At 37.9% G+C, this 57671-nt stretch carries 54 protein-coding genes (1 of these 54 running past the window's edge); 22 read left to right on the forward strand and 32 right to left on the reverse strand.

Annotation, left to right across the window (positions count from 1 at the left end):
• Nucleotides 1-383: alanine:cation symporter family protein (locus tag V7127_RS00235; protein ID WP_335482806.1), on the forward strand; the 383-nt coding region annotated here is incomplete at its 5' end.
• A 1335-nt stretch (nt 384-1718) separates the two neighbouring features.
• Here V7127_RS00235 and rraA read toward each other — a convergent pair.
• Complete coding sequence (gene rraA, locus V7127_RS00240) at nt 1719-2198, reverse strand: ribonuclease E activity regulator RraA (protein ID WP_335482808.1); 480 nt, start codon at nt 2196-2198, stop codon at nt 1719-1721.
• Nucleotides 2199-2386: 188 nt separating this feature from the next.
• On the opposite strand from rraA, the gene V7127_RS00245 reads away from it, so the two are divergent.
• Nucleotides 2387-2545, forward strand: a complete 159-nt coding sequence (locus tag V7127_RS00245) for a hypothetical protein (protein ID WP_335346663.1) — start codon at nt 2387-2389, stop codon at nt 2543-2545.
• Between the two features lie 165 nt (nt 2546-2710).
• Nucleotides 2711-4237 carry an FAD-dependent oxidoreductase gene (locus V7127_RS00250; protein WP_335482810.1) on the forward strand — a complete coding sequence of 509 codons (1527 nt, stop codon included), beginning with the start codon at nt 2711-2713 and terminating at the stop codon, nt 4235-4237.
• Nucleotides 4238-4448: 211 nt separating this feature from the next.
• On the opposite strand, the gene V7127_RS00255 is transcribed toward V7127_RS00250, so the two are convergent.
• Together V7127_RS00255 and V7127_RS00260 are read right to left on the reverse strand one after the other, a co-directional pair.
• Complete coding sequence (locus V7127_RS00255) at nt 4449-4583, reverse strand: hypothetical protein (protein ID WP_335346665.1); 135 nt, start codon at nt 4581-4583, stop codon at nt 4449-4451.
• A 69-nt stretch (nt 4584-4652) separates the two neighbouring features.
• Nucleotides 4653-5795, reverse strand: coding sequence for a DEAD/DEAH box helicase (locus V7127_RS00260; RefSeq protein WP_335482812.1), 1143 nt, complete (start codon nt 5793-5795; stop codon nt 4653-4655).
• A 153-nt stretch (nt 5796-5948) separates the two neighbouring features.
• Between V7127_RS00260 and V7127_RS00265 the strand changes: the two genes are divergently transcribed.
• Together V7127_RS00265 and V7127_RS00270 are read left to right on the forward strand one after the other, a co-directional pair.
• Entirely contained in the window at nt 5949-6401 is a 453-nt protein-coding gene (locus V7127_RS00265) for a hypothetical protein (RefSeq protein WP_335482813.1), read from the forward strand.
• A gap of 145 nt (nt 6402-6546) precedes the next feature.
• Entirely contained in the window at nt 6547-7776 is a 1230-nt protein-coding gene (locus tag V7127_RS00270) for an MFS transporter (RefSeq protein ID WP_335482815.1), read from the forward strand.
• A gap of 22 nt (nt 7777-7798) precedes the next feature.
• Here the strand turns inward: V7127_RS00270 and V7127_RS00275 are convergent, their stop codons facing one another.
• From V7127_RS00275 to V7127_RS00290, 4 genes are all read right to left on the reverse strand, one after another.
• Nucleotides 7799-8830: a hypothetical protein gene (locus V7127_RS00275; RefSeq protein WP_335482817.1), complete on the reverse strand. Its 1032-nt coding sequence runs from the start codon at nt 8828-8830 to the stop codon at nt 7799-7801.
• Nucleotides 8811-9362, reverse strand: coding sequence for a sigma-70 family RNA polymerase sigma factor (locus V7127_RS00280; protein ID WP_335346670.1), 552 nt, complete (start codon nt 9360-9362; stop codon nt 8811-8813). Before V7127_RS00280 ends, V7127_RS00275 begins: the two co-directional genes overlap by 20 nt.
• Nucleotides 9363-9971: 609 nt before the next feature.
• Entirely contained in the window at nt 9972-10715 is a 744-nt protein-coding gene (gene map, locus V7127_RS00285) for a type I methionyl aminopeptidase (protein WP_335482819.1), read from the reverse strand.
• A 103-nt stretch (nt 10716-10818) separates the two neighbouring features.
• Nucleotides 10819-11811, reverse strand: coding sequence for a zinc-binding dehydrogenase (locus V7127_RS00290; RefSeq protein ID WP_335482821.1), 993 nt, complete (start codon nt 11809-11811; stop codon nt 10819-10821).
• 373 nt (nt 11812-12184) lie between these two features.
• Between V7127_RS00290 and V7127_RS00295 the strand changes: the two genes are divergently transcribed.
• From V7127_RS00295 to V7127_RS00305, 3 genes are all read left to right on the forward strand, one after another.
• Nucleotides 12185-12805 carry a hypothetical protein gene (locus V7127_RS00295; RefSeq protein WP_335482823.1) on the forward strand — a complete coding sequence of 207 codons (621 nt, stop codon included), beginning with the start codon at nt 12185-12187 and terminating at the stop codon, nt 12803-12805.
• A 156-nt stretch (nt 12806-12961) separates the two neighbouring features.
• Nucleotides 12962-13729, forward strand: a complete 768-nt coding sequence (gene yunB, locus V7127_RS00300; protein WP_335482825.1) for a sporulation protein YunB — start codon at nt 12962-12964, stop codon at nt 13727-13729.
• Nucleotides 13730-13827: 98 nt separating this feature from the next.
• A complete protein-coding gene (locus tag V7127_RS00305) occupies nt 13828-14742 on the forward strand; it encodes a ketopantoate reductase family protein (RefSeq protein ID WP_335482827.1) in 915 nt (304 codons plus the stop codon).
• Nucleotides 14743-15079: 337 nt separating this feature from the next.
• Here V7127_RS00305 and V7127_RS00310 read toward each other — a convergent pair whose 3' ends face one another.
• Nucleotides 15080-16915 (reverse strand): M6 family metalloprotease domain-containing protein, encoded by a 1836-nt coding sequence (locus V7127_RS00310; protein WP_335482829.1) that lies wholly within the window; start codon nt 16913-16915, stop codon nt 15080-15082.
• Nucleotides 16916-17124: 209 nt separating this feature from the next.
• Here V7127_RS00310 and V7127_RS00315 point away from each other — a divergent pair, with 209 nt between their 5' ends.
• The gene (locus tag V7127_RS00315) at nt 17125-17856 is read left to right on the forward strand and encodes a DUF3784 domain-containing protein (protein ID WP_335482831.1); all 732 of its coding nucleotides are present in this window, start codon (nt 17125-17127) and stop codon (nt 17854-17856) included.
• 112 nt (nt 17857-17968) lie between these two features.
• Here the strand turns inward: V7127_RS00315 and V7127_RS00320 are convergent, their stop codons facing one another.
• Nucleotides 17969-20398, reverse strand: a complete 2430-nt coding sequence (locus V7127_RS00320) for a S8 family peptidase (protein ID WP_335482833.1) — start codon at nt 20396-20398, stop codon at nt 17969-17971.
• A 309-nt stretch (nt 20399-20707) separates the two neighbouring features.
• Between V7127_RS00320 and V7127_RS00325 the strand changes: the two genes are divergently transcribed.
• Nucleotides 20708-21157: a CoxG family protein gene (locus V7127_RS00325; protein ID WP_335482835.1), complete on the forward strand. Its 450-nt coding sequence runs from the start codon at nt 20708-20710 to the stop codon at nt 21155-21157.
• A 78-nt stretch (nt 21158-21235) separates the two neighbouring features.
• Here the strand turns inward: V7127_RS00325 and V7127_RS00330 are convergent, their stop codons facing one another.
• The 4 genes from V7127_RS00330 to V7127_RS00345 form a co-directional block, all read right to left on the reverse strand.
• On the reverse strand, nt 21236-22552 hold the full coding sequence (locus V7127_RS00330; protein WP_335482837.1) for an alpha/beta hydrolase family protein: 1317 nt from the start codon (nt 22550-22552) through the stop codon (nt 21236-21238).
• A gap of 20 nt (nt 22553-22572) precedes the next feature.
• Nucleotides 22573-23670 (reverse strand): DUF1648 domain-containing protein, encoded by a 1098-nt coding sequence (locus tag V7127_RS00335; RefSeq protein ID WP_335482839.1) that lies wholly within the window; start codon nt 23668-23670, stop codon nt 22573-22575.
• A 29-nt stretch (nt 23671-23699) separates the two neighbouring features.
• Entirely contained in the window at nt 23700-24077 is a 378-nt protein-coding gene (locus tag V7127_RS00340) for a GntR family transcriptional regulator (RefSeq protein ID WP_335482841.1), read from the reverse strand.
• A gap of 118 nt (nt 24078-24195) precedes the next feature.
• Nucleotides 24196-24666, reverse strand: a complete 471-nt coding sequence (locus V7127_RS00345; RefSeq protein ID WP_335482918.1) for a ribonuclease H-like YkuK family protein — start codon at nt 24664-24666, stop codon at nt 24196-24198.
• Nucleotides 24667-24995: 329 nt separating this feature from the next.
• On the opposite strand from V7127_RS00345, the gene V7127_RS00350 reads away from it, so the two are divergent.
• On the forward strand, nt 24996-25727 hold the full coding sequence (locus V7127_RS00350; RefSeq protein ID WP_335482843.1) for a DsbA family oxidoreductase: 732 nt from the start codon (nt 24996-24998) through the stop codon (nt 25725-25727).
• A 288-nt stretch (nt 25728-26015) separates the two neighbouring features.
• Here V7127_RS00350 and V7127_RS00355 read toward each other — a convergent pair whose 3' ends face one another.
• Nucleotides 26016-27290, reverse strand: a complete 1275-nt coding sequence (locus V7127_RS00355) for an MFS transporter (RefSeq protein WP_335482845.1) — start codon at nt 27288-27290, stop codon at nt 26016-26018.
• Nucleotides 27291-27767: an ArsR/SmtB family transcription factor gene (locus tag V7127_RS00360; RefSeq protein WP_335482847.1), complete on the reverse strand. Its 477-nt coding sequence runs from the start codon at nt 27765-27767 to the stop codon at nt 27291-27293.
• Between the two features lie 416 nt (nt 27768-28183).
• On the opposite strand from V7127_RS00360, the gene V7127_RS00365 reads away from it, so the two are divergent.
• Complete coding sequence (locus V7127_RS00365) at nt 28184-28786, forward strand: AAA family ATPase (protein ID WP_335482849.1); 603 nt, start codon at nt 28184-28186, stop codon at nt 28784-28786.
• 61 nt (nt 28787-28847) lie between these two features.
• On the opposite strand, the gene V7127_RS00370 is transcribed toward V7127_RS00365, so the two are convergent.
• The 5 genes from V7127_RS00370 to V7127_RS00390 all read right to left on the reverse strand — a co-directional run bounded on the left by V7127_RS00370 (nt 28848) and on the right by V7127_RS00390 (nt 32135).
• Nucleotides 28848-29768 carry a hypothetical protein gene (locus V7127_RS00370; protein WP_335482851.1) on the reverse strand — a complete coding sequence of 307 codons (921 nt, stop codon included), beginning with the start codon at nt 29766-29768 and terminating at the stop codon, nt 28848-28850.
• The gene (locus V7127_RS00375; protein ID WP_335346282.1) at nt 29749-30276 is read right to left on the reverse strand and encodes an RNA polymerase sigma factor; all 528 of its coding nucleotides are present in this window, start codon (nt 30274-30276) and stop codon (nt 29749-29751) included. Before V7127_RS00375 ends, V7127_RS00370 begins: the two co-directional genes overlap by 20 nt.
• 166 nt (nt 30277-30442) lie before the next feature.
• A complete protein-coding gene (locus tag V7127_RS00380) occupies nt 30443-30814 on the reverse strand; it encodes a hypothetical protein (protein ID WP_335482853.1) in 372 nt (123 codons plus the stop codon).
• Nucleotides 30815-30970: 156 nt separating this feature from the next.
• Entirely contained in the window at nt 30971-31618 is a 648-nt protein-coding gene (locus tag V7127_RS00385) for a hypothetical protein (protein WP_335482855.1), read from the reverse strand.
• Entirely contained in the window at nt 31602-32135 is a 534-nt protein-coding gene (locus V7127_RS00390; RefSeq protein ID WP_335482856.1) for an RNA polymerase sigma factor, read from the reverse strand. The genes V7127_RS00385 and V7127_RS00390 overlap by 17 nt, the downstream gene beginning before the upstream one ends.
• A gap of 260 nt (nt 32136-32395) precedes the next feature.
• Here V7127_RS00390 and V7127_RS00395 point away from each other — a divergent pair, with 260 nt between their 5' ends.
• Nucleotides 32396-34069 (forward strand): hypothetical protein, encoded by a 1674-nt coding sequence (locus V7127_RS00395; protein ID WP_335482858.1) that lies wholly within the window; start codon nt 32396-32398, stop codon nt 34067-34069.
• 64 nt (nt 34070-34133) lie between these two features.
• On the opposite strand, the gene V7127_RS00400 is transcribed toward V7127_RS00395, so the two are convergent.
• Nucleotides 34134-34670, reverse strand: a complete 537-nt coding sequence (locus V7127_RS00400) for a DinB family protein (RefSeq protein WP_335346286.1) — start codon at nt 34668-34670, stop codon at nt 34134-34136.
• A 21-nt stretch (nt 34671-34691) separates the two neighbouring features.
• On the reverse strand, nt 34692-35594 hold the full coding sequence (locus V7127_RS00405; RefSeq protein WP_335353916.1) for a LysR family transcriptional regulator: 903 nt from the start codon (nt 35592-35594) through the stop codon (nt 34692-34694).
• A gap of 188 nt (nt 35595-35782) precedes the next feature.
• Here V7127_RS00405 and gdhA point away from each other — a divergent pair, with 188 nt between their 5' ends.
• From gdhA to gltP, 4 genes are all read left to right on the forward strand, one after another.
• On the forward strand, nt 35783-37165 hold the full coding sequence (gdhA, locus tag V7127_RS00410; RefSeq protein WP_335346287.1) for an NADP-specific glutamate dehydrogenase: 1383 nt from the start codon (nt 35783-35785) through the stop codon (nt 37163-37165).
• Nucleotides 37166-37302: 137 nt separating this feature from the next.
• Nucleotides 37303-38586, forward strand: a complete 1284-nt coding sequence (locus tag V7127_RS00415; protein WP_335346288.1) for a sensor histidine kinase — start codon at nt 37303-37305, stop codon at nt 38584-38586.
• Nucleotides 38583-39476 (forward strand): response regulator, encoded by an 894-nt coding sequence (locus V7127_RS00420; RefSeq protein ID WP_335346290.1) that lies wholly within the window; start codon nt 38583-38585, stop codon nt 39474-39476. The genes V7127_RS00415 and V7127_RS00420 overlap by 4 nt, the downstream gene beginning before the upstream one ends.
• A gap of 210 nt (nt 39477-39686) precedes the next feature.
• Nucleotides 39687-40964, forward strand: a complete 1278-nt coding sequence (gene gltP, locus V7127_RS00425; RefSeq protein ID WP_335346289.1) for a glutamate/aspartate:proton symporter GltP — start codon at nt 39687-39689, stop codon at nt 40962-40964.
• A 47-nt stretch (nt 40965-41011) separates the two neighbouring features.
• Here gltP and V7127_RS00430 read toward each other — a convergent pair whose 3' ends face one another.
• Nucleotides 41012-42208, reverse strand: a complete 1197-nt coding sequence (locus V7127_RS00430; protein WP_335353918.1) for a class I SAM-dependent rRNA methyltransferase — start codon at nt 42206-42208, stop codon at nt 41012-41014.
• A gap of 192 nt (nt 42209-42400) precedes the next feature.
• Between V7127_RS00430 and putP the strand changes: the two genes are divergently transcribed.
• The 4 genes from putP to argH all read left to right on the forward strand — a co-directional run bounded on the left by putP (nt 42401) and on the right by argH (nt 48677).
• Nucleotides 42401-43879 (forward strand): sodium/proline symporter PutP, encoded by a 1479-nt coding sequence (putP, locus tag V7127_RS00435; protein ID WP_335346379.1) that lies wholly within the window; start codon nt 42401-42403, stop codon nt 43877-43879.
• 179 nt (nt 43880-44058) lie between these two features.
• Nucleotides 44059-45372 carry a hypothetical protein gene (locus tag V7127_RS00440; protein WP_335353919.1) on the forward strand — a complete coding sequence of 438 codons (1314 nt, stop codon included), beginning with the start codon at nt 44059-44061 and terminating at the stop codon, nt 45370-45372.
• Nucleotides 45373-45697: 325 nt separating this feature from the next.
• A complete protein-coding gene (locus tag V7127_RS00445) occupies nt 45698-47269 on the forward strand; it encodes an APC family permease (protein WP_335344668.1) in 1572 nt (523 codons plus the stop codon).
• A 79-nt stretch (nt 47270-47348) separates the two neighbouring features.
• Nucleotides 47349-48677, forward strand: coding sequence for an argininosuccinate lyase (argH, locus tag V7127_RS00450; protein ID WP_335353337.1), 1329 nt, complete (start codon nt 47349-47351; stop codon nt 48675-48677).
• An 80-nt stretch (nt 48678-48757) separates the two neighbouring features.
• On the opposite strand, the gene psiE is transcribed toward argH, so the two are convergent.
• Nucleotides 48758-49177, reverse strand: a complete 420-nt coding sequence (psiE, locus tag V7127_RS00455) for a phosphate-starvation-inducible protein PsiE (protein ID WP_335482861.1) — start codon at nt 49175-49177, stop codon at nt 48758-48760.
• 168 nt (nt 49178-49345) lie between these two features.
• Here psiE and V7127_RS00460 point away from each other — a divergent pair, with 168 nt between their 5' ends.
• The gene (locus tag V7127_RS00460) at nt 49346-50578 is read left to right on the forward strand and encodes an MFS transporter (RefSeq protein ID WP_335344369.1); all 1233 of its coding nucleotides are present in this window, start codon (nt 49346-49348) and stop codon (nt 50576-50578) included.
• 5 nt (nt 50579-50583) lie between these two features.
• Here V7127_RS00460 and V7127_RS00465 read toward each other — a convergent pair whose 3' ends face one another.
• The 8 genes from V7127_RS00465 to sdhA all read right to left on the reverse strand — a co-directional run.
• The gene (locus V7127_RS00465) at nt 50584-51498 is read right to left on the reverse strand and encodes an AraC family transcriptional regulator (protein ID WP_335344368.1); all 915 of its coding nucleotides are present in this window, start codon (nt 51496-51498) and stop codon (nt 50584-50586) included.
• 139 nt (nt 51499-51637) lie between these two features.
• On the reverse strand, nt 51638-52165 hold the full coding sequence (speG, locus tag V7127_RS00470) for a spermidine N1-acetyltransferase (protein ID WP_335344367.1): 528 nt from the start codon (nt 52163-52165) through the stop codon (nt 51638-51640).
• Between the two features lie 183 nt (nt 52166-52348).
• Entirely contained in the window at nt 52349-52639 is a 291-nt protein-coding gene (locus tag V7127_RS00475; RefSeq protein ID WP_335344366.1) for a YciI family protein, read from the reverse strand.
• A 284-nt stretch (nt 52640-52923) separates the two neighbouring features.
• Nucleotides 52924-53490 (reverse strand): Fe-S-containing hydro-lyase, encoded by a 567-nt coding sequence (locus V7127_RS00480; protein WP_335344365.1) that lies wholly within the window; start codon nt 53488-53490, stop codon nt 52924-52926.
• Nucleotides 53491-53501: 11 nt separating this feature from the next.
• Entirely contained in the window at nt 53502-54347 is an 846-nt protein-coding gene (locus tag V7127_RS00485; protein WP_335344364.1) for a fumarate hydratase, read from the reverse strand.
• Between the two features lie 36 nt (nt 54348-54383).
• Nucleotides 54384-55916 (reverse strand): FAD-dependent oxidoreductase, encoded by a 1533-nt coding sequence (locus V7127_RS00490; RefSeq protein WP_335344363.1) that lies wholly within the window; start codon nt 55914-55916, stop codon nt 54384-54386.
• Nucleotides 55913-56671: a succinate dehydrogenase iron-sulfur subunit gene (gene sdhB / locus V7127_RS00495; RefSeq protein ID WP_438823951.1), complete on the reverse strand. Its 759-nt coding sequence runs from the start codon at nt 56669-56671 to the stop codon at nt 55913-55915. The genes V7127_RS00490 and sdhB overlap by 4 nt, the downstream gene beginning before the upstream one ends.
• Before the next feature lie 12 nt (nt 56672-56683).
• Nucleotides 56684-57671, reverse strand: partial view of a succinate dehydrogenase flavoprotein subunit gene (gene sdhA, locus V7127_RS00500; protein WP_335344361.1) — the 3' portion only. The gene runs 800 nt beyond the window's last position; the window shows 988 of its 1788 coding nt (coding positions 801-1788); its start codon lies beyond the right edge, outside the window — the gene reads right to left on this strand; its stop codon occupies nt 56684-56686.

Below are 57671 nucleotides of genomic sequence, written 5' to 3' on the forward strand. Positions count from 1 at the left end.
TCTTTGCCTTTACGACTATCTATGCTTATTACTATATTGCAGAGACAAACTTGGCCTATCTCGTACGGGGTAAATACAGGGGAATTGCTTTTATTGCACTAAAAATCATCCTTTTAGGAGCCATTTTCTTCGGATCCGTAAAAACTGCATCAACAGCATGGGCAATGGGAGATATCGGACTCGGAATTATGGTATGGCTAAACTTAATTGCGATTCTATTGTTATTTAAACCAGCGCTTATTGCTTTACAGGACTACGAAGAGCAACTTAAACAAGGAAAAGATCCAGAATTCAATTCATCTAAATATGGAATTAAGAATGCTGATTTCTGGGCAAATGGATACGAAAGTCCAGAACAGAGAAAGAAAAAGAACGTTTCTTAATGTGAAACTTTCATCCGCTAAAAACTCACGTTAAATAAAAAATTGAAGTCTATAACATTTTAATAGAGGTGGGTTGTTTCATAAGGAGCTCAATAACCTTATGAGACAGCCCCTTTTTATATTTATTTTATACGAATTACGTATTTCAAGTGAAAGAACTAACATTTTTCGCTGGGACAATCGGTAATTCAAAGCAGTAATGAATCTCTTGATACCCTGAACACAATCTATAACTTGCTTGCGAATATTATCGCGGTATCTCGATCCTTCAGAGCACTCATGAAATCATCGGCAATGCTCTCCATCTCGGCTCCTTCATTAACAAATACTAGAATTATCCTTTCTCTATCAATCCAAACTGATAGGCACATCAAGGAAGATTTTCTCCCCCACTCACTCACAATATCGGACATTTCCTGTTGTTTTCTGTTTCCCATAGGAATCCGGAATATTTGGAATTATAACGCTCTTTGTTTCCCTTTTTTCTTAGGAATCTAAAAAAATTGGAAACATAGTGCTATTTGTTTCCTTTTTTTCACAGGAGTCTAAAAAATTGGGAAACATTACGCTATATGTTTCCTTTTTTTCTTAGGAATCTAAAAAATTTGGAACATTACGCTATTCGTTTTCTTTTTCCCACAGAAATCTGGAATATTTGGAAACATCACGCTATTTGTTTGGGAATAGAAACAGCATCATGAAAGCTTCAAGATCTATTAGCTTCGGCTTTGATTCATTTATGTATTCTCCAGCTGAATTAAAATTGGTTTCTTTCTATTAGGTCAATTAAACTCAAAACCAATATATCACATATTGATTTATTAGTCTATATTATTTCCAGTTTATTTTATTTACTCAGATATTTATTTTACAAACAGAAAAAATCGCAAACGCGACTTTAACGCGACCTAAATGATGATTTTACGTATCATAGTAAATTAAGCATTTAACCAAAATATTTATTTGAGTAGGAGGAGGTGATTAACCTCCGACCTCTCACAACACTGTACGTACGGTTCCCCATACGACGGTTCTATTAAGATATCTAACGCAAGGCTTCATAACGAGATTGTAGACTTTTAAGCCCTCGATTAATTCAAAAGAGTTATCGAGGGTTTTGTGTAATACTGGACTGTTTGAAATACGCCAATAGCCTTATCGACTATTTCCCATTCATAGGCTTTTCAATCTGGAACGCCTAATCTAATAAGGTTCCGTATCTTTTTCTTTGGTTTCTTCCAGTTTTCCATAAGCCAGTTCGGGACTTTCACCCTAGAGATTACACCCATGCCTGGCGCACTAAAAAAAAGCGAAGAGGATTCCCTCTTCGCTTTTTTAAATCAGTTCTTTAGAGCTTAAAACTATACCATCTTCATCCGCATAAATGTAATCGCCGGGATTCCAATCAATCCCTCCAAATGTAACAATAATATCTATTTCTCCCTTCCCATCCTTTTTGCTCCTCAATGGGTTACTTCCGAGCGCGAGAATTCCTATATCCAATTTGGCCAGCTCTGCAGCATCTCTAACACATCCATTAATAATGATACCTGCAAGCTTCCGGTTGACAGCAATTTCACCTAACATATCACCAACCAACGCACATCTTTTCGAACCGCCTCCGTCCACTACAAGGACATTTCCTTCTGGTATTGTTTCTAATGATTGTCTCACTAACACATTATCTTCAAATACTCTCACTGTTGAGATTGGACCATAGAACTGCTTCTTTTTTCCGAACGAGCGGAATTCTTGCTGGCATACTTCCAATTCCTTACCGTATTTATCACAAAGATCGGCTGTTTTCTTCATCATCCTTCAACCTCCTAAGCTATTTTTGTTTCTCATCTTCTATTTATTTCATTATAAATAATGATAATCCCTTTATTATCGGAAAAATATGTGTTTACCGAGCATATATCTTAAATGAGTCACCTTTTTTCAATAGTAATACCAGAATAAATGATTCTAGCCTTACAAGGATCGCAAAAAAAGGAGGCATTATGATGATATTAATGATTGTGACAACACTCGGTTTTGTCATTTCCTTAGGTATTGTTGGAATCATTCTGCATTATTTTACGAATAAAGCACTGAATCTGGAAGACGCAAAGACGATAGATCCTATTCCAAACGATGAAGCGACTGAAAGCGGAGAATAAAAAAGTGATGACCTTTGATATTATTTCGAATGAATGAGCTGGCTATTTTAACATAGCCGGCTTTTATTCGCTTAATAATATCTTATCGTTATTCCTCCTACAAATTGTATACAAATGACACCTAATGGAAAAATTATGGATGAAGAAACCTATAGGAGGAAAGGTATGTCATCTAATAATAAAATGCCCCAATTTCCTGAGTCTTATTGGAGAGAAGCTCCCCTTCCGTCATTCGGAAAGCTCACTGAACATACTTCTGTTGATATCGCCATTGTTGGAGGCGGGATTACCGGAATTACAGCTGGTTCCCTTCTTGTGAAAGAAGGGTTAAAAGTAGCTATCTTGGAGGCTGGAAACATTCTAACGGGAACAACTGGTCATACTACAGCAAAACTTACCGCCCAGCATGGATTGATTTACGATGAATTTATTAATCACTTTGGTCTGGAAAAGGCAAAGCTTTATTACGAAGCGGAAATGGGTGCGATTGATTTTGTTCGCAGCCAAGTACAAGATAAACAGATTGATTGCGACTTTAGTGATCAGCGTGCCATTATGTATGCAACTTCAGATCAGTATGAGAAGAAACTTCAAACGGAAATGGAAGCATACGAAAAGCTTGGGATTAATGGCAAGCTAGAGGATAGTATTCCTTTTAATATTAATACAAAAGCGGCCCTTGTGATGAATAACCAGGCACAATTCCACCCATTAAAGTATTTAAATACTTTGCTTCAGGATTTTCTCGAAGCTGGCGGCATTGTTTATGAAAATACAACTGCTGTGGACATTGGGGAAAATGACCATCCTGTCGTGATTACAAGAGATGGACACCGAGTAAAATGTAAACAAGTAATTGTTGCCTCTCACTACCCATTTGTAGACATAATGGGATTTTATTTTGCAAGAATGTATGCCGACCGCTCCTATATACTAGGAATCAAAACAAACACAGATTTCCTAGAAGGTATGTATATAAGCGCTGATGAACCAACCCGTTCGCTCAGATATACGCCATATAATGGGGATAAATTAATCCTTGTTGGAGGCGAGAGCCATAAAACAGGGCAGGGTATTAATACAATGAAGCATTATGAAGCACTTGAAAGCTTCGCAGAAGAGGTTTTTGGGATTACCGAATTCCCTTACCGCTGGTCAGCGCAGGATTTGGTTACATTGGACAAACTCCCTTATATAGGTAGAATTACGGCCACTAAACCAAATATTCTCGTTGCTACTGGTTTCCGAAAATGGGGAATGACGAATGGAACAGCGGCAGCTATGCTTCTAAAGGATATTATTATTGGAAAGGAAAATCCTTATGAAGAGCTTTTCTCTCCTTCTCGATTCCAGGCGGATCCAAGTCTTAAAAAGGTTATCTCTATTAATACAGATGTTGCTGGTCATCTCATTAAAGGAAAGCTCGCCGTTTCGCCAAAAGAGCTCGATGATATCGAGAAGGATGAAGGCGCTGTTGTGATGATTAATGGAGAAAGAGCCGGAGCGTATCGGGACAAAGAAGGAAACATTCATCTCGTTAATACAACCTGCACACATATGGGCTGTGAAACAGAGTGGAATGAGGGAGATAGGACATGGGATTGTCCTTGCCATGGATCAAGATATGCGTATGATGGAGAAGTACTAAACGGACCAACCAAATTACCTCTTAAGAAAATCGATTTACAATAGAAATAGAAAAAATCCTCTTCATGAAAAATATGAGAGGATTTTTTCTATTTTCTTTAAGACTTTGCAAGTGTATTTTATTGGCAGTCAAACCAGCCTTATGCATACCTGCTCACTCTTGTTTTCGTCCCGAATAAAACCTTTTCGCACGTAGGCTGGTAATCAACAATAATCGCTAACATAGCCTACTTTTTAAAAATATAACTGCCCCTTATTACTCTTGTCGGCGGCTTTTTTGCGGATTATCATGGCCTGTTGTAAACTCGACTAACTCTGAGCTCGTCCTATTGCCTTTTTTCGCATTCTTATTGCGTTCCGCATTTGCATTACCCTGTTTTTTTCTGCCCATAGCTTCCTCGACTCCTTTTTACTATTTCAAAAAGTAGTATGGGCGAATATTGAAACTTTATTCTAATGATTATTTTCGTTCATCGAAATCGATTATTTTACCAGCACGCATTACTTTCTTTGAAGCTTGTATGCCAAGCTCCTTCGTAAATTTCCTAAGTTCTCTTTCATCTCTCTCTGTAACTAAGGAAATAACTGTTCCGCTCGCGCCAAATCTCCCAGTTCTTCCTGAACGGTGAACATATTGCTTCAAATCTTTTGGGAAATCGAAATGAACGACATGGGTGACATCTTTAATATCTAACCCTCTAGCCGCTACATCTGTCGCAAGCAGCAAATTCGTCTTTCCTGTCCGAAAATCCTTTAAGGCATTTTGCCGATCGATTTTATTTAAATCACTATGCAGAGTGCTTGTTAAAATTTTTTTATAAGATAACTTCTCTGACATGACTGTTAAATTCCCTATATCCTTGACAAAGACAAGTGCTTTAATGGATTCCAGTCTTGAGATTTTTTCAAGCATCATGATTTTGTCTCTTTGTTCCGTAATAAAGTAAATATGATCAACATTGGCAGCGTTGATCGTTTCATCTTTTTCAACTCTGATGATTTCAGGATCTGCTGTTAATTCGCGTGCCAGCTTTTCTGTTCCCTGCGGCAAAGTGGCAGAAAATAATATCGTTTGACGATCACTTAAAGCGGACTTCACGATATTTCGGATCGTTTCTAAATGCTCAGGAACAAGCATTTGATCTCCCTCATCAAGCACGATCGTCTTAACTTCATGCATTTTTAGTTTTTTCTGTTTAATTAACTCCAGCATTCTCCCTGGTGTTCCTAAAGCTATATGAGGATGCTTTTTCAATTTCTCCAGCTGCCTCTTAACATTGGCGCCCCCAATAAAAGAGGCTGCCCGAATTCCGCTGCCCTCAGACCACTTTTGAATTTCTTCAAAAATTTGCATGACAAGTTCTTGGGAAGGAGCAAGAATCACGGCCTGAATGCTCTTTTGATCGCTTTCAATTTTCTCTAAAATCGGCAATAAATAAGCCAGCGTCTTACCAGTCCCTGTCGGTGATTCAGCAATAAGATCCTTTCCGTCAAGTGCAGCAGGTATTGCCTTTGACTGTATCGTTGTAGGCTGTGAGAAATTCGACTTTTTCCAAACCTCTTGGATAAATGGTTTTAGTTCGCTAATTAAAGTTTGTGTCATAAAGGACTCCTTATATGTAAACATTCATTTTTTGAAAAGTATTTTCGCTACTGATACTAGCGTATCACGCAAAAGATGTCTAGTCTTTGTCAGCTTTTATGAGGAATAGTGAGACACCTGTCCGGTCATATTATTAATGAGGAGGTGAATCCTTTGTACCGTATGGTTTTCAGCATGTTATTTATAGGATTACTTGTTTATACCTCACCTATTCATGCCAGGGAACAAGGGGAGAAGATTGAAGTATATCATATAGATGAAGCAAAGGTTATAAAAGAAACCCCTTCTACTGCTACCATTCATTTAGAAGCAAAAAAGTATCTATCTAATATTTCCGGTGTTTATAAAAAAATAAATCCAATTCCGAATAAGGGCTTTATTGTCAGGATTCCTCTTCGCCCTCCTCTTGAAGTTCAAAATCAATGGATTCACACTCTTGTAGACGAAATGAGTATTTTTTATCCAATTGGAGAAGACCCTTACATCATGATTTTTGATGATGAAAATAATGTTTACTTTTTTACAATAGATGGGAATATTTTAGACTTTAGTAAAATGACTAAAGAGTTAGGAATAACCCCTAAAAAAGGTGAGACCTATCAATAATAGGTTTCACCTTCATTGCTCCTATGGTTTCACATGTACATCTTGCCCATCCCTCCTAATTTGCATATTCCTTCATATTTTTGGAATCTAATGTATACTATATTTAGGGAAACGAAATAAAAAAGGAAAGAAGTGTTAGAAAGGAATGAATCCTGATTCAAAGCGGAATTTATTCATAATGTGGTTCGCCAATTTCTTCGTGGCTGGCAGCATGACAATGGTTTTGCCATTTCTCTCTCTGTACATTGAGACGTTTGGGAATTTTTCTTCAACTTATGTACAGCATTGGTCTGGATGGACGTTTGCCATTACCTTTGTTGCAGCTTTTCTCTTCTCGCCGATCTGGGGAAGAATTGGTGATTTATACGGGAGAAAGAAAATTCTCATTGTTTCAGGCTTAGGAATGGGCTTATCCATTTTCCTCATGGGATACGTCACTTCTGTCTGGCAGCTTTTTATGCTCCGGCTTTTTATGGGGATCTTTACAGGCTTTATTCCGATGTCGCAAGCATTTATTTCAACGCAAACCCCAAAGAATATTGCAGGCAAGGTAATGGGGACTTTACAGACTGGCAGTATTACAGGTTCGTTGATGGGCCCAATGTTAGGTGGAGCTCTAGCGGATATATTTGGCTATGCTGATACATTTAAGTGGACTTCGATTTTCATTTTTATTTCTGCACTACTCGTCATATTAACTAAAGAAATAATTCTCCAAAATAAAGAAGATAAGAAAACAAGTTATTCTAGTAAAGAAGTCATTCTTCATATTATTCGCCACCCTGTTTTGTTAACCGTTCTGCTCATTTCAGCTCTTATTCAAATGGCTCACTTTAGCATCCAGCCCATTCTCTCTTTATATGTCAGTGAGCTTCATGGTACGGAAAATCTTGCATTTTTTGCCGGAATTGCTTTTTCTGCAGGTGGGCTGGGGAATTTGATGATGGCTAGAAAATGGGGGGAAATTGCCGACCGCTACGGCTATATCAAAATTCTAGTTATTTTGCTTTTTCTGGCTGGGCTTTTCTATCTGCCTGGAGGATTTGTCACGAATTATTGGCAGCTGGTGCTCATTCGATTTACTCTTGGCGTGACAATCGGAGGAATTATTCCCGTCCGGATTGCTTATATCCGGCAGGAGGCGCCCATCGCCATGCAAGGGGAAGTTCTTGGCTACAACACAAGCCTTCGATTTTTCGGAAATATTATTGGTCCCGTAATGGGCGGACTTATTTCAGGTTATTTTGGCTTTTCAGCTGTATTTATTACAACAAGCCTGCTCCTGATCGTGAGTGGATTTATTTTATTAGTCGCTATGAACCGAAATTCGGAAATGACTGGGGTAAGCTTGAGTAAAAAAAGAATGCCCTCTTAATCAGCGGGGCATTCTTTGCTTGTTATTTAACTTCTAAAACAATGCTTGCATAATACTTGTTGCCGATATGGGCATCAAGCCTCCATACTCCAGAAGATGGAAAGGTCATCTTTACATGCTGTGAAGCTTGAGCTTGAAGTACATCCTTTAAATCTTCATTTTGCGGAAGTGTAATTTCCCAATTATTAGCCCGAACCATCTCAATCCTCTTACCTGTATCCTTTTGAGTTGCAGTTATTGTAAGCCATTCTCCTGGATTCTCCTTTAAATCCTCTCCCCAAAAAAACCATCTTATTTTGTAAGCTTTACCAGCCTTTATGTCTTCTGAATCCATATAAACTGCCTTTCCTTTTAAGCCTCTTAAAATAGATTGATGTCCTCCATCAGATGGTGCTGGAAAGTTTGGAGTTATATTCCAGTTCCTTGTGTTATCTGGGTGCAGGAGGAAGGTTTCCTTTTTCCCATCCCATTTCACTATCACTTCAACCGTTTCATTTTCCTGCATCATTGCACCGCTATTTGGCCCTGAATGATTGGAGAATGATTTCTTATCCATTTCGTCTAATGATCTGCCGCTTCCACCTGCGGTTGTTTGAAAGCTATAGGATAAAGGTTTTCCCTTTATTTCAGCAAATTCGCCTTTATACTCGATATAAAAAAATTCTTCCGATTCACTTTCATAACCAATACGTCCACTCTCTTTTTTGGAAAATACACCTTTTCCAAAAAATTCATGTGTCGCTATCCAATGCTCGCTTTCCCCAGAATATAGGTAATCATGAATAACGATATTCTCGTCTTTGTCTTTTTTCTCTGCAGCATTTTCAGTGGACAGGAGTGTTTTATCACTTGTTAAAAAATAAATGGCTCCGACAGTAAGGACTATACAAACTGCCCCACTTAATAAATACTTTATTGGAAGAGTAAAGGATTTTTTCTTTTTCGGCAAATTCGAAAGGGTATGATGGACTCGATCCTTTACTGCAAGAGGTGTTTCAAACTCCTCTTCTTTTATTATCTTTTTGATGCTCGTGTCAAATTTTGAGTGGTCCATCTTCATCTCTCCCTTCATCATTCACCTGATTAAGATAGTTTGCGAGCATCGCCCGTGCGCGGTTTAATCTTGATTTTACTGTGCCTTCCCTAATATTAAGAACTTGTGCTATATCCTTTATGGAACAATCTTCAAAATAAAATAACACGACAACTGTTCGGTAATTTTCATTTAACTTTGATATAGCTGCTCTTAATTCATCAAATTCATTTTCAGCTTTTTGAGGCTCAGCCAAGTTTTCCATATTATTATACGAGAGGCTTTTCTGCTTTTTCTTTAACATATCGTTGCATTCATTTATTAAAATCCGAATTAGCCATGTTTTGAAATAGGCTGGATTTTTCAGCTTAGAAATAGAATGATAACTTTTCAAAATCGTTTCCTGTATTGCATCTGCACAATCCAATTCTTCTTTCAGAATCCCCTTCGCTACCCGATAAAGGGAAGATTCACAATTTCGTATTAATCGTATAAAAGCCTCCTGATTCCCGCTCTGGGCAAGAAGAACATCATTTTCCGAAAGCACCATCATCCCCCCTTGTGCTCATTAGACCTTAATTGGTGCAGAAAGGTTCCAAAAAATTAATAAATCGGTGGATATTTGTATGTTATTTGAATTTCAATTATAAAGGGAGTTTTTGATAGAAGAGTAGTTGCACTTTACTAACTTTAGTCTGTGCTCCAGGCAGAACATTAGCTTTCATATCCTTACAAAGGAGGTTAAAGGACACAAATGCTCCATATCTCAATTCCATGTCCTTTAAAAGGGGTTTAAAGGACATAAAAACTGGCAAATTCCAACCCCATGTCCTATAAAAGGAGGTTAAAGGACACAATAGCTGACCAATCCCAATTCCATGTCCTTTACAATAAGTTAAAATGAATCAAAAGTTGGCAAATCTAACTTCTATGGGATCCGGGTAAAACAGTATCCATGAGAGGTCATGACAGCGTTCCAAAATTGGCAACTGCATCGAGTCAGCTTCCCTGAGCCAGTTTGTGTTAAATTTTTTTAAGAAAAAACACTTGAACAGCCCTCCATATTTTACGGGAGGGCTGCAGTTTATTTTAAATCAAATTCATATAATGAGGACTTTCATGTATGTTTATTCCTATTTATTCATTCTCATGAAGTTAAATTTTACCTCGTAATTATAATCGGCTCGCCTTTTGTAACGACAATCGTATGCTCACATTGTGCGACTAAGCTCTTATCCGGTGTCACGAATGTCCAGCCGTCACTAAGCTCCATTACCTCTTCCGCTCCCATTGAAATAAATGGTTCAAAAGCGATGACCATTCCATCTTTAAGCAATTGGGTATCCCAAGGCTCAAAATAGTTTAAAATATGATCTGGCTTCTCATGGAGAGATCTTCCAATTCCATGACCAGTTAGATTTTTTATAACGGTATAACCATTCTGATTGGCCACTCGGTTGACTGTTTTTCCGATCATGCTTAGCCTGGAGCCTGCTTTTATCTTTTTCAATCCTTCTTCAAATGCCTTCTGTGCTGTTTCACAAAGGTGGAGAAGCTTTTCATTTGAATCTCCAACCACAATCGATAATCCAGTATCTGCGAAAAATCCGTTTTTGGATCCAGAAACATCAATATTGACAAGGTCCCCTTCGGTAATGATTCGATTTCCCGGGATGCCGTGTGCCACTTCCTCATTTACACTGATACAAGTAAAACCCGGAAAGTCGTATTCTCCTTTTGGACCAGATACTGCACCGTATTTTTCAAAAAGCTCCCCTGCATAATCATCCAGTTCTTTCGTTGTTACGCCAGGCTTCGTCCGTGCAATCAATTCATCGCGGATGACCGCAACAATTTTTCCAATTTCTTTTAAAGCCGCTAATTCTTCATCATTTTTGACAATCATATGATTCCTGTCCCTTCAATAATTGGTTTTCTTCTTTATATTATATTCTATTTTTCGAATAACGTAAAAACACCCCAAAAAGATGGAGGTGTTTTAAAAAAGATTAGCTTATTTTAAAACCAATTTTACCAAATTGATTGGCTTGTTCCATCCTGTTAAACGCTTGTTCAAATTGATCAAGGGTAAAAACTTTATCCATAACCGGCCGAATCTGGTGACTCTCTACAAATTGCAGCATTTCTTTATATTCTTCTGCACTCCCTAATGTGGATCCAAGAAGATTTTGCTGAGCATAGAAAAAGGTCCGGAGATTAATATTGACTTCATCTCCCGCTGACGCTCCAAATGTCACAATGGTTCCGCCTGTACGAAGAATCTCTAGTGACTTATTAAAGGTAGCGGCACCGACAGATTCAATCACAAGGTCCATCTTCAGTCCTTCCAATGCTGTATTCCAATCTTCATGACTATCAATAGCTCTGTAGGCTCCAATCTCTAACGCCTTCTCACATTTCTCCTTCGAACGTGAGCTTACATATACTTCAGCCCCAGCAGCTTTCGCAAATTGCACTAAAAATGTTGCAACCCCGCTGCCAACTCCCGGGATAAATACCTTCATTCCCGGCTGGACTTTTCCTCTTGTAAACAAGGCCCGATAAGCAGTCAATCCTGCTAATGACAGTACACCTGCTTCTTCCCAAGTTAAATATTCTGGTTTTTGCTCCACATTTTCCTCTAGTAAAATAATATATTCACCAAAGGTGCCATGGAAAGGAAGACCGACAATTTCAAAGCCGGCCGGTGGTGCATCACTCTTTTCCCTCCAGCCAAGGCCAGGATTTATCATAACCTCATCCCCAACTTGTACAAGAGTCACTCCTTCTCCAACTGCCTCCACGATTCCAGCCCCATCAGAACCAATGACTAAAGGAGGCTCTGTAGACTTGTGGCGCTCAAGAACAAATAGGTCACGATGATTTAATCCTGCTGTTTTAAGCTTTACCTTAATTTCTCCCGCCTTTGGCTCCATTTCCGCTATTTCTCCATATGTAAGTCCCTCAAAACCAGTCTTTTCCGCATGAATTACTGCCTTCATCACGATCACTCCAATATCTAAAATGTCTTTATAACCTTTATATTACTTGTAATTAGATTGAATTTGAAATATTTCAACTCTTTTAATCACTTTTTACTTCGGCTTTATGGATGGTTGGTGTTTTTTATAGGATTGAAACAAAACACTTACATTGGGCACCTCTATGTTAGTGGTTTTCCCGATACTTCAACAAAACCCTTACATAGAACAACTCTATGTTAGTGGTTTTCCCGATACTTCAACAAAACCCTTACATAGAACAACTCTATGTTAGTGTTTTTTCCCTGATACAACAAAATGCTTACATTGATTAATTGGTTTAATTAACCAATTTTGTTAAACTAATTTAAAATGAATCTACGGAGGTTATCAATTGGGCTGGTCTGAATTTGAACAAGTAAAAAGGGAGTACACCGATTTTTATAAAAAAATTGACGAAGAAATCATTATACTTTTATGTAAAAGAAAAGCTGCTGCAAAAGGAAAGCGTTATTCTCCTCCTGCTGAAATATTGGAGGAGTTGTCACAAAAATATAAGATGAAGGTTTCAGAGATCGGCTGGCTTATGCATGAATTAAATGATGGAAGCGGGCCATTTTACATGCCAGAGGGGCCCGGTGAGCTACTGGGTGTTATTCAAATTATGAAAAAATCAACTGTCGGAGATTTTGAATATATTTTAACTCACGCGATGCAGCATGAGAACGGAAGCATCGTGACGTTAGAAATCAATTATAAAAATAAAGAAAACGAAAACATAGGACATATTATTCCACATTTAATGCTTGAGGTAACAGGCACTATCGACTATAAGGTAGCAAAAAAGGGATCTCGCGGCGGCGGCGGGAATACACAAATGAGCTTTCTCATCTCCCCTCCTCTGCCCTCTGAACTCAATGAGATCCATTTTGCATTAATTCCATATGCTCCACCTATGGAGTTCCCTCCAAAAGAAGTCGTGCTTGATCAGGAAGTTATTTTCCGAAAAAGCTGACCAAATTAAACTATTCTACAAAACCCTTTCAAAACAAACAAATTGTGCATGTTTATTTTCTTATTATGGTCATATATTTGTACAAAGCCCGAATCAGTTTTTTCGTGGAACTTAAAGAACGACTAAACAAGAACAGCTCAGTTGGGAGGGTTTTGAATGCTCATAAAAAGAAGAAGGAGATGGACTGTTAAAAAGGGGCCGCTTCCCTTTAAATATGTTTTTCTGATTACGTTTGTTATTTTTATCCTAATAACCATTTTCAGTGTTATTATCATAAACAAAAAGCTTGAGCCAACATTAATAGGGATTGCCGAAACGAGAGCCCGCCAATTCGCAGTTCAGGCAATAAATGATGCGATTGCCAAAAAAGCTACAGAAAGCATTGATATTAATGAATTAATCGTGAAGCATGAAAATGCCGGTGATGCCAGTTACAGTTTTAACCCTCAGTATAATAAAGTCATTTCGGAATTAACGATTAGAGTACAGGAATATTTAGATTTAGTTGAAGCTGGGGATTTAGAGCAACTTGAAAACTTCAAGAATGATATTAATATTGATAAAGAAAAAACAAAAAGCTCGAAAGGGATTGTTTATCATATCCCATTAGGTATGGCCACACAGATGACGTTACTTTCCAATCTTGGGCCAGAAATCCCCGTCAGGCTAGAAATCCTCGGAGATGTCACTTCAGATTTAGAAACAAAGATTGTGGAAACAGGCATTAATAATACGTATCTCGAAGTCTATATAAATGTAAGAGTGCATATGAACGTCATTATCCCTTTAATCGAAGAACCGATTGAGGTGTCCAACCAGATCAAAATCGGCGACTGGTTTCATCCTGGTAAAGTGCCTCAATATTATAATGGTGGTGGAACTGGCAGTCCTAATCCAGTCATCATACCGCCGGCAAATAATTAATGGTACTTTTCATTTCATAGAAACTTCAAAATCAATTATTATAATATTAAGACAATCAAGAAGATGCAGAAGCAGATCTACTTAGGAGGTTTAAATATATGAAAATATTAGTCGTAGGAGCAGGTGCAGTTGGCGGTTATTTTGGCGGACGCCTTGTTGAAAAAGGGGAGGATGTTACATTTCTCGTTCGGGAGAAAAGAAAACAGCAGCTTGACCGTGAAGGATTGATGATTGAGAGTATTCATGGGGATCTGAGTCTAAAACCTAAAACACTATTATCAGGAGAAAAGGCTGAACCGTTCGATGTCATTATCCTTTCAACGAAGGCTTATCATTTGGATGGCGGCATTGAAAGTATCCAGCCTTATGCCGGAGATCAAACAATGGTCCTCCCATTGCTTAATGGGATTGCCCATATTGAAAAGCTTGTTGAGGTGTTCGGGGAGGATCGGGTTATTGGAGGTTTATGCTTTATTGAAACTACCCTTGACAACTCCGGAAAAGTTTTGCAAAAAAGTCAAGCCCATGACCTTGTATTCGGGGAAAGAAATGGCGAGAAAACAGAACGTATTATAAAACTGCAGGATGCCTTATCTGGAACTCAAGCAAACTTTCGATTATCCGAAAATATCATGCAGGAAATGTGGCATAAATATTTATTTATCACAACTGCATCAGGAGTTACTTCCCTATTCCGTTCGCCAAGCGGCCCTATTTGCGAACAGGAGCTTGGTCTTAACACAATCGAAAAGGTTCTTAAGGAGACAGTCAGCATCATGAGAGCCATTAACGCACCTGTCGCTGAGAAGATTGAAGAAGTTCAGTTATCTCAACTACAGAGACTTAGCTATGAATTTAAGTCATCCTTACAAAGAGATATGGAAAAGGGGCTCCCAATTGAAGCAGATCATTTTTTCGGTTACTTATTAAAACGTGCACAAGCCACAAATATTCAAGCACCAACATTAGAAATCATTTATGCAAATCTGAAAATCTATGAATCTAGCATTTAGTAAGGTAATGCCGCCCTTTGAAGGGTGGCATCTTTTCGTTTATATAATAACTGCTTGGACTTTTCGAGCGCCTTTTCCACTCTAAATGTCCATCCGGCTTCTCTGCTTGGACTTTTCAAGAGCCTCTTTCACTCTAAATGTCCGTCCTGCATTTCTGCTTGGACTTTTCAAGAGCCTCTTTCACCCAAAATGTCCGTCCTGCATTTCTGCTTGGACTTTTTAAGAACCACTCCATCTCAAAATGTCCGTCCAGCATTTTTGGCTAGAATGAAATCATCCTAAAATGCTTAAAAAAAACCTGAATCCCTTAAAAAAATTAAGGGATCAGGTTTTTTAATTATTTATTTCCTTGGTTCGAATTGTAGAAAAATTTAGCCGTAATGGAGCCATCGTTATTTTCAACAATATCGGTTACATGGATTCCGGAATCACCAGGTGCTGAGTTTTGGCCCTTCCAGAAGTAATAGGATCCTGTATGAACCTTACCTGAAACAGGTGTTAGCTTACTTCCCGTTTTGAAGAAGTCGCCCACATCTCCGCGATTTACATTTTTCTCGAGATCATATTTTCCGTCAGCTTGAAGGACAGAGAGACCATAATGTGTCACAACTGTTCCATCACTTGCCGTTTCAGACTGGTTGTACTGGAAGCGCTTGTTCATCCAGTTTTCCACATTGTTCGGACGGAAGCCTGCCGTTTGATAAAGGTTAATGATATTTTCATCCACATGCCATGCAACTAATCCGTGAGCATTTTGACCTTGGCGAATTAACCCTTTATTAAACCCGTCCTGCTGGACATTTTCAAATAGGAAGTATTCTGTTCCATTTGAGCCAGGGACTGTCATTTTAATAATTCCATTTTCAGCTGAAGCTTGATTAATTGGTGGGAGGGTAATTTCCTGTACCCCATCTTCTGGCTTGATTTCAATTGGATTTGCCCAGCCTAAGAAAATTTTTGAGAATGGGTCAAAATGGGTTGGAGAATTCCCAGAATAAGCAGCATTGTCTGGATAGCGCATCCATGAACCGCCTGCCATCATGGAGTAGTTTCCAACTCCCTCAGATGAATAGGCCGTGTCATAGAAATCAGGCAATCCTAGAGCATGACCGAATTCATGTGCATACACCCCTGTTTGTGCTGGGAATGGGCCTGTTTTCTTAGATTCATCATATCTACCAGAAGCTGTATCAAATCCTGCAACATTTCCGCCTATCGCCGGCTGAATATTGTAGTTGTTTACGATGACGCCATCATAAGTCATGTCCTCAGCAATTGTTTTGTTAATCCAATCCCCTTGGCTCATGCCTGCGTGGACATCTGCAGGTTTACCAGTTTCATAGTATTTTCCGTAATATAAAGCACTAAGAATATTCCATTTATGAGACCAAATTTGTGCCGGATCTCTACTGAATTCTGCTCCTGTTCCTTCATGTACGATGAAGACAGTCGGAACTTCCCCGTTTTCAGCATACTGGGAAAAATCCACTTGCTCATCTACTGTCTTCAGTAAATCACGAACAAATTCACCCATATGGGCATCCCCATTTTCATTCCCAAGGACATATTTGCCACTTTCAGCATAATTCCCCTGTTGGTCTAAATAGTAGGAAGCCCCCTTCGGCATTTCAACCCACACAAATTCTGTATTTTCTTTACGGACAAGATTTACTTTGCCATTACTTGATTCCTTATAAACATTTTGCATCGTTCGATCAGTCGGAGCCTTTTCCCCATTAAACTCAGCATACTGTTTAAATTGATCAAGCTCATATGGATTATATTCCGTTCCAAAAATTAAATCTTCATAATAGTGAGCAGGGACTTGTCCAGGCATATCCCCGACAGGCTCGTCACCATCTTTATATTTTGCTAGAATGACTAGAACAGGAATATCTCCATCTGCATTTCTGTAAGCAACATGATTATTCCCAGCTTGCTGAAACTTCGTCCCATGCTTGGCTGCTTTTTCAGCAGGGTCGACTTTTGAAAGATCGAGTCCAAGTCTTTTTGCCTGCTCTGCAAGTTCAGGTGAAGCTCCTACATAATGAGCTAAATTAAGATTATATGTACTCTTCTCTTTCGTGGTTACATCTTTATTGACCCCCGCTGAAAAAACAGTACTTCCAATTAATGTTAGAGCTAATGCAGAACTAGATAAGACTTTTAACAAAGACACCACTCCTTTAAAATATTTCTATTTCCTAAATAAATCATACGAAATAGTCTATATTTTCTGAATAAGGATTTGGTACCTTTTATTAGGAAAATAAATAGTTAAAAATACTTATTTCGATTGACTTAATAAATTAATATAAGTGCCTCCTATTTTTGCCAATGTTTGTATATAATTAATAAAGTATTCAAAAGGAGGCAGCTTTTATGTGGGGACTTATCATTTCACAACTCATCATTATAATCATTTTCAGCTTAATAGGCTGGGCCATTCGCTATAAGAAAGCTTACTATCTTATTTCTGGATTCTCCTCTCGTACAGAAGAAGAAAAGCAGCAGCTAATTACAAATCGTTTACCACAGAAAACTGGGAGCCTAATATTGATTACTGCCGTTGTCATGGTTCTTCTACTTCCGCTTTCCTTTACTTCCTTTAAATATGCAATTGAAGCTCAATTTGGAAGCATGCTATTTTTATTAATGGGCGGACTCATTTATTTATCAAAGTATGAAACACAAAGTAAGAGAAAGCGAAGCTATATCATTAGCACTGTGCTTTTTGTAGCCGTAATTGGCTCTATAATTGCTCTCACCGTTTATACCTATCAAGGCTATGAACTTAAGGTTCATGATGATCGTTTTGAAATTACGGGCATGTATGGGGATGAATGGAGAACGACTGATATTAAACGGATTGAATTAATGGATATAATGCCTGAAGTTACATTAAGAACGAACGGTGTTGGGCTGCCAACACTATCAAAAGGCCATTTTAAAATTAAGGACTATGGCAGCAGCCTTCTCTTTATTCAAAAAGGCTCTTCGCCATATATCTATATTGAAATGGAGAAAAGGAAAATCTTTATCAATGATAAAGATCCTGACAAAACGAAATTATGGTATGAGGAATTGAAGGAAAAGTCTGGCTCACCTCTTTAGAGTTTTATTGTTTGCATGATTTATTATGTAAGTTGCTGAATAATGCACAGCAAATCCTTCAAGGTAAAAAGGTCATCATTCCAAATGGGAACGATGACCTTTTTTCAATCATTTATTTGATTAAAATATTTGTGCCTGCTAAATCTGATTGACCTAGGTAGGTTGCGTAGGCATAAATGTTGTAATACCCCGCTGGAAGTTTAGTTCCATCTGCAAGTATTCCATCCCATTCGAATGTTGTGTAGCCGGCCTTTACATCCTTGTAAAGTGCAATGTCACCTAAATATTTTAATGTCGTACCGTCCTTATTCGATTCATAGACAAATAATTCAACTTCCTCTGCTCCACCCGGGAAATAGCCTTCAATTTCAATTTTCCCATCGCTAGTCTGACCCGCTCCAAGATATTGCACACGAGGATAATTTGGCTCTTTTACAAACAGAATTGTTGGTAAATCAAGCGTTTCTGAACCATTGCTGATTGTGATGGTGCCTTCATAATAGCCTGGTGCAAGGACTCCTGCATCAACCTGTATATTTAAATTAACATTTTGAGATTGACCAGGATTGACTTTTAAGTTGTTGCTTGTTGATACTTTTATGGCATCCGTTCCCATGTTCACTACGAAACTATAAGTCTGGCGTTCTGATGATAGGTTTTTAATTGTAAAGTGCTGCTTTTCCACTTGCTTCCCTTTATCTTTATAGAAAGTTCCAAAAGAGTGGCTTCCAGGAGTCACAAGTGTTTTTGTTTGAATCGCATCTAAAACCTGGATGCTTCCAGCCCCCTGCGTATTATGCGGATAAGCTTGGCCAGTAGCAGGATTTATAAGATTCTCAGCCGTATTCATTAGTGCTGCCTTCACATTAGCAACACTCCAATTCGGGTTTGCTTGCAAAATCAGTGCTGCAGCACCGGCAACATGAGGAGATGCCATGCTCGTTCCCTGCTTTGCTCCATAGCCATGTGGGTTAGATGGATCATGAGTCGGAACCGTACTTACAATATTCACACCAGGTGCAGAAACATCTGGCTTAATCATCCAAGTACTAATAACAGGGCCGCGTGAAGAAAAATCTGCGACTGTTTCACCAACTTGATTGGAAAATGCAATGTTGAAAGTAACTTGGTTATTTCCTTTTTCTAATTCACTTAATAATTTGGCACCATCTTCGGCAGTTGTTCTAATCGTAGGAATTGCCGTGCCAGGCACCACTACAATTTCACCAGCTACGTTATTATAAATAATCGCAGCAACTGCACCTGCATCCTTTGCAGCTGATGCTTTATCAACAAACGCGATACCAGCTCCGCGGCTGATAAGGGCTACTTTTCCATTTACATCTTCCTTAGCAATTTCTTCAGGAGAACCAAATCCAACATGTACAAACTCCAATGTTTGTCCGCTAAGGTCAGTTAAAGCTTCATCGTTTGGAAAGCCCATTACTTTTGCTGAAGGGTAATCTACACCCTCAGATGTGAAGATAGAAGAATCATATACATTATACGGAAGCTGTGTAGCCCCTACAGAAATGGCATCGCGAGCCCCTCCTGGTGAACCAACCGTCCAGTTATTCGGACCGCTGTTTCCATTGGATGTAACGGCAACAACGCCTTCAGCCATTGCCCAGTCCAATGCAATGCTTGTTGCATAATCTGGATCATTTAAAGAGTTTCCTAGTGATAGGTTCATAACGTCTGCGCCATCTTGAACTGCCTTTTCAATTCCAGCAATAACGTTTGCCGTTGTTCCGCGCCCGCCTGGACCTAATACACGATAAGCAAGTAAAGTAGCATCAGGAGCTACACCTTTAATATAGCCATTTGCCGCTACTGTCCCTGCAACATGCGAACCATGAGTGGTTGCATCACCTCTAGGATCGCCAGCTGGTGTTTCTTGTGGATCATTATCATTATCAACTAAATCCCAGCCTTTATAGCTGCCAAAAGCATTTGCTAAATCTGGATGAGTATAATCAACCCCTGTATCGATAACCGCTACGGTTACACCTTTCCCTGTATATCCTGATTCCCAAGCCTTGTTGGCACCAATATAAGGTGCACTATCGAGCATATTTGGGCTGTACTCCTCAGAGGAAATTACTTCCCCTTCTCCTAAGCTAGTTGCCTGATATTCGACATCTGGGTAAACTGCCTTTACTCCAGGCACGGATAATAAAGCGGGAATTTCATTTTCTGCCAGTTCAACAGAAAAGCCTGAGAATACATAATCATATTCGCGAATGACTAGGGAGCTTTTTGCCGCATTGCTAACATTTGATTTTACTTGATTACGAGTGTTAGCAAGATTTGCCTTGGTTTGGCTCTTTCCTTTATGCTTTGCTTCCACTAAGGATGACTCTGTTAATTCGACAATAACACTTGTTCTGTTCGATGAGGAAAAATTAAACTCTCCGACTAATTGCGCTAGCTGAGCAGCTGATTTGCTTTCCGCTTTACTAGCAGCACCTACACCCATTGGTGAAAATGCTAATAATAGTACTAGTGCCAATAGAAAAGCTTTCATATTCTTCTTTAACATTGATCCTTTCATCTCCTTTGATGTTGGTTGTGTTGCCTCTTTACAAGACACACCTCCAGTACCCTATTATGTATAACATTGGAAACATTCTGTATCCCTCAATGATAACCCTTGAGTCCTTCATCCTAACTTCGATAGGTCATTAGAATTATTTTTCAAAAAAAAAACGGTGGCAGGCACCCTTGGTGGACAGTTTATGAAAAAGTGTCTATTTGGGGTGCATTGCACTCTTAAGGGAATACCTTTTGTTTAATCTGAATACATTTTCATGTAAGGCAACGATGAATAATTTCTAAAGGGGCGGAAAACATGCCGATTTATAATCATCAAATTGAAGTAAATGCACCTATTCGGACTGTATGGGATTTTGTGAGTCATATTAATAACTGGGCTCCACTTGTACCCGGGTATATTGAACATCAGATTCTCAGTGATAAAGAGTCCACATGGTGCTTTAAAAGTGATATTGGTTTCATGAAGAAGAAAATTGAGTTAAAGGTTGATATTACAGGCTGGGAAGAGCCTTCTAAAGTGACATTTAACTTAAAGGGGCTAAATGAAAAATTTACGGGCCACGGATATTTTTTAGCGGAGCAAAAAGGTAACGCGAAAGTGATTATGACAGGCTGCCTTGATATTACAGCCGAAGGAATACTGGCAAAGGTCGCAAACTCGATATTAACAACCTCGCTTCCTGAAACAACTTCAGAACTGACTGAAGCTGTAGCTGCCAAAATTGAGGAACATGCTTACAATTAGAGAACAACCCGAAAATACGTAAATAATCAAGCACAAACAAAAGCAGGAGCACTCTCACAAAGAGAATGCCCCTGTCTTTTATTTTTCTAATACATTACTTTTTTCTAAGAACTCCATCATACGCTCCACTAGGCCATCAGCCAATGGCAAATCAGGATTTGTGTATGTTGCGCTATTACCTTCTGGGTCCTTAGGCGAATCCTTAAGGACATGGTTCATTCCTTCTATGATAAATAGCTCGGAATCTGGTTTGGCTGCATGCAATGCCTCAGCTTCCTTAACAGGAACTTGAAGATCGTGTGTACCGTTTATGATGAAAACAGGGCACTCCAATTTTTTCAATTGTTCCTGAGGATTATACTGGAGCCATGAAATGATGTATGGCTGAATAGATGGACGGAATAAGAATTGCAATTCTGTACTGACAGATTTAACTATTTCGCCATGCTTTAATTTATCCAAAATGTTCTTTGATTCCTTCAGCTGGTTTGCTGGCAGCTGAGCTTCTAGCTGTTCAAGCAGCACTTGATCAATTTGTCTGCCTGCACCTGCAATTGAAATATACACATCCGCATCCGTTTTTCCAGCTGCTGTCATTCCAATTAAAGACCCTTCGCTATGACCGATAATGCCAACCTTTGAGAAACGCTTATCCCCTTTTGCGAACTGAACCCAAGATTCTACATCTTGTATAAAATGATCAAAACGCCCATCTTCTTCTTTTCCTCCGAGGCTTGCATTCTGACCTATTCCTCTTTTATCATAGCGAATACTCGCAACTCCATTTGCCGCTAAGTCTTTAGCCAACATTTTTAAACTATTATTCTTTCCTGGTAATATTGTTGTGTTTCCATTCTTATCAGTCGGACCTGAGCCTGCAATAATAATCATAATAGGAAATGGCCCCTCACCTTGAGGAGTGGTCAATAATCCATTCATCGTTCCATCCTTTATTTCCATCTGGACAGGTTCGCCAACTTCTTTAGACTCTTCGCCAGTTCCCTTAGTTAATTCAAATGGAAAAGACTGACCCTGCTGCTTAAATGTGCCTGCAATCTTCTCATTCTCTACTTTACCATCAAATGTTATATGCTGCCCTTGAAGCTCCATAGCCAATGACAAGCTTGCATCAGTTAATTTCACTTTGGCAAATGGTTTTTTGTCCAACCCTTGAGCTGGAATGCTTAAAGTGCCGCCATCCGTTGAAAACTCTAATTGAATAGGCAGCGGCTGATTCGGAATTTGTATTACACCTTCCCATACTCCCTCAATGCTTTCCAATGAACTTCCCCCTTTTTCACTTGCAACTTCCTCTTTTTTATTTCCCTTGCTGCAGCCCAACAATAATAAGCTGACACTTAACATCACAAATAGAAGATATGATAATTTCTTCAAAGTTAACCCTCCTACATTTATTAGCTAACCGAAAAGGAAATGAACAAAATGATAGCAAGCGGTCCAAATAAGATGATATAACCAATCGGATTAGCAAAATTTAAAGTCCAGCCAATCCCAAAACGCTTTTCAATAAAGATGGAAGGGTCATTTTTATTAAAATAAATGAGCCCCCCCTTCCAATATCGATCTTCATCAAAATCGGAAATACCATCCCCAGACTTGATATCAGTCTTTTCGCCTGCTGTTCCAACTTTAAGTGCAAAAAGGACAGAGCTGATCAGGATGACAAATACGAATATGAGGGGAATTGCCATTAATAAAGTGCCATCGGCTAAATTAGGATGAATCATTTGTAATTGCAAAAAGGAAAAAAGCAACGTAATAAGAATATTGGTCAAAAACATAAACCAGCTCGAATATTTTCTAAGCGTGAGCTGACGAATTCTGGAGGCTTCAGTCCTTGTGGCACTTAATTTAATGCCAGACCGCTTTGTCATTTCATTAATACTTAAAAACATTACTTGCATGGTTAACATGATTAGCGGCAATGAGATGGCGGAAAAAGGATTTTTTCCTGTAAACGCATCAGGCTTGCCATTTGGTCCCCAGTGAGTAGGGATTTGCTCAGGAAGCAATCTGTACTTTAAAATTGAATAACCAATAATCCCAATAGTAACAACCATTGGCAGTAAGTATAGATACCAAGGAAGCATTTCATCTTTTGAGCGGACGGATAAATCCGTCACTTTTAATTGTTTTAAGTTTTCTCCCCACCCCATCTGTTTCTTACACTGGATGGTTTTTGCATGAAAGTAAAAATAAAGCGCAATACTTACAAAAATTAGACTAAATTGAATGACTAGTGGCAGCAATAATAAATTGGAGTGGACTGAATCCCCATTCGGCACCAATACAAGATAAATGGCTACCCCAATTAGACCAAAGATCAAAATGAGCCATGCATATATTTTTTTATAAGAAATTAACTTGGCATCCCGATCATATTCATCCGGAATGAAAACACCAAATACAATATTTCGTTTAACTAAAAATGGAGTTGCCATTTGGATAGCTACTAAAAAAACAATAATGATTAAAAAAAGTAAGAAATCCATTTGATCCTCTTCCTTTCTGTATCAATGGGTCATGACTCCCCTTTTAAATCCGAAACAATGGTTTCCACAAGTTTTTGAATTTGTTCTTTTTCTAGACCCAAAACTAATGCTTCTGCTATTAACGGTTTAAAACCTTTTAAGAGCTGATCGGTCACTTCAATTGTTACGACCGGAGAATTAATAACGGCACCTGATTTAGGGATAATGTGAATGATGCCCTTCTTCTCTAATTCATGGTAGCTTTTGTTCACTGTATGCATATTAACGCCCAAATCAGCGGCAAAGGCACGCACAGAAGGCAATGAATCACCAGGATTCAAATATCCCCTCGCTATTCCCTCCATAATTTGGTTCGTTAACTGGGTATAGATCGGAACATCAGATTGGGGCTCAATAACAATGATCAACCCTATCTCCTCCATTCTGTTCTATACAAACTATAACAAACTTGTTATAGTTTGTATAGAACAAAAAAAATAAAAACCCCATTTCTGGAGTTTATTAATATAGCTAATTTCTTTTGGGTTACTTTGTATAACGATTGGCATAACTAGAGGCTACGAAAGCGTCAGGCTTTATTTTTGGCTCTACTCCCATTGATTCCATTCTTGAAACCATCTCTTTTACAAATTCCCGTGTTTTATTTCTTTGTCCAATCCCAATATCAAGATGACCTTCCATTGTAAATGTAGCTCCGTGGTAAAGATAAGGAAGGACTAGATCAATGATTTCATTCTTCTTCTCATGTGTAAAAAGGGCTACTACCTGTTCCGTCAGTGAGGTTTCATACGAGATTCTTTCATGCAAATGAAGCATTTTTCTAGGAATAATATGTTTCCTAATACAGGCCCAAGCTCCTTTTCCTTCATTTTGGATCACAATTCCCGTAATAAAAATCGTCCGATCACAATGAACCTGTGAATCCGTCCCGACCATTAATCGGTAATGACCACATGGACTCCTATTAATGAACTTAAGAATTCTTGTAAAAACCATATCAAATGTTAAATTTCGTTCTTGTAAATTTTGAAACGTGAAGTTTTCACCCTGATCATATATCACCTTTTATCACCACATTATGTTAGGAGTGAAGTTAGATTACAAATGGCTTTGTCTCTGTTCCAAAACGAATGGCTAACAACTACTGTACAACCCGCGTATATTATCATTATATTTAAATCGTTTATCCAGGTTTCCCCATTTTTTAAGTTTTCCCACAATAATTTCAAATTAAACCTTAACTGCTTGGAACGATGAGCATCTTTTTATTGGTTTCATTAATGAGTATGCTAATATGAGGGAAAATATCATTGAGGTGGTCATTTATGAAAATTCAAGTTTGGTCAGATTTTGTTTGTCCGTTTTGTTATATTGGGAAACGCAGATTGGAACAGGCACTTGACCAATTTCCCCATAAGGATCAAGTCGAGGTTGAATTCAAAAGCTTTGAGTTAGATCCAAACTCTCCTAAATATAACGGCAAAAGCATTCACGAAATCCTTGCCGGGAAATATGGAATGAGTATTGAACAAGCTAAACAGGCAAATGAAGGAGTCGGACAACAAGCAGCGAGCGTAGGATTGGATTTTCGTTTTGATGAAATGAAGCATGGCAATACGTTTGATGCCCATCGACTGGCAAAGTTTGCAAAGGAGAATGGAAAAGAACCAGAACTAACTGAAAAGCTCCTTCACGCTTATTTTACAGATTCAAAGAACATAGGGGATGAAGAGGTACTGGCTGACATTGCTGAATCAGCCGGACTCGAGCGTGATCAAGCTTTGAAAATTGTTCAGGATAAAACTGCCTTTGCTAATGATGTACGGATTGATGAGGCAATTGCCCAGCAGTATGGCATTAAAGGAGTACCATATTTTATCATTAATAATAAATATGCAATTTCAGGTGCCCAAGCCCCTGAAACGTTTGCGGGTGCCCTTCAAAAGGTTTGGGAAGAAGAATCTGCTGCTCCTGCTTTCCAGGACCTTTCTGCAGAAGGCATGGAAGATGCTAGCTGTACGGACGAGAGCTGCGGAATTCCGGATAAAAAAGAATAATTACTTTAAGAAAACTTTATCAAGGTGTTTTCTGCTTTCCATTCAAAAACATTTACATTAAACTCCCTATGTTGGGGTTTTCCAACTCTTGATAAAAAAATCAGGCACCTCCTTGGGGTGCCTGACTTCCTTTTATGTTACAGGGTCCTAATAATAGTCTGCGGTGTTTTTTCCAACAATCCGTAAACCAGAAAAGGATCGAACAGTCATAATAATCGTTGCCAAAACAACAAATAAAGTAGAAATAAAAAAATGTTTGTTTTTTTGTCTAATTGTAAAACTTGCCTCTTACCCTTCCAATACAACTTCTTTAGGTTTGTTATCCTCGCGTAAATAAGGTGTAATGGTTTTCTTTTTAATATGATAGAGGATTAGAGCTATGATGCTAAGTCCGCAGACTGCCAGTAATATCCAAACAGGCATCTTTTCAAGAGCGAAACCAAAGATGATAAAGCCAAGCGGAGTCATGGCGCTTGCACCTGTTTCAAGGAGAGACATGACTCGTCCTCGGTATTCATCTGGTGTGCTCTTTTGGAGAAGAACCATGATGGGCATATTGATCAGCATAATAAAAGTAGACAGCAGGAAAACCATGATGACTAAATAAGGAAAGAAAAGTGTATTTGAGATATGCGTCATACCTGGAACGTTCGGCAATCCCAATAAAATTAGAACGGTCGACATAGCGATCAACCCGCCAAAAATGCTAAGTTCCTTTCTTTTGATCTCTGGCCGGGTTGATAGAATAATAGCCATCACCATCATGCCGACTGAGAAGGTTCCTTCGATAATGCCAAGCTGAATGGACTCCATCTTTCGAATGGTGAGAACTAGATACGGGATGGCAACTGGAAACACCGCAAACCAGAAATTAAGCCAGATACAAATCATAATTAAATTCTTAATAAAGGGTTGATTCTTAACGTAGATAAATCCTAATTTCAAATCTGTTAACACAGAGTTACCATTAATTTCCTCCCTTTTTTCTGCAAATAAATCATATTGAATGAAAACACTTGCCAATCCCGAAATCGTAAAAGTAATAATATTAATTATCATGAAAGTAGTTATGTTAAAGAGTCCGAAGAATATACCACCAAGGACAGGTCCTAGGACTGCGGAAAGGGAAGCGGCTGCCTGATTTAAGGACATCGCCTTTTGCAAGTAATCTGGGCCAACCATGTTGTAGATCGCTGATGTGACAGCATTGGAGTAAAATGTGTTGAGGATACTAAGGACAGCTGTTGCTAAATATAGGACCCAAATTTCCGGATAAAGAAAGGTAAATATGAAAAAGACAATCACGAGCCAAATAGCACAGGCAAAATCAGATGTTATAATCATCATCTTCCTATTCAAGCGATCGCTCAATGTACCAGCAATCGGGGAGAGCACTATTCTCGGTAAAGCACTTAAAAGCAGCGTAATAGCAAAGTTAAGGCTTGAACCAGTTTTTGCTAAAATATACAATCCGATTGCAAAGCCATAAATCGATGAGCCTAGAACAGCTGTCATTTTACCGATTAGAAACAGGATAAGATTCTTTTGTATCGATCCTGCCATTTAATTCTCCTCCTCATCCATTAGCTTTTCAAACTGACAGGAAATTTGATAAGGTGTGCGCTCTTTATCACTTTTAACTGTTTTCTTTAAATATTTTAATATGAGTTGGTCCCAATCTGCTTCAAATTCTTTCAACTCTTTGTCTGTAAGTGATAAACTTGATCCCCTCGTACGTATCTTTTTTTCCTGAATAGGAGCATTCTCGTCAATTAACTTAAAATGGGTTGCTTTTGAGCGGTAATATTTCTCGATAATTCCCCTATTCTCCTTCGTTTCCGCAATTTCAAGGATTCCACCATGATAAAGCTGCTGAATGTGATAATGAATACTGCCGGCTGTTTTTCCCATTTCATCTGCCACCTGCTTTGCCGTCATTGGACGTTCGTCAAGCAAGTAAATAATTTTCACTCTTAATGGACTTGAAATTAATTTTTGCTGTTCTAGATTGATTTCCATCATTTTTTGTTGAGAATCCAATTTTCCTTACCACCCTAATTTTTTTGATCGATTTAAATTTATTATATGTTCTAAACTTTTAGAACTCAACAAAAAATTAGAATAAGTTTCCATTTCCTTAAATTCTGATTGAATGTAGAAATAGCTTTAAATAATGAACTCAATCTCTCTTGAACCATTTTTAGAAATTGTTCATAATTCAAATATTCTATTTACGCAAATTAAATGACTTAGCTCACAATCTAAACAGTGAACTAAGTCTTTATTGTTTTTCGTGGACAAAAGGGATGGTTAACCTTAAGCCATATTTAATACAAGCATATCCTTGTGTCATGAACTTCTACTAATCGAAAGAGTTCTGATAATATCCCCTCAACTGCATGTTAAATGTTATATTTTACATAGATTAGTGATGACGGCTCATTAGGAGTGGAGAAATGGAAATAGAAAAAATCCTCAAGACAAAGGAAAAAAATCGTATTTTTATATTAGGAATTGATGGGTTAGGCGGATCAGGGAAAACAACCTTTACGAGTTCCCTAGAAAAAGACCTTCGGAACAAAGGTATGAAAATTTCGGTATTGCACATAGATGATTTTATTCACCCCAAATCCGTTCGCTACAACGATGCAATTAGTGATTGGGAATGTTATTACCATTTACAGTGGAGATATGGTTACCTTATAAGCGAAATTTTGTCCCCCATTCAAATGGGGCATCCGATTAATAAACAAATTGAGTTATATGACAAAGAAAAGGATGAATATTTGCTGAATCATTTAAAAATAGATTTGGACACCATTTTGATTATTGAAGGGGTTTTTTTACAGCGAGAGGAAGTAAGGCCTTTTCTGGATTATGTGATATATATTGATGTTCCTAAGGAGGACAGATTAAAAAGGGTTCTAAAAAGGGACCTATATATCGGAGATGAGACTGCTATCTTAACAAAATATGAAAAACGCTATTTTCCTGCAGAGGACCAATATGTTTCAAAGTGTGATCCAGCAAAAAATGCTGACTGGACCATCACTCTTTAAAAGCCATTTCCTAAAAAAAGAGACCAATTTTCAAAAATGGATTGGTCTCTAAGTACTAATTTCATTGCTCTTCGTCATGAAGATAAGTAAATTCGTATATTAAGTTTTTATCTTTTAAAGTGATTGACACTATCTCCATTCCATTGCCAGAAACAAATGTGGTTGTTGCCTCCTTAGACGATTCCCTTTTCCAATGCCCTTCTGAAATTTTGTCTAAATATTGATGATACGCGCTAAAAGAAGCTTCTTCCCAATAATATAATTCTTCGCTCGGTGAAAGGGAAATGGGTTCCAGCCCGACTGGAAATATCATTGCTCCATAGCCATGTTTCACATATATTGGTTGTTCAGACTGTTTTGGGGGTTTTCCTTCAATTCTCAACGTAGCCATCGCTTGGAAAATTTCAGCATGTTCAAGCTTCGGATAATCAAAACTAAAATGAACAAAGTTCTGATTTTCCATTGGAACAAAGAAGTGATATCTAATCGCTGTATCCATCATTTTCACATGCTCAATATTCAAGGTTGTTGGGTATGGGAAATTCTCTAGTTCTTCTTTGACAAACATCGGTAAAGAAGCAGTTATCCTTTTCATTTCCTCCTCATCAACAATCGAAGCCTCTCCCACTTTAGCAGAAGAATCTTTTGAATATAAATCCCAAGTATTGGATGACTGCACGATGTAAACGTCTTTAAGCCCCCAGCTGAATGGATTTTCTATCTGTTCTTTAGCATTTCTAGGCTCAGCAGTATGCGGTCCTGTCCCATCTGATATTACTTTCCAAATAACCCCTCCACAAATAAGCATAAACACACATGATGCTAAAATGGCTGTCCATTGGTAATTTTTCTTTGGGAAACGGTTAACAGATGGATTCTTTATTGATTGCCTAAGTCTAACTCTTAAAGCATCCTTCTCCATTTGGGTTGGCATTAGATTTTTCAATTGCTTCCATTGATCGTCATACTGATTGCTCAACATGCTCACCACCTTCATTCATTTTTTTAAGATCCTGCAATGCCCTTGACAATGTTTTCCGCACCTTAGCCTCAGACCAATTTAATATTTCCGCCGTTTCGATTGTTGAAAAGCCTTCTATCTTCCTTAATATAATGACAAGCCGATAATTTGACTTTAAACGATAGATTGCCTCCATCAGGTTCAGCACGGTTTCTTTATTTTCCACATATTGCTCAACATTAAAGGCAGAAGGCACCTCTCTTCCTTGAGAAATAGAATTAAAAAGCCTCCTGCGCTGCCGTTTGCGAATTTCATCGATGACAATATGCTTGGCAATACTAAGCAGCCATGTTTTAATGCTGGAACGGTTGTCAAAACGTTCAAAGGCCGTATACGCCCGAACGAATGTATCATGAACAAAATCCTCACAGCTTTGCTTATCTTGAATCATATACAATATAAATCGGTAAACATCTTCATAATATAATTCATACCACTCCATTACGAGTTCTTCCCGATTCTTATTCAAGTTCTTCCTCACCCGCCTTTTTCACTTGCTATATATCAGTCGTATTAGGTAAAGAAATGTGACAGTATTTATCTATATTTTCTAATAAAGGTAATTTTCCCTCTTAAGATTGCTGAATGAACGAAAAAGACAAAGGGCATTTTATTTCATCCCATTGTCTTATCTTCTATATGATTGTTTTCGTTAACGCAAATTTTAAGATAAGCATCAAAATAACAACAATGCTTGTATTTATCCAGTGAATGCGTATTCTATCATTTATAATTTCCAACATTCCCATTGAAAGCAATTTCCAAAACCTTGGAGAATGGATCCGCTTTTTTCTTGAAATTTGTGCCTGTTCTGCTGCAGCTCTCTTTTTATTCTCATGCCTTGCCCAAAGCAAAATGATGATAATATCTAAAACGGGTACCAAAGGAGGAAAGATTAAAAAGAGTCTAAAGAGGGATACTATATAGTTACCAATTAAATATATTAGCAAAATATGGAAAAAATTTTTCGGCAGAGATAAGATATGTGACGGAGTATGATCCTGCAACGAAAGCTGTTTTGATAATTGTTCCCTATGAGTAAAAAAAAGGCATTCCTCCTTTACGAGGAACATATTAAAATATAAACTTCCATATTAGAATAATCGAAATCGCTTCAGGGCTGGCAGGATAGAGTACAATACTATAGCATGTTTAACAAATAGTTATTCTTTACTCTTAGCAGGCTCTACATCTTCGATTTTCAGAGTTTTCATTGCTTGAAAAATTTTCTCATGTTCAATCTTGGGATAATCAAATGTAAAGTGAGCAAATTCCTCATTTTCTATTGGAATGAAGAAATGAAACCGCTGAATTGTATCCCTTATTTTCAAATGCTCAATAATCATGTGGGTTGGGTATGGAAACCTTTGTAATTCTACATTTTCTTCAATTGTTATAGCAGAAGTAATTTGATTCATCTCCTCTTCTGTTACAACATCAATGTTCCCAACTTTACTGGAAGGAATTTCCGAATGGATTTCCCAGCCATTTGATAACTTCTCTATATAAACATCCTGTAGCTCCCAGGTAAATTTATTGTTCATCCCAATCGGCTGTTCCCCAGCATTTCTACGCTCAGCAGTACGAGGTTGAGTACTTTCGGAAATTACTTTCCAAATAAACCCGCTGCAAATTAGGACGAACAGGCAAGTGGAAATGAGTGCCTTCCATTTGTAACTTCTTTTTGGAGAACGAATAATTGGTTGATTATTTAGTGTTTGTAAAAGCCTCACTCTTAAAGCATTTTTCTCATTGTTTGTTGGTCGAAAATGTTTCAATTGCTTCCATTGGTCATTAGATTGATTGTTCAAATTGTTCACCACCTTCTATGTCATGCATTTTTTTTAATAACTTCAATGCCCTAGACAGTGTTTTTCGGACTTTAGCCTCAGACCAATTTAGTATTTCCGCCGTTTCAATTGTTGAAAAGCCTTCTATCTTTCTTAGAATAATGACAAGCCGATAATTTGACTTTAAACGATTGATGGCCTCCATCAGGTTCAGTACTATTTCTTTATTTTCCACATATTGCTCAACATTAAAAGCAGAAGGTATTTCACTCCCTTTAGAAATGGAATTAAAAAGCCTCCAGCGCTGCCGTTTGCGTATTTCATCGATGACAACATGTTTGGCAATACTAAACAGCCATGTTTTAATGCTCGAACGGTTGTCAAAATGTTCAAAGGCCGTATACGCCCGAACGAATGTATCATGAACAAAATCCTCACAGCTTTGTTTATCTTGGATCATAAACAATATAAATCGATAGACATCTTCATAATATATTTCATACCACTCCATCACGAGCTCTTCCCGATTTCTGTTCAATTTCTTCCTCACCCGCCTTTTTTATCAGTATATTAATCTGTCGTTCTAATAAGATAAACGTGACAGTGTTTTTTTATGATGTTGTAATGGGATACACTATACATGAAACTTAATGGCTTGAGTTTTTGATGGATAACTTGAAAAACGCGTTCCATGAACGTTCATGATGCCTAATTAGGGGGTTTTACAATTCAAATTGAAACCTTTCCATATGACCAATCGTAAATAAACATAATAACTCCTATGAAAGAAGTGATTGTGTGAGCAATGTCATTCTCTTTTCACTTATTGCAGGATTAGCTTCTGCACTAGTGCTGATCCCTTTCTCAAAAAACAAAAAAATAGATGGTAAAAAGTCAAACTCAGCAGCACTTATTACAGCCATTGTTCTTATCATTATAATTGTCTTTTCCTTCTATTATATTACCAATCTCGATCGCAACCTGACGTCCTTGTGGTTTTTTGCCATTATCGTTACTCTTTGTGGAGCGTTGTTTGCTTCGGGCAAGGAAAGAATGATCAAAGGCCTGCTATTTCTAGCTAGTCTAATAGTCGGAGGGTTTTTCTTAACTGCCTTCCTCTTCAATGCTGATGAAAAATATGAAATTGCCAAAATGAAGGAAAAAATGGAGATTGAGACATTTGATGAAAATGAAACTCCAGCAAGTGTACCGCCTCAATTTGCAAGAAATAAAATGAAGAAAGCTTTCGGACAAGTGCCTAATACGAGCTATTATGAGCTTGGAAACTTGCAAATTCAAAAGGTGAATGGGAATTATGTGTATATTGCTCCGGTTGAGTTTTCCGGATTATTCAAATGGATCAATGGGAAACAAACTCCAGGGTATTTTACCATTAGTGCTACTGACTCTTCTGCAAATCCTAAATTTATTCAGACTGAAATGATTTACACTCCTTCTTCATATTTTAATAAAAATCTTGAACGCCATATTCGGATGCAGTACCCGAAGCATATTTTTTACGGCGAAGCCCAATTAGAGATTGATGATGAGGGAAAACCACATTATATCCGCACATTTGGTGAATTTGTTTCAGCCCGTAATGGTTTTGATGTTAAAGGAATTATCATGGTGGATCCTAAAAATGGCGATACGGAGGAATATCGCTTAGCGAACGTGCCGGCATTTATTGATGGTGCGGTTTCTCCAGAGGCCGTCAGCTTACAAAATAGCTATTTCGGAAATTATGTTCACGGATTCTGGAATAGTGTATTTGGCAAAAGGGATGTAAAGCTTCCTTCAGATGAAGGCACTGAAGCAAATGTTAGTCCCATCTTTGATGAAAAAGGCGATATGTATTACTTTACCGATTTTACGAGTCCGAAAGAAGGTGTGGATTCGATGCTTGGGTATTCCCTGACCAACTCAAGAACCGGTGAAGCGACTTATTATACTGGTAATCTTGAAGAATCCTACATGGACTCCCAAGGTGCTTTACAAATCATTGAGAAGAAATTTATAGAAAAGAAATGGGATGGTGAGATGCCTGTCCTGTATAACTTCTATGGAGAAGCAAGCTGGCTTACGCCAGTGCTCGATTCTAACGGATTTTTACAAAATTACTTTATTGTTTCAGCAGCTAATCCGGAAATTTCCGTGTATGGAAATACGCCAAACGAAGCCTTAAAGCTGTACAAAACAGCTCTCCAGAGAGGCGGCGGCACTGTAGACGGAAGCTCTAAGGCCGAGGAAAAACAAGTAAACGGAACCGTAGTACGGGTTTATAAAGAGAAGACTGGAGATTTCACGATTGTGTCATTCCTCCTAGATAACAGAAAAAACTACGTAATTTCTTCAGAGAGCAGCCCAATGGCTATTTATCTCCAGGAAGGTGACATAGTAAGGGTAATTTACTTGGATACGGGTGAAGACTTCTCCCCTGCAAAGGAAATATTAATTGAAGGGTTAGAGTAAAAAGTTTAAAAAACACGATGGAGATCTAATATAGAGCTTCATCGTGTTTTTTTATAGTAATAGTTTAATTAGATGGAAATTCACTGGACATGAAATAGCGCTCATGCAAAATATTTCGATGATGAAGCTCATGTCCTGCTATAACACTTGCAATCGCACGGACTGTAATCTCAGAGCCATTAGCATTTCCTTTCCTCAGCCATGCAGCAGGATCTAAACTTTTCAGCAAAACGATTGTGGATTGGCGTACAATTGAAAAATTGTCTAGAAGTTCCTGCATAGACAATTGATTAAATGAGCCATTTTGGACATAAAGATTATCGTCAAATCCCGGAAGCGGAGACGTTTCGCCTCTTGCAATGCAAAGAATCCGATAACCCATAATACGTTCCGTGTCTGCCATATGTCCAATCACTTCTTTTACCGTCCATTTATTAGACTCATATTGAAATTGACCCTGTCTTTCTGTCACATCTTTAATCGCATTCACCGTTTCCTTCAACTGCTCATTTAATAAAAGAATCATTTCTCCCTCTGGCACTAAATTAACATAAGCTGAAAAATAAGCAGGATATTCATTTGCATATGGTTTTTGATACATATACCTTCACCCTTTATTATTTTATTTTTGAAAACTTCCCAGCATGTTGAAAAATTCATTCAGGAACTCATGAAATAGCTTCGCAGTTGGGAGCATTTCACGATCAGTCGGTATAATCACCCCTACCGTCCTTGTGACTTGAGGTTCGATATGGATTTTTACTGTTTGACGGGGCAAACTGTCAATCAATGTGATTTCGGGAATTAGCGTTACACCGAGACCGGCTGAAACTAAGCCTTTTATCGCATCTATATCCTCTCCCTCAAATGTCACATTCGGCTGAAAACCTTGCTGCTGACAGGCATTTACAGTAATTTCACGCAAAATATAGCCGTTTGGAAATAAGACGAAGGAGTCATCCCTTAATTGGCTTAATTTGATTGACTTCCGATCCGCTAGAGGATGCCTAACTGGCAATAGAGCGACTATTTTTTCTGTGAATAAAATATTTCCCAGCACTTTTTTATCATCTTTCGGAACTGGACCAAGGAGTGCCATATCGATATCTCCCTTTTTTACCCCATCTATTAAACTTTGATAAGAGCCTTGACGCAGCTGATATTTCACTTCCGGATGCTTCCTGCTAAAGGCAGAAATAGCAGTCGGCAGTGTATATGCAGCAAGACTGCTTGGGAATCCAATCCGAATCGTCCCCTTCTCCGGGTCCAAATATTCATCTACTTCACGTCTCGCACTTTCTATCACATGCATCGCTTCCTCCATGTGCTCGAGAAATATTTTTCCTATTGGTGTTAACCGAACATTTCTGCCCTCGCGAATAAATAAATCGACTCCGAGCTCTGCTTCTAAATTAAAGATCTGCCTGCTAACCGCTGATTGTGCTACATGGAGCGCATCTGCAGCTTCAGTCACGTGCTCCCTTTTTGCAACCTCCATAAAATACTGTATTTGTCTTAATTCCATATATACCCATCTCCCCCGATTCATCTCACAGCGGCATTGTTCTTATCTAAAATTCATATTGTTTAGATTATTTTTTCATTATAAAATTTCTTTAATAGAAAATCCATTTATTTGGTTATAAATTCTAAAAATATCCAAATATTGTTATCTAATAAACAATTAATTTATACAGAGGGGAAATGATCATTATGCAAACTATAGAGGAAGTGAAAAAAAACGAATCCAAAGTAGCCGTTAATTATGTAAATGAAGTATTTGAAAAGGTGAAAATCAGAAATCCGTTTGAATCAGAATTTCATCAAGCTGTTGAAGAAATCTTTGATTCACTTTTACCTGTATTCTCTAAACACCCGAAATATATGGATCAAAACATTCTCGAAAGAATTGTTGAACCTGAAAGGGTCATTACTTTCCGTGTTCCATGGACTGATGATAAAGGAAAGGTACAAGTAAATCGCGGATTTCGCGTCCAGTACAGCAGTACCCTCGGCCCCTATAAAGGCGGCATTCGTTTTCATCCTACCGTAAATTCCAGCATCATTAAATTCCTCGGTTTTGAACAAATCTTCAAAAATTCCTTAACTGGTCTCCCAATTGGAGGAGCAAAAGGCGGGGCAGATTTTGATCCGAAGGAAAAATCAGATGGAGAAATCATGCGTTTTACGCAAAGCTTTATGACTGAACTATATAAGCATATTGGTCCTGATACTGATGTGCCAGCAGGAGATATTGGAGTTGGCGCAAGAGAAATTGGCTATATGTTCGGTCAATATAAGCGACTTTGCGGAGCCTATGAAGCTGGTGTATTAACTGGCAAAGGGCTTGAATATGGAGGAAGTTTAGGACGTAAAGAAGCAACTGGATATGGACTTGTCTATTTCGTTGAAGAAATGTTAAGAGATAAAGGCCATAGCTTTAACGGAAGCACCGTGATTGTCTCTGGATCAGGGAATGTTTCAATTTATGCGATTGAAAAAGCCATGCAATTAGGCGCTAAAGTAGTAGCATGCAGTGATTCTAATGGATATATTTATGATGAAAATGGGTTAAATCTTGAAACTGTTAAACGCATAAAAGAGGTTGAGGGCAAGCGAATCTATGAATATGTTTATGAACACCCTCATGCACAATATGTTGAAGGCTGTTCTGGCATCTGGTCGATCCCATGTGATATCGCTCTTCCATGTGCAACTCAAAACGAAATAGATGAGTGCTCTGCAAAAATTCTTGTAGCCAATGGTGTCAAAGCTGTCGGTGAAGGAGCCAATATGCCGTCTAACCTAGAGGCGATCGATGTGTTTCTAAAGGATGACATCCTCTTTGCACCAGGAAAAGCGGCAAATGCCGGTGGAGTATCTGTTTCAGCACTCGAAATGTCTCAGAATAGCGCAAGAATTGCATGGACATTTGAAGAAGTAGATGAAAAACTTCATCAAATCATGAAAAATATTTACCGCAACACAGTCAATGCGGCTGAAGAATATGGCTATCCAGGTAATCTAGTTATCGGCTCAAACATCGCAGGCTTTATTCGTGTCGCTAATGCTATGATTGTACAGGGCGTTGTTTAATAGAAAAAAGGTGGACGCATTAGGGGAATTCTAATGTATCCACCTTTTTTCATTGTGAATTCCTTTTGATATAGGATTAGATTATAATAAAATGAAACTTTAATCAGTTGGGGCACTACCCCTATTAGGAGAATTCAATGCTTTCCACATACATATTCAATAGAAATATTATCAGAATTAAATGGGTTCCATTATTTCTTACTGCAATCTTAACTGCTCTCTTAAGTGAGGTCAAAGTGGTCCCTTTTTATGGGGAGGATTTTCGATTCGGATTAGGCAGTATTGCTTTTTTTTTGCTGATTCTTATTTTTCCTCCAGTATCTTTAATTCGTACAGGGGTCATTACAGGAATGACTGTTATTAGTTTGCGTACCTGTGAGGATTTGGTGTTCAACCATGTTTCTTTTGGGCTAAGCTTTGAGAGTCATTTCCCAGCTTTTCTGTATTATTTCTTGTTTGCTTTAGGATTTAGCATTATTAATATTAATAATTACAAATCCTCTCCTCTTCTCCTTGGAGTTTTCGCTGCCTGCTTCGAATTCATTGGAAACAGCGCCGAGCATCTTATGCGCTATTTGCTTATCCATCATTCGAACATTAATCTGCAAGAATGGTTAATGCTTAGCGGTGTAGCTTTACTCCGAAGCTATTTTGTAGTAGGAATATATAGTTCCATTACGATTTCTGAGCAAAAAAAACAGATGCAAGAAATGCTCGAGGTTGGATCAGAATTATATGCAGAAACTCTTTATTTACAAAAGTCGATCGATCATATTGAACAGATTACAGGATCGAGCCATGATTTATATCGAAAATTAAAAAGGCACAATCTTTCAGAGTTGAGTAAGCAAGCATTGCTCATCGCACAAGAAATACATGAAGTGAAAAAAGATTCGCAGCGAATTCTTTCTGGACTAGCAAAAATTTCATCGCAAAAGAAAACAGATGCGGTCTATCTTTCTGATGTTCTCGGTATCGTAGCAATATCAAATGAAAAATATAGTGATTTGTTAGGGAAAGAAATCACCTTTCAGCTAAAGACATCCATTGATTTTGAGACAGCTCAGCAAATTCCCCTCCTTGCGATATTAAATAATCTCACTGCAAATGCAGTCGAAGCCATCGAGGGCATAGGGGCAATTGATATTCAAGCCATTAATGAGTCTGCAAATACTGTATTCATTGTAGAGGATACAGGAAAAGGAATCGCAGATGAGAACTTGTCTCTTATTTTTGAACCAGGTTATACGACTAAATATAATGATCACGGTGTGGCCGCAACTGGCATTGGCCTTTCCCATGTACAAGACATTGTACATTCGCTAGAAGGCCAAATTAAAATAGAATCCTCTGCAAATAGAACCATTTTCCGAATACATATTCCAACTAGTAACATAAGAAAGCGGGTTGAATTAAACTGAGATATTTTATTATAGATGATGATGCAGCAAGCCGAAGTATGCTAAAAAAAATCATTGTCGATGGAGAACTTGGCCATGTTATTGGTGAGGCTGAGAGTGGACATGAGTCGCTTCAGCTTATTCTTTCAACTCGTCCTGATTTTGTCTTAGTTGACTTTTTGATGCCAGAGCTGGATGGGATTGAAACGATCGAACAGTTAAGAGAACAAGGGTTTCAAGGCCAGTTTATTATGATTTCTCAAATAGTAAATAAAGAAATGGTCGGGGAGGCTTATGAAAAAGGGGTTGAATTCTTTATCCACAAACCAATCAATCGGGTTGAAGTATTCAGCATCCTAAAAAGAACAGCTGACCAATTTCATCTCAAGCAGTCTCTATTATCTATCCGAGAATCACTCGCCCACATTGAAACAACTAAAAACACGAAAAAACAACAAAGCGTGAAAGAAATCGTTTTATCGATATTAAATGATATGGGGATTATCGGTGAAGCAGGCAGCGAAGATATGGTGTTGATGATGGAATACTTAATGAATCAAAAAAATGGGAGCACTCTGCTGCCTCCTTTAAAAGAATTATACGAGGCAGTAGCCATTTCGAATCAAACAGACTCTCCCCAAATGAAAAAAGAAATTAAATCCATTGAACAGCGGATCCGCAGGGCCATTATAGCGGCGCTAAATAACTTAGCTTCACTAGGAAGTTTCGATTACACGAACCCTACATTTGAATATTATGCTCCTCGCTACTTTGATTTTCATGAAATCAGGATGCGAATGAAAGAAATGGATACAGACACCCATGAAACAATGAAAGTAAAAATTAATATAAAAAAGTTCCTGCAAGTTTTGTATATTGATACAATGGAGAAATTCAGTCAAGGTTCATAAATAGGACCTTCATCAAATGACACAATTAATAATTGAATTTAGCTTTTTCTGTTAATAGCCCATCACTTAAAGGTTTTTAGGTGGGGGCTTTTTATTTTTTAATAAAATATTGTCGGATTTTGTAGGATTCAGTAACTTCTCCATATAATTAGTTTATTATTTTCCCTATCGCATAGTAAGCGTTTTCATTATATAAGGAGAGGTGATTTGATGAAAAAGAAAAAGTTCAAATTTAGCTTAGCTTATCAAATTCTTGTTGGATTAACTCTAGGGATTATTGTCGGAGCGATATTTTACGGAAACCCTGCCGTTTCAACTTATTTACAGCCAATCGGGGATATCTTTATCCGACTAATTAAAATGATTGTTGTCCCAATTGTTATTTCTACATTAATTCTTGGCGTTGCTGGAACCGGGGATATGAAGAAATTAGGAAGACTTGGCGGAAAAACCCTTCTTTACTTTGAAATTGTCACAACCATTGCCATTATCATCGGCTTGCTTGCTGCTAACATTGCTAAACCGGGTGCTGGCCTTGATATGTCGAAACTGGCAAAAGGTGATATTCAAAAATATGTTGATACAACAAACGAAGTTACAAGTCATAGCTTTGCCGATACGTTTGTAAACATTGTCCCATCAAACATTATTCAATCTTTAGCGAATGGGGATATGCTAGCGATTATTTTCTTTGCAGTTATGTTTGGTTTAGGAATTGCCGCAATCGGGGAGCGCGGAAAACCAGTCCTTGCTTTCTTCCAAGGAACAGCTGACGCCATGTTCTGGGTAACGAATCAAATCATGAAATTTGCTCCATTTGGTGTATTTGCCTTAATCGGAGTTACTGTTTCAAAATTCGGGGTTGAATCATTAATTCCACTTGGAAAGTTACTCATTTGTGTCTATCTAACAATGATCTTTTTTGTCGTTGTCGTACTTGGTGTTATTGCGAAAATGTGTGGCACAAGCTTACTGCATCTCATCAAGATTTTAAAAGACGAGCTTATTTTAGCCTATTCAACGGCAAGCTCTGAAACTGTTCTTCCAAAAGTGATGGAAAAGATGGAGAAATACGGCTGTCCAAAAGACGTTGTTTCGTTTGTCATTCCGACAGGCTATTCATTTAATCTGGATGGCTCTACTCTCTATCAGGCATTAGCAGCAATCTTTATTGCTCAAATGTATGGGATTGATTTAAGTATTACCCAACAAATTACGTTAATGCTTGTATTAATGGTTACATCAAAAGGAATTGCTGGTGTCCCAGGAGTTTCCTTCGTCGTTCTTTTAGCAACATTAGGCTCTGTAGGCATTCCACTTGAAGGCCTTGCCTTTATTGCTGGGATCGACCGTATTCTAGATATGGCCCGTACGGCTGTCAACGTTATCGGTAATTCACTTGCAGCAGTTGTTATGTCTAAGTGGGAAGGCCGTTTTGATACGAAAAAAGGAAAAGAATACATCACTGCTATTCAAAAATCAGCTTAATAAAAAAAGTGGATGCATCAGAGTTTTCTAATGCATCCACTTTCTTTTTACGCCAACTTTTTGATTATCGCCACTTTTAGATAATTGCCTTCTTTAAATTCCTTCAGTGTCTTAAAATCCTCAGGGAGACTAAATTCCTCTAGAATTGTATATTTATCTCCTGTTTGCTTAAATGCCTTTTCAATAAATCCCTTAAATTTTTTCATATCAAATGTACTGCAATTTGTTGAGGCAACGATAATTCCATTCTTTTCTGTTATTTGAATCGCTTCCTCAAGTAAAGCCGGATAATCCTTCCCTGCACTAAAGGTATGTTTCTTAGATCGTGCAAAGCTCGGAGGATCAAGAATGACCATTTCAAATTTTAAATGCTTTCTAACAGCATACTTAAAATAATGAAATACATCCTCTACAATAATATCATGAGCTTCATAATCAATATCGTTTACACTGAACTGCTCAATCGTTTTACTCTTACTTCGATTGGCAAGGTCCACACTTGTTGTTTTCAAAGCCCCGCCTAAAGCGGCTGCTACAGAAAAAGCTCCTGTATAGGAAAAAGTATTTAATACGGTTCTGCCTTTAGCATACTTATCACGTATTGCCTTGCGGACATTTCTTTGGTCTAAAAAAACGCCTACCATTGCTCCATCATTCAAATAAACTGCAAAGTTAATGCCATTTTCTTTAACGATAAGTGGAAAACTGGCACGCTCCCCTGCCACAAAATCATCATCTTCTATATAGGTTCCTTTTATATTGAAGCGTTTCTTTTCATAAATCCCCTTCGCATCTGCCACTTCGAAAAGAGCTTTGATAATTTCATTTTTAAAATAATAAATCCCTTCACTGTACCAAGTAGCTAAATAATATCCAGCAAAAAAGTCAATCGTCAACCCGCCAATTCCGTCACCTTCCCCGTTGAAAACACGAAAGGCGGTAGTATCTGGATCATCAAAAAACTTTTTGCGACTTTCCAATGCTTTTTTAAGCTTTTTTTCAAAAAAGGATTGATCAATTAATTCCTGCTGATTTCTTGTTAATATCCAACCTCTGCCCTTATTTTGCTTCCCATAATAGCCTGTAGCCAAATACCGATTTTGGCCATCCACTAAATTTATTATGCTTCCTTCGGCTATGCCACTCGGTATATTAATAATTGCCTCTTCCGGAATAAGAGGATATCCTGATTGAAAATTTTTTATAAATACTGATTTCACCTTAAATGCGACTTCTTTATTCATTTGTTCACCCAATCATCTGTTTTCCTTATTTTACACTTTTCATGTTGATATTAACATTCATCAGAATTTCCACCAAATTAATATTATATTAGGAAAATTTTATATTGACGCATATTGTCGAATAATGTTATATTTCGAATAGTATTCCTTATATGTTTTTTAATTTTATTTCAAAGAATTGGAGGGGTAAAAATGTCAGATATTGGTCTTCAGCTTGTTTCGATAGGCGTATACATGGCACTAATGCTTATCATCGGCTGGTACTCCTATCGGAAAACAAGTGATCTTACCGACTATATGCTTGGCGGGCGTTCTCTCGGCCCAGCAGTTACGGCGCTAAGCGCAGGCGCAGCAGATATGAGTGGCTGGCTGTTAATGGGACTTCCAGGCGGAATTTATGTAAGCGGTTTAGCAGATGCTTGGATTGCGGTTGGATTAACCATTGGAGCCTATTTGAACTGGCTGCTTGTAGCGCCTAGATTGCGTACTTATACACAAGTCGCTAATGATTCAATTACTATACCAGGTTACCTAGAAAATCGATTTAAAGACACAACAAAATTATTAAGAATTGTTTCTGGTATTGTTATTCTTATTTTCTTTACATTTTATGTGTCTTCTGGAATGGTAGCAGGGGCAGTATTTTTCAAAAGCTCATTTGGTACGAGCTACCATATAGGACTCTTAATTGTTGGCGGCGTAACTGTAGCCTATACTTTATTTGGCGGCTTCCTGGCAGTTAGCTACACTGACTTCATTCAGGGTCTAATGATGTTAGTTGCATTACTTCTAGTTCCAATTTTGGCATTATCACAAACAGGCGGATTAGGCGAAACTTTTGCCACTGTTCGAGAAATTGACCCAACATTACTTGATTTCTTTAAAGGGACAACAACTATAGGAATTATCTCAGCAATGGCATGGGGATTAGGCTATTTTGGTCAGCCTCATATTATCGTTCGCTTTATGGCAATTTCATCTGTCAAAGAAACAAAAAGTGCTCGCCGCATCGGTATCGGCTGGATGATTTTCTCTTTATTAGGAACAATCTTCACAGCCTTAATTGGTCTTGCATTTTTCCATAAGAATCCACAATTTACGTTAGACAATCCTGAAGCTGTTTTTCTAACTTTAGGTCAAATTGTCTTCCATCCTCTTTTCGCAGGATTCTTATTGGCAGCTGTTCTAGCAGCCATCATGAGCACGATTTCGTCTCAATTAATTGTTACATCAAGTGCGTTAACTGAAGATTTATATAAAGTATTATTAAGAAAAGATGGTACTGATAAAGAATATGTCTTCTTTGGCCGTATGGCAGTTTTAGCTGTATCAGTTATTGCTGCAGTACTTGCTTGGGAACAAAATGATACAATCTTAGGTCTAGTTGCTTATGCGTGGGCTGGCTTCGGAGCAGCATTCGGTCCAACCATTATTTTAAGCTTATATTGGAAGAAGATGACAAACTGGGGCGCCATTGTGGGGATGATCGCTGGGGCATTAACGGTTATCATTTGGAAAAATGCTGGCCTTGGAGATACTCTCTATGAAATCGTACCAGGCTTTATCATCAACTTAATCCTTACCTATGTTGTCAGCTTAATCACATATAAACGCAACGAGGAAATTGAGAAAGAGTTTGATGAAAGTGTCAGATTGCTAAAGAGTGAATGATAGATAAATCCTCCTTTTTTAAAGGGAGGATTTTTTCTTGCCTTTTATATCTTTCGTTGATTTCTTATATTCTTATTCGTTTTAACAGTATCAAAATTATACTTAATTATTTTCGCAACAATGTGTATGATTAAGATAGAATCATAGTCATAAGTTATTTTAAAGGAGTGCTTTTGTACATGCTTAGGGTGGGGATTGTCGGTCCACAATCTACTGTAGAAAGAATTTTACATATTGCACACGGCTTACATCTAGATGCGATTTTTCTATCGTATCCATATAAAAAAGTAAGAGAAACAGAAGATCTCATAAAGAAGAATCATAACAAAGTTGATTTTTGGATATTCTCAGGAAGAATATCATATAACATAGCATGCAATGAGGTTGAGGATACTGAACACCTTATTTTTATCGATCATACGGAAGCTGGTATTTTCAAAGGGTTGATAGAGTTTGTTTATCAAACAGGATCCAATTTTGATCACTTTAGCATAGATGAGATATCAAAAAGCCATTTGGAGACCGCTTTAAACCAACTTACAATAAAGCCTGAAAAAATTTTTCTCAAAACCTTTTCTGAGGATACTTCGACAGAGGAATTAATTCGTTTTCATCACCATTGCTGGGAAAATGGCGAAACGAAAGGGGCCATCACCTGCTATGAAGAAGTATACTTGCGGCTAAAAAAAATGGGGATCCCTGCTTTTAGAATCTCAACAAGTGATATTGAAATCAAACATACTTTAAAGATTCTTTCTGAAAAAATAAAAACATTATACTTTCGGGACTCCCAAGTAGCTGTACAAGTATTTGAAATGGTCCATTTAGAAAATCATTTCAGAAGTTTGAAACAATCTTATCAACTTCAGTTTATCGAATTGAAGTTAAAAGAAATTTTAATTCACCTTAGTCAGCACTTAAATGGTTCCCTTATTGAAAAAGGACTTGGGCGGTACTTAATATTTAGCTCCCGTGGTGACAGTGAAAGAGAAATTCAAAGGATCGAAGAAACAGTTAACAGGCTTATATTGGAATCTGGTTTAAAAGTCGGTGTTGGGATCGGTTATGGTGAAACAATTTTTTCGGCAGAATTAAATGCAAACAATGCACTAATTTACTCTAAAGAAAGAAATGGTTCTATCATCATTGTTCAGGAAAATGGAGAAATTGTGGAGGCAGAAAGTGAAAGTTTGGAGATAGATGACTTTCCATATTTTAATGATAAACACTTTATGAGTGCACTTGAAAAAGCAAAAATTAACTTGAAACATTATATTGAAGTATTTTCTTTAGTTAAAAAGTCAGGTTTAAAAGAATTTACCGTAAAAGATATTTCCGTTCAACTTGCTAAGGACGAAAGAAACACAAGGCGTTTTATCGAAAGCCTTTGCGATGCTGGACTAGCTGAATACATTGGTCTTGAGCCATTTCCTGCAAGAGGAAGACCAAGGCGCGTTTACAAACTTACAAACTCACCAAATAAAATGATTTAAGACTGTTGGGAACCACCCTCAACAGTCTTTCTTTTTTTGGAAATAATAAAAGCAATAAAGTTGACTAACAATTTAAAATTTTTCTTGCGTTTCATCAAAGCGTTAAATATAATTTGTTTTAGGGTAATTGTCGAATATATACCCTTAAATAAGATTTATTATTCAAACACTTCGTTTTACTTAATAAGTTTGAGAGGAGAGTGTTCGGAAAATAAGAAAAATAGAAAAATTAATAATAATCTTTCGTGTAGTTAAAAATAAAATGATTAGCTATTCTGGGGATTTTATTGAAGAAACAATATAACTCTAAGAGAGAGGGAACTTCATGAATCAAGAACAATATTTGAAAAAGAGAATGGGATTTTGGTCGCTAACAGCACTATCTCTCGGTGGAATTATTGGATCTAGTTGGCTTTTTGGACCATGGGCAGCAGCAAAATTAGCTGGTCCAGCAGCGATTATGTCTTGGATAATCGGTGCAATTGCAATTACACTTATCGCTCTTATTTATGCTGAATTAGGAAGGGTTAAGCCTGAAACAGGCGGACTAGGCCGCTATCCCCTTTATTCCCATGGGACAATGCTTGCTACAGTGACTAGTTATTCCATCTGGTTTGGATACTGTGCAACTGCACCAGTGGAATCCGCAGGTGTTATCCAATATGCAAATCAGTTTTGGCCAGGACTGTATGATATTACGAAAGAACAGCTTACTACGACTGGTATGTTTGCTTCGGTAGTTTTGATGGCATTCTTTGTAGTTTTTAACTATTTTGGGGTAAAATTATTTGCTGTTACAAATACAGTGATTACTACAATTAAATTTATTGTTCCTGTCCTAACAATCATTGCTTTTTTTATGACAGGTTTTCATCCAGAAAACTTTACAAGCCAAGGGTTTGCACCGAATGGATATGGTGCGGGATTAAGTGCAATCTTAACAAGTGGGATCTTTTTTGCCTATACTGGATTCGGTAACGTCGTCATGATGAGTGGAGAGGTTGTCAATCCTAGAAGAAATATTCCATTAGCTTTGATTACTTCCCTTGTCGTTGCAGCTATATTATATGTGTTACTCCAAATCGTTTTTATTGGAGCTGTTCCACCAGATATGCTCGCTAATGGCTGGAGCGGGATTAAGTTCGATTCTCCTTTTGCTAATTTAGCAATGATGGCGAACATGGTTTGGCTATCATGGATCATTACAGCTGATGCTATGGTTTCCCCTACAGGTTCTGCACTAACTTATACAGCCGGAACTTCAAGACATGTTTTTGGAATGGCAAAAAGTAAGTTCTTACCATCTTATTTTGGAACGATTAACAAACGTTTTGGTGTACCAACTCGTGCACTTGCTCTTAATTTCTTTATCGGTTTGCTCTTTTTATTCCCATTAAAAAGCTGGACTGCGATTGTGGCCATTGTTGGAGCAATTGGTATTTTTAAATATGCTTCTGCCTGTGTGACTGTCATGGTTTTCCGGAAGGTCGGTTTAACGCAAAACAACGGTCTTCCAGGGATGCGTATTATTGCCCCATTAGCCTTTGTTTTTGCTACGCTTCTTATTTATTGGACAAACTGGAGCAGGGTACAACTTGCAATTACAGGATTGATTATTGGTATTGGCGCTTATTTAGTTTCCCACTTTATCAATAAATACAAAACAATAGAAATTATTGGTGGAATTTATCTTGTTGTTTATATTTTAATGCTTGTTGGACTTTCCTATTTAGGAAACTTTGGAGGACATGGAATCATCCCTGAACCATTTATGTCGATTATTGCGGCAGTTTTAGGATTTATTTTTTACAATTTTGCGGTATCAAATGGCGTTTGGTATATGCGTAAAAAAGGAAATATTGAAGAATTACAGGAAAGTATTTCTAAAATATCTTAATATTAATGTTAGTGATAGGCATACACATATCAATGGTACTTGTCTATTGAAGATTCAATGAAAAGAGGTTGAAGTATAAGTGAAACTTTGGGGCGGACGCTTTACAAAACGAGAAGATGAAATCATGGAGAAATTCAATACTTCTCTGCCTGTAGATCATCGACTATATTATGAAGATATAAATGGAAGCATCGCGCATGTTTCAATGCTTGTAAAATGTGAATTATTGACTGAGTCTGAAGGAAATTTACTAATTAGCGGACTTGAATCGATTTTAAAAGATATCGAATCTGGCAGTTTGAAAGTAGAAGGAGATTATGAAGATATCCATTCTTTTGTGGAAATGAATTTGACACAAAGAGTTGGTGAAACCGGGAAAAAGCTTCATACGGCAAGAAGCCGAAATGATCAAGTTGCTGTTGACATGAGACTTTATGCAAAGAATAAAGCACGAGAAGTTATGTCATCGCTGCAGCAGCTGATTGATTCGTTGAATAAGAAAGCTGCTGACAATAATGTCATGATGCCAGGGTATACCCATTTGCAGCGAGCACAGGTAGTTACATTTAGTCATCATTTAGGTGCATATGTACAAATGTTCAGCCGTGATAAAAAAAGAATTGAAAATGCGATCGGCATATTGGATGAAAACCCTCTAGGCTGCGGCGCATTGGCTGGAACAACCCATAATATCAATCGCCAAATAACTACTGATCTATTAGGTTTTTCTAAACCGGTAGACAACTTCTTAGATGGTGTAAGTGATCGCGATTACTTACTTGAGCTTATGTCTGGTTTTTCCATTACCATGATGCACTTGAGCAGATTGAGCGAAGAACTGATTCTTTGGAGCAGCCAAGAATTCAAATTTATCGAAATGGACGATGCGTATTCAACCGGCAGCAGCATCATGCCACAAAAGAAAAATCCTGATGCTGCTGAATTAATTAGAGGAAAAACAGGCAGAGTATACGGCTCCCTTTTCTCATTATTAACTACACTAAAGGGCTTACCACTAACTTATAATAAAGATATGCAAGAGGATAAGGAACAGTTTTTCGATTCCCTTGATACGGTATTAGATTGCCTTGAAATCATGGCAAAAATGATCGATACCCTGCATGTAAAGGAAGAAAACATGAAGTCTGCTATTAGAGCAGGGTTTTTAAATGCCACTGAAGTTGCCGATTATTTAGTAAGCAAAGGAACAGCCTTTAGAGATGCCCACGAAATTGTCGGCAAAATCATCATTTATTGTGAAGAGCAAAAGAAAGCGATTGAAGATTTAACGATTGAAGAATTAGCGAAGTTCAGCGGAAACATTGCAGATGATATTTACGAATACATCGATTATGAAAATATATTGGAAAAAGGGAATAAAAAGCTTATTAAGCAAATAACGAAATAATTATTTTTAGACAGGGCTAATCAAATGATTGGTCCTGTTTGCTTTCAATGATCATTCACCTACAAAATGCTTTTACTATTCTATTTTGTCCTTGGAGTAATATGCATCATGTAATATCCAATAATGAGAACCAAAATTACTAGTGAATAAATAAGTGTATGAAGCGGGTTTTCGTGGTCCACAATAATCAGTCTCAGCATTGCGGTAATGCCAATATAGATAAAGTATCGAAGGGGAAAATGATAATTTTCTTTGAAATACTTAACAATCATTGAAATAAATTCAAAATACAGAAAGAAAATTAATATATTGGCTAAGAAAAGCTTGTAATCATTACTGTCATTTTCTATTATCAGTTGAAAAAAAATGATTAACTCCTTTATTAATAAAAAAGATAAAATAGTAGCCAAAATGACAAGTGAAGCATTCAAAAAGATTTGCAATATTTTTGGGATAACAGTCAAGATTATTTTTGGAACATTTCTTTTATTAATAACCATATTAATATGCTCCTTATCTTTTTCAATGGAACTTTCTATTTACAACATAACATAGTGGTTTTAATTAATTATTAAATACATGTAAAAAATTTACATTCCTTAACATCGCAATTTTGGAAAAGAAATGCAACGTCCTCCTTTCTATAATGAATGGAGGAGGGAAGGAAAATGAATTTATTCACCACAAAGAATCCATATCAGGTATATGTCAACACATGTTTCTTAGCACAATTTTTCTTTACTTTTATTTTTACAATGAACTTGTTATATCAAGTGCAAATCGTTAGGCTCACTCCAATTGAGTTAGTTTTAGTGGGAACTGTATTGGAGCTGACTGTGTTCCTTTTTGAAATTCCTACTGGGGTCATTTCGGATTTAAAAAGCCGAAAGCTTTCCATTGTTATGGGGTACTGTTTAATTGGAGTAGGATTTCTAGTGGAGGGGTTATTTCCTTTTTTTACAGCTGTCATGATTTCTCAAGTCATTTGGGGAATTGGTTATACCCTTACAAGTGGTTCACAGCAGGCGTGGATTGCAGATGCAATAGGGGAAGAACGTGCTTCTTCTGCATTTTTAACGGGTGCGAAGGCTGGTAATCTTGGACAGATGTTTGCGATTCCTTTAAGCATCTTTACTGGTTATTTTATGATTAATCTTCCTATTGTATTTGGCGGTCTATGCATGATTGGACTAAGCATTTATTTAATCCTATTTATGAAAGAAGAAAACTTTCAGCCATTAGATAATGTGAATCGAACATCAACATGGGCAAACATGAAAGGAAATATGGAGAAAATTATTGTTTATTCAAGAGCTAACTATTTGATGAGATTGCTCTTCCTTATTGCTTTGTTTGTCGGATTTTACAGCGAAGGATTTGATCGGCTATGGATTTCTCATTTCTTTGAAGCATCCAATCTAACAGCATTATCTGATCAAGGCTTAGTGATTTTAGTAGGCGGAGTCCAATTTATAGTTGTTCTACTATCATTTACAGCACTTCATTATTTAAATCGCAGCTATATTCATGAGCAGCTGAAACTCATCTATGTCTCTCTCTTTATTGGAAGCTGCCTTATTATTCTCTCATTAATAGGCTTTGCCTTCGCAACCAATATTATCAGTCTGCTCGTCTTCTATATTGTCATTCAAGTGACAAGACAATCCATGCATCCTTTAGAAGACATATGGCTTAATAAACTGATCCCTGAATCTTCTACACGGGCAACCTTCTTTTCCGTAAAAGGCCAAGTAGATGCGATTGGACAAATCAGCGGTGGGCCTTTCATTGGATTTATTGCTTCAGGCTTTACGATTAAAGCAGCCATTGTGGCTAGTGCTCTTTTATTAACACCAGTCTTATTTTTATATAAGACTGTACTAAAAAAATCTAGAGGATAATGTTCTTATCCCCTAGATTTTTCTTTTATCGGCAAATGGATTTCCATAAAGATTCGCTCATAATCCCAATAATGGCAATGTTCATCATAGTATTCAAAGTCATAGCCTCTTTCATCCACTTCATATAGCGAATTCGGAAGCCAATCTTCTAAAATATATCGCCAAGTTCCTTTAATGGCCGAAGCAAATTGTTCTTTTTCAACGAGAGGCGTTTTAAAAATGGCATAAACAGACTCGGGAACTTTAAATTTCATAAATCCACTCGGGAGTTCTGCCTGATGATCTAACTCAACCGCAAATAAATATATAAAATAATCTTGATGGATATCGTCAGTTAAATTTATACAATATTCCCCATGTTTTTTTGGAGACAATGTTTCATATAAGGCCCTTTCAACAGAACCATCATTTAGGCCATCCTGATCCCAAAAGGCTGGGGCATCCCTTGTGTAAGTAACATTTGGAACATAACTTTCAAACTTTTTTCCGGCAACCCAGAACGATTGTCTTGAAATAATCTTAGGCTGTAAAACAATACCGCCAAGATTTTTTTCAAACAAATCTTTTAAATTTAATTTCTGAGGAGGTGAAATAGGACAATGAAGCTTATATAAACTGGGTGGACTGCCAAAGCATTTCTTAAAGGCTTTTGTAAATCCAGCATGTGTTTCAAATCCATAATCTAGAGCAATTTGAAGGACCTTTTTACCTCTGGCTAATTCATATAAGGCATGTTGCAGCTTTCTTTTTACAACATAATCCATCACTGTATAACCAAGAACTTTTCGAAAAATACGGTAAAAATGAAACGGAGAATATCCCGCTATTTTAGCTAATTCCTCAGCATTTATTTCCTCTTTTATGTGTTCATCAATATAATCAATCGTTCTCTGCAATAATTCTAACTGCTGAATCTCCATCGCCAGCCCCTAAAGAATGTATGTAAAAAAGATATATTATTTTTATTAAACAGATAAACATTAGCTATTGTCAATTGATATGAATGAAAAAAAGAAGAACTCTTTAGAAGTTCTCCATTAGCCGGGAAATCTGTACAATTTAGGCATCCATTGAATTACTCCCCAAGTACTGATGCTGGAACATACACATTCTAATGGCATTATGATACTCGCCATCCACAAAAAACTCGTCAATCAATTCACCTTCAAAATGAAATCCCAGTTTTTTATAAATATGAATCGCTTTTTCATTATTTTTATCCACAATTAAATAGAGTTTGTAAAGATTTAATACAGAAAAAGCATAATCCATTGCACGATGAGTTGCTGCCTTTGCATAACCGTGTCCCTGATGATTGGGATCAATAATGATTTGGAACTCTGCCCTCCGGTGGATATAATCAATTTCTACTAATTCTACAAGACCGACCATCTCGCCGCTTTTTTCCACAATAAATCGCCGTTCACCTTGATCGTGAATATGTTTATCATACAGATCCTGCAATTCAACGAAAGCCTCATATGGTTCTTCAAACCAATAGGACATCACGTTGGCATTGATGTTTAATTTATGAACAAAAACTAAGTCGACTCTTTCCAGCGGCCTTAACCTAACCCCATCACTCATACTTCCATCCTCCGTTATCTATCTTCTTGCTTTATTTTATGACCAAATACCAATAATTATCATACATGATTTTTAATATAGTAATGGACACACGAAGGAAAAAAGTGCCAACGCACATTTTATTGTGAATTGGCACTTATATATTACTCTTAATAATTAATCTTTCTTAATCCAGTCTGAATTCTATTCAACTTTACTGCAGTTCATCACTGCGTCACTAATTATTTCCCACTCATGAATTTCCATCCCTCTTGCCTCGTGAATAATATAAGGATCTTTCTCGGCAAATGACTTTGCCTCATCCAAAGTTTCCGCTATATAGATCACCATTCCGCCTGAGCCATCTGCAAATCTTCCCCTTGCAAAGATTTTACCTTCCTTATTCATACTCTCGAGAAATTCAAGATGCTGAGGGCGATATAATTGGCTCTTTTCTTCATTTAGCATTGGCAATAAAACTGCGAAGTATTTCATATTTTAACCTGCCTTCTACACTTTTTAAGACTTGCAATGTAATCAGAAAGGATCGATGCCCTTCATTGGGCTCTTATGTTGCACATTTCCTTGAACTCCCAACAAAAACGAGTGTCATGAGAGCTTCATATTGCATATTTTCCCGATTTCCTAACGAAAACGAGCGTCATGAGGGCTTCATGGAGCGCGTTTTCTTCGCTTCCCACCTAAAACGGTCGTCATAAAACAATAATCCTTGTTCATCATTGAAGTTAAACCCATTCCCCTAATGAAGTAATTTTTTTCTATATCAATTCACTCTTCTCCTGAAACTGCTGCTTTCCTAATTCGTACCAATCGTTTCCATTACTATCAATAATCACGACTGCCGGAAATTGATCAATTTCTAATTTGTAGATCGCTTCTGGACCTAAATCATCGTACGCTACAACTTCCATTGATTTAATCGTTTTAGCAATTAACGCGCCTGATCCTCCGATAGCAGCAAAGTATACAGCCGTATTTTTCTTCATAGATTCTATGACTTCCTGGCTTCGGTAGCCTTTTCCGATCATTCCTTTCAGGCCACGATCTAAAAGAGAAGGGGTATACTTATCCATTCTGCTGCTTGTTGTCGGACCAGCAGAACCTATAACAAGACCAGGCTTTGCCGGGGTTGGCCCAACATAATAAATCGTTTGGCCAGAAATAGCAAAAGGGAGTTCTTCCCCTTTCTGAAGAGACTCTACCATTCTTTTATGAGCCGCATCTCTTGCTGTATAGATTGTTCCACTGATTAGAACACGATCTCCTGCTTTTAATGTCATTAATGTGTTTTCATCGAAAGGACTTGTAATTTGAAGAGTTGACACCTGCTTCCCTCCTATAATCGTACTTCTTTATGCCTGCTAGCATGGCAATTTAAATTGATAGCCACTGGAAGTGCAGCAATATGACATGGCTCTATTTCAATTTTGACATCGAGTGCTGTTGTATTCCCGCCAAGCCCTTGAGGTCCAATCCCAAGCTCATTAATTTTGAACATGAGTTCTTCTTCAATTTTTGAAATTTCAGGCCGTTCATTCCGATGGCCGATGGGTCTAAATAAAGATTTCTTGGCCAAATAAGCACATCTCTCAAAGTTTCCGCCAATGCCGATTCCTACAACTAAAGGAGGACACGCATTGGGACCTGCCTTTGAAACGGTATCCAGAATAAAAGCTTTGATCCCCTCCAATCCATCTGAAGGCTTCAGCATTTTCAGCGTACTCATATTTTCACTGCCTCCGCCCTTCGCAGACATATGAATGACGATTTCATCGCCAGGAACAAGCTCAATATGAATAATTGATGGAGTGTTATATCCTTTACTTTTTTCACGGGTAATCGGATGATCGACAATGGAATGCCTTAAATAGCCTTCTTCATATCCCTTTCGAACCCCTTCATTAATCGCGTCATAAATACTGCCACCCGTAATATGACAATCCTGACCAACCTCAACGATAAAAACAGAAACTCCCGTGTCTTGGCACATTGGCACTCTTTCGCTCTTAGCAATATCTGCATTCAAAATTAACTGTTCTAAAATGTCCTTCCCCGTTTCAGATGTTTCTTTTTTTAACGCTGACTGAAAGGCCCTAATCACATCTTGACCTAACTCAAAATTTGCCTCTTGGCACATGCTCGCAACCTGAGTAACGATCGCATTATAAGTGATTGTTCTCATCCATTCTCCCCCTTTCATGAAAATTGATGTTCTACTTTATTGTCTTTGACTGCTATTCTCCAAAAAAATAATAGAAGATTTATAGATGATAATTTTCTTCTCCCATTCCTTTTTTTCCTCTGGAATATCAAGAATCTTGTGCGCTCCTCGACTTTCTTTTCGAGTCATCCCTGCTAATGCTGAAGCCCACGCAGTCCGAATTTTATCCTGTATAGGTAAATTTAAGACATTTTGCTCCTCTTCCAATTCCAACGCGATAGATTCTAACTCATCTACTGCTTCCTGTAAGGACTGAATGGTTCTTTCAATTCCAACCTTTGCCCACATAATTTCCTTCATTTTCTGTATTACTTCTTGTTCCATTGTTCGTTTGCTCTCACTTACGAAGAACTCATCAACTAAACGCTTTTTGTTTTTCTGGGATTCCCACATTTCACTTGCAGCCATTTTTCCGGCACGATGCCCAAAAACTAATGCCTCCGTAAGTGATCCCCCTCCTAAACGATTAGCTCCATGCAAACCACCCGAACATTCTCCACAAGCATATAAGCCTTGCAAATTTGTCCTGCCCCATTCATCAGTCTCAATTCCTCCCATGCAATAATGCTGCACAGGACTCATGATCCAATCACCTTCATGCCCTTTTTTAAAGAGGCGATAAAGGTGGGGGCTGTCTGTTTGAATATCTTTTTCCTTCACATTTGAGAAATCAAGCAGCACTTTCCCTTGTTTGAACATGGAATAGCTTAATATATCTCTTGTTTCAAGTTCTTTTCTTGGAAATTGATCCATAAATCGGACCTGCTCTTCATTTAAAAGAATAGCTCCTTTTCCAAAAATCCTTGTCATAATATCAACATTGGCCGGAGACTTAAGCCGATACGGATAAAATTGCACAAATTCCATATCGACAAGCCTCACACCATGCCGCCAAGCCATGCCAATTCCTTCACCCGTAATATCCCTTGGATTATCTGTAGAAGAATAGAGTCCTCCAAAGCCTCCCGTAGCTAGAATAATAGCTGAAGAATAATAGACATATATATCCTTATCTCGCAAAACGACTGCCCCAGTAATCCTCTCATTCTCTTTAATCAAATCAACTAATATAGATTGCTCATGAATATCAATCCCGATTTCCCTTGCATAGCTGCCAATCGTTTTTGTTATATTTCTGCCAATGCCTTTTCCAGCGTATACCCTCCGAGGAAATGAATGTCCAGGTGTACTAACTTGCCTTTCCCTTTCAAGCTCAATCCCAAATTTGCTTTCTAGTTCGTTGACCCTGTCAGTACATTCTTCTGCAAGAATTCTAGCTAAATAACGATCAGCAACTTGTCTGCTTCCTTTAATTATGTCTTGATAAAATAGATCCAGAGAATCTCCAGGGGAAAAGATAGCAGAATGAACTCCGTCTGATATTACAGACGATCCGCCTAGCCCAGCCTTCCCCTTCGTTAAAACGGCAACAGATGCACCTTCCTCCTTTGCCGCAATCGCTGCAGCTAAAGCAGCCTGACCACCGCCAATTACAAGCACATCATAGGTAAAAGTTTGTTCTCTGCTCATTTCTTTAACCAGCTCCATAATGCGTAACGGTTAGCATCTTTATTTAACTCAGCGATCGCAGTAGTTAATGGAATTTCTTTCGGGCAAACTTGAACACAGTTTTGGGAGTTTCCGCAGTTACTTATTCCTTCTTCACCAATGATGACCTCTAGTCGTTCATGTTTTTGCTGTGCACCTGTAGGATGCATATTAAAATATTTCGTTTGTCCAAGGGCTTGAGGACCAATAAATGGTGATTTGCTGTTTACATTTGGGCATGCTTCAAGGCAGCAGCCGCAAGTCATGCATGTCGAATATTTATAGGCTTCCTGCTGATCATCAGATGAAATTAACGAACCCGCCCCCATCGCATAAGTGCCATCTATTCTGATCCAGCCTTTAATTTTTTTTAGGGCATCAAACATTCGGTCACGATTAACGACTAGATCCTTTTCCACAGGGAAGGTTTCCATCGGTTCCAAGGAGATGGGCTGTTCTAAACGATCTACCAATGTGGAGCATGCCTGCCTTACCTTTCCGTTAATCTTCATACTGCAGGCCCCACATACTTCTTCAAGGCAGTTATACTCCCAAGCAACGGACCTTACTTTTTCACCATTTGAATTAATTGGATTTCTTTGGATTTCCATTAAGGCGGAAATCACATTCATATTTTTTCGGAAAGGAATACTAAATTCTTCCCAGTAGGATTCACCATCGGATGAGTCTTTTCTTTTTATTTTTAGCCGGATATCTGTTGTAGTGGTCACCGTCATCACCTTCCTTTCTTAAACCTTTGAAGGTTCCTCATTTTTTTGCTGTTCTTCTCTAGATGTGACAATGTCGTATCTTCTTTGTCTCGGTGTGATGTATTTCAGATCAACCGGTTCATAGGATAGACTTGGACCAAATGGAGTATAGGTAGCGATCGTAGTCTTTAGCCAATTCTCGTCATCCCGTTCCGGAAATTCAGGCTTATAGTGTGCACCCCTGCTTTCATTACGGTTTAAGGCGCCTACCGTTATAACCCTAGCAAGCTCAAGCATATTTTTTAATTGACGGACAAAAGGGACAGTTCTGTTCTGCCATCTGGAAGTGTCGTCAATTCCAATATGCTTCATCCTCTCCTGAATCTCCTGCAGCTTTTCATCTGTTTTTTGCAAACGGTCATTATGTCTTACGACGGTCACGTTATCTACCATCCAATCGCTCATCTCTACATGCAATTGATATGGATTTTCCGGCCCATCCATTTTGTATATTTTTTCGATTTCTTCCTCCTGCTTTTTTTGCTCACGTTCAAAAATAGAAGAAGGAAGATTATCATATGATTCTGCAAGACCACTTACATAATTCACTGCATTTGGTCCCGCAACCATACCTCCATAAATGGCAGACACTAAAGAATTAGCGCCAAGGCGATTAGCTCCATGGAATTGATAATCGCATTCTCCACAAGCGAAAAGCCCAGGGATATTCGTCATTTGCTCATAATCAACCCAAAGTCCGCCCATAGAATAATGCATAGCCGGAAAAATTTTCATCGGCAGCTTTCGTGGGTCATCCCCAACAAACTTTTCATAGATATCGAGAATTCCGCCGAGTTTACGCTGAAGCAGTTCTGGCGGCAAATGGGATAAATCTAGATAAACCATATTTTCTCCATTAATCCCTAACTTCAGATCTACACAAACATGGAAGATTTCCCTTGTCGCAATATCTCTCGGTACTAGGTTTCCATAGGCAGGATATTTTTCCTCTAGGAAGTACCACGGC

It is taken from the genome of Bacillus sp. JJ1773 (genome assembly GCF_036962035.1).
Lineage (GTDB): Bacteria > Bacillota > Bacilli > Bacillales > Cytobacillaceae > Cytobacillus.

What these genes read in the sequence shown, in the direction of transcription:
- V7127_RS00405 (WP_335353916.1), bottom strand. Translation starts at nt 35,594, where the DNA reads ATGGAATTAAGACAAATACAGTATTTTATGGAGGTTGCAAAAAGGGAG.
- gltP (WP_335346289.1), top strand. Translation starts at nt 39,687, where the DNA reads ATGAAAAAGAAAAAGTTCAAATTTAGCTTAGCTTATCAAATTCTTGTT.
- V7127_RS00465 (WP_335344368.1), bottom strand. Translation starts at nt 51,498, where the DNA reads ATGGAGATTCAGCAGTTAGAATTATTGCAGAGAACGATTGATTATATT.
- V7127_RS00355 (WP_335482845.1), bottom strand. Translation starts at nt 27,290, where the DNA reads ATGGCAGGATCGATACAAAAGAATCTTATCCTGTTTCTAATCGGTAAA.
- psiE (WP_335482861.1), bottom strand. Translation starts at nt 49,177, where the DNA reads ATGGTTATTAATAAAAGAAATGTTCCAAAAATAATCTTGACTGTTATC.
- V7127_RS00255 (WP_335346665.1), bottom strand. Translation starts at nt 4,583, where the DNA reads ATGGGCAGAAAAAAACAGGGTAATGCAAATGCGGAACGCAATAAGAAT.
- V7127_RS00370 (WP_335482851.1), bottom strand. Translation starts at nt 29,768, where the DNA reads ATGTTGAGCAATCAGTATGACGATCAATGGAAGCAATTGAAAAATCTA.
- V7127_RS00275 (WP_335482817.1), bottom strand. Translation starts at nt 8,830, where the DNA reads ATGGACCACTCAAAATTTGACACGAGCATCAAAAAGATAATAAAAGAA.
- yunB (WP_335482825.1), top strand. Translation starts at nt 12,962, where the DNA reads ATGCTCATAAAAAGAAGAAGGAGATGGACTGTTAAAAAGGGGCCGCTT.
- V7127_RS00430 (WP_335353918.1), bottom strand. Translation starts at nt 42,208, where the DNA reads ATGAATAAAGAAGTCGCATTTAAGGTGAAATCAGTATTTATAAAAAAT.
- V7127_RS00315 (WP_335482831.1), top strand. Translation starts at nt 17,125, where the DNA reads ATGTGGGGACTTATCATTTCACAACTCATCATTATAATCATTTTCAGC.
- V7127_RS00335 (WP_335482839.1), bottom strand. Translation starts at nt 23,670, where the DNA reads ATGGATTTCTTACTTTTTTTAATCATTATTGTTTTTTTAGTAGCTATC.
- V7127_RS00290 (WP_335482821.1), bottom strand. Translation starts at nt 11,811, where the DNA reads ATGAAGGCAGTAATTCATGCGGAAAAGACTGGTTTTGAGGGACTTACA.
- sdhB (WP_438823951.1), bottom strand. Translation starts at nt 56,671, where the DNA reads ATGACGGTGACCACTACAACAGATATCCGGCTAAAAATAAAAAGAAAA.
- V7127_RS00345 (WP_335482918.1), bottom strand. Translation starts at nt 24,666, where the DNA reads ATGGTTTTTACAAGAATTCTTAAGTTCATTAATAGGAGTCCATGTGGT.
- V7127_RS00415 (WP_335346288.1), top strand. Translation starts at nt 37,303, where the DNA reads ATGCTTTCCACATACATATTCAATAGAAATATTATCAGAATTAAATGG.
- rraA (WP_335482808.1), bottom strand. Translation starts at nt 2,198, where the DNA reads ATGATGAAGAAAACAGCCGATCTTTGTGATAAATACGGTAAGGAATTG.
- V7127_RS00460 (WP_335344369.1), top strand. Translation starts at nt 49,346, where the DNA reads ATGAATTTATTCACCACAAAGAATCCATATCAGGTATATGTCAACACA.
- V7127_RS00325 (WP_335482835.1), top strand. Translation starts at nt 20,708, where the DNA reads ATGCCGATTTATAATCATCAAATTGAAGTAAATGCACCTATTCGGACT.
- putP (WP_335346379.1), top strand. Translation starts at nt 42,401, where the DNA reads ATGTCAGATATTGGTCTTCAGCTTGTTTCGATAGGCGTATACATGGCA.
- map (WP_335482819.1), bottom strand. Translation starts at nt 10,715, where the DNA reads ATGATTGTCAAAAATGATGAAGAATTAGCGGCTTTAAAAGAAATTGGA.
- V7127_RS00305 (WP_335482827.1), top strand. Translation starts at nt 13,828, where the DNA reads ATGAAAATATTAGTCGTAGGAGCAGGTGCAGTTGGCGGTTATTTTGGC.
- V7127_RS00440 (WP_335353919.1), top strand. Translation starts at nt 44,059, where the DNA reads ATGCTTAGGGTGGGGATTGTCGGTCCACAATCTACTGTAGAAAGAATT.
- V7127_RS00350 (WP_335482843.1), top strand. Translation starts at nt 24,996, where the DNA reads ATGAAAATTCAAGTTTGGTCAGATTTTGTTTGTCCGTTTTGTTATATT.
- V7127_RS00280 (WP_335346670.1), bottom strand. Translation starts at nt 9,362, where the DNA reads ATGATGGTGCTTTCGGAAAATGATGTTCTTCTTGCCCAGAGCGGGAAT.
- V7127_RS00245 (WP_335346663.1), top strand. Translation starts at nt 2,387, where the DNA reads ATGATGATATTAATGATTGTGACAACACTCGGTTTTGTCATTTCCTTA.
- V7127_RS00490 (WP_335344363.1), bottom strand. Translation starts at nt 55,916, where the DNA reads ATGAGCAGAGAACAAACTTTTACCTATGATGTGCTTGTAATTGGCGGT.
- V7127_RS00260 (WP_335482812.1), bottom strand. Translation starts at nt 5,795, where the DNA reads ATGACACAAACTTTAATTAGCGAACTAAAACCATTTATCCAAGAGGTT.
- V7127_RS00400 (WP_335346286.1), bottom strand. Translation starts at nt 34,670, where the DNA reads ATGTATCAAAAACCATATGCAAATGAATATCCTGCTTATTTTTCAGCT.
- speG (WP_335344367.1), bottom strand. Translation starts at nt 52,165, where the DNA reads ATGAGTGATGGGGTTAGGTTAAGGCCGCTGGAAAGAGTCGACTTAGTT.
- V7127_RS00475 (WP_335344366.1), bottom strand. Translation starts at nt 52,639, where the DNA reads ATGAAATACTTCGCAGTTTTATTGCCAATGCTAAATGAAGAAAAGAGC.
- V7127_RS00485 (WP_335344364.1), bottom strand. Translation starts at nt 54,347, where the DNA reads ATGAGAACAATCACTTATAATGCGATCGTTACTCAGGTTGCGAGCATG.
- V7127_RS00445 (WP_335344668.1), top strand. Translation starts at nt 45,698, where the DNA reads ATGAATCAAGAACAATATTTGAAAAAGAGAATGGGATTTTGGTCGCTA.
- V7127_RS00320 (WP_335482833.1), bottom strand. Translation starts at nt 20,398, where the DNA reads ATGTTAAAGAAGAATATGAAAGCTTTTCTATTGGCACTAGTACTATTA.
- gdhA (WP_335346287.1), top strand. Translation starts at nt 35,783, where the DNA reads ATGCAAACTATAGAGGAAGTGAAAAAAAACGAATCCAAAGTAGCCGTT.
- V7127_RS00250 (WP_335482810.1), top strand. Translation starts at nt 2,711, where the DNA reads ATGTCATCTAATAATAAAATGCCCCAATTTCCTGAGTCTTATTGGAGA.
- V7127_RS00270 (WP_335482815.1), top strand. Translation starts at nt 6,547, where the DNA reads ATGAATCCTGATTCAAAGCGGAATTTATTCATAATGTGGTTCGCCAAT.
- V7127_RS00365 (WP_335482849.1), top strand. Translation starts at nt 28,184, where the DNA reads ATGGAAATAGAAAAAATCCTCAAGACAAAGGAAAAAAATCGTATTTTT.